The following is a 55,017-nucleotide window of genomic DNA, read 5'->3' on the forward strand; positions in this document are numbered from 1 at the left end:
TGGAGATCCGGGTGACGCCGGAGGGCGTGGTGGCCAGCGACTTGGGCTCGACGAACGGGTTGTTCGTGGAGGGCCATCAGGTCCCGGCGGCGACGCTGCTCGACGGCAACACCCTCACGATCGGCCGCACCCGCATCATGTTCTGGACAGGCGAGTCGTCCGATGAGCTGGACGAGTGATCGGCCCGCATGAGTGAGCTGACGGTCACGTTGCTGCGCGTGGGGTACTTGGTGCTCCTGTGGGTGTTCGTGCTGTCCGCGATCAGCGTGCTGCGCCGCGACTTGTACGGCACCAAGATCGTCGACCGGCGTGTCCGGTCCTCCCGTCAGCCGGCTGCGGTGAGCGCGGGCGGTGATGCGCCTCGCGTGGTGACCCCGTCCCGTGGCCGTGGGTCCGCCGGCCCGACGCGGCTGGTGGTGACTGAGGGCCCGTTGCGCGGCACGACGCTGCCGTTGGGCACGTCGTCGGTGCTGATCGGACGGGCGCCGTCGTGCACGCTCGTGCTGGATGACGACTACTCGTCGTCGCGGCATGCCCGGATCTTCCCCCAGGGCGACCAGTGGTGGGTGGAGGATTTGGGCTCCACCAACGGCACTTTCCTCGGTGACCAGCGCGTCGACCAGCCCACTCCCGTGCCACCAGGTATGCAGGTGCGCGTGGGTCAGAGCGTGCTCGAGCTGCAGAGGTAGCCCCCGGTGTCTATCGCGCTGCGTTATGCGGCCAGGTCCGACGTCGGGCTGGTCCGCTCCAACAACCAGGACTCCGCCTACGCGGGGCCGCACCTGCTGGTGGTCGCGGACGGCATGGGCGGCCATGCGGGCGGCGATGTGGCGTCGTCGGTGGCGATCGCCGCGCTGGCGCCGTTGGACGGCGAGTCCCATGGGCCCGACGACGCGCTCGACGAGTTGGAGCGCGCGTTGGAGGCGGCGCGGGACGAGATTGTGGCGCGCACCCACTCCGACCCCGATCTGGCCGGGATGGGCACCACCGTCACGGCGATCCTGCGGGCGGGCAACAAGCTGGCGATGGTGCACCTGGGCGACTCGCGCGGCTATCTGCTCCGTGATGGCGCGTTGTCGCAGGTCACCACGGACCACACCTTTGTGCAGCACCTGGTGAACACCGGCAAGATCACCGCCGAGGAGGCGGAGCACCACCCGCAGCGCTCGGTGGTGATGCGGGTGCTGGGCGATTTCGAGCCCGATGTCGCCCCCGACTTGTCGGTGCGCGAGGCGCGCCCGGGCGACCGGTGGCTGCTGTGCTCGGACGGGCTGTCCGGGTTCGTCAGCGCCGAGACCATCGCCGACACGATGCGCTCGCTCGAGGATGTCGACGCGTGCGCGGACCGCCTGGTGCAGCTCGCGCTGCGCGCGGGCGGCGGGGACAACGTGACGGTCATCGTCGCGGACGTGGTCGAGTTGGACGACGTGCCCGACGGCACCGGTCCCTCGACGGCGGCCAGCGTCGTCGGCTCCGCGGCCTCGACCCGGCACCGCCCCACGGCGGCCGCCGACGGCCCCGCGGCGCGTGCGGCCACCCTCAGCAAGCAGGCGGCGGCAGCGGCTGCCCGTGACGGCGACGAGGGCCACTCCGGCCCCGACCTCGACCCCGACGACGAGGACGCGCACCTCGACGACGACCCGGTGGACCCGGTCCGCCGGCGCCGGCGCCGCGTGGTGGGCTCCCTGTTCAGCGTGCTGCTGATCGGCCTGCTCGCGGGCGCCGGGTACCTCGGGTACCGCTGGACGCAGACGCAGTACTACGTGGGCGTCACCGACGATGTCGTGACGATCTACCGGGGCATCCCGCAGACCATCGGCCCCATCAAGCTGTCCACCGCGCTGGAGAGCTCCTCGACGCACGTCAAGGAGCTGCCCGCGTACGTGCGCGACCGCCTGGACCAGACCATCCCCGCTGACTCGCTCGAGGACGCGCGCGACCGCGTGCGCAAGCTCGAGGACGACGCCCGCACAGCCTCGGTGGCGACCGGCTGATGGCCACCGTCCAGCCGCACCGCGTCCGGCCGGGCAGGGGTATCGAGCTCGGCCTCCTCGCCCTCGCCCTCGCGATCGGCATCGCCGCGTACGCCCTGGTCGGCATCGGCGTGACGGGCGAGGTGCCGGCGGATGTCGTCGGGTACGGCATCGGCATGACGGTCCTGGGCTTGGGCCTGCATGTCGTGCTGAGGTGGCGCGCGCCGTATGCGGACCCCGTGATCATGCCGGCGGTCATGGCGCTCAACGGCATCGGCCTGGCGATGATCTACCGGCTCGACCTCGCCGAGGACGCGTCGTTCGCGACCCGCCAGCTCGGCTGGACGGCTGTGTCGGTGGTGCTCGCCGGCGCGGTGATCGTGCTGCTGCGGGATCACCGCACACTGCGCCGGTACACGTACACCGCGATGATCGCCGGCCTCGTGCTGGTGGTGCTGCCGCTGGTGCCGGGCCTGGGCGCGCAGATCAACGGCGCGAACATCTGGATCCGCCTCGGCCCGTTCTCGTTGCAGCCCGCCGAGCTCGCCAAGATCGCGCTGGCCATCTTCTTCGCCGGGTACCTGGTGACCAACCGGGACACGTTGGCGCTGGCCGGCCCCAAGGTGCTGGGCCTGCAACTCCCCCGCATCCGCGACCTGGGGCCCATCATCATCGCGTGGGCGGCGTCGCTGGCCGTCCTGGTCTCCGAGCGCGACTTGGGCACCTCGCTGCTGTTCTTCGGGTTGTTCGTCGCGATGCTGTACGTCGCCACCGAGCGGCTGAGCTGGGTGCTCATCGGCCTGAGCATGTTCGTCGTCGGCGCGGGCGTCGCCGCCACCACGTTCCCGCACGTCGGGGCCCGTTTCGACGTGTGGCTCAACGCCTTGGACAACGACATCTACGCCCGGGCGCCCGGCGGTTCATTCCAGCTTGTGGGCGGGCTGTTCGGCCTGGCCAGCGGCGGGCTGTTCGGCACCGGCTGGGGCGCCGGCCGCCCTGACCTGGTCCCCTACGCGGAGTCCGACTTCATCGTGGCGTCGCTCGGCGAGGAGCTGGGCCTGACGGGCGTCCTCGCGATCCTGCTGGTGTACCTGGTGCTCGCGGAGCGCGGCATGCGCACCGCCATCGGCGTGCGGGACGGCTTCGGCAAGCTCCTGGCGGGCGGCCTCGCGTTCGTCGTCGCGTTCCAGTGCTTCGTGGTGGTGGGTGGGATCACCCGGATCATCCCGCTCACGGGCCTGACCACGCCGTTCCTCGCCTACGGTGGGTCCTCTCTGCTCGCCAACTGGATCATCGTCGCGCTGCTGCTGCGTATCTCGGATGACGCCCGTCGTCCCGCGGCTGCGGTGCGGGGACCGCAGAGCGGACCTCCCGCCACCCCGCCGCAGGGCTCCCCGAGCCCGATCAGGGTGGGCGGGTCGACGAGCCCGGCGCGGCCGCCACTGTCCGCGCGCGACGCGGGCACGCCCGGCGCGTCGGACACCCGGCCCACCGAACGGATCGACGAGATGCGAGGTGATGACGCATGAACACCCCTCTGCGACGTCTGTCGCTGGTCGTCGTGACGATGTTCCTCGCGTTGATGGTCGGCACCTCCTGGGTGCAGTTCGTGCAGGCCGACGCGTTGAACAACGACTCCCGCAACGTGCGGACGCTGTACCGCGAGTTCGGCAACCCGCGTGGCCCGATCATCGTGGCCGGCACACCCATCGCGTGGTCGGAGCCGGTGGACGACGCGTTCGGGTACCAGCGCATCTACGCCCCCGGCGCGATGTACTCCAACGTCACGGGGTTCTACTCGATCGTCAACGGCCGCACGGGCATCGAGTCGGCCGAGAACGACGTGCTGACCGGCAGCTCCGACTCGCTGTTCCTCAGCCGCATCCAGGACCTCATCACCGGCAAGCAGCCGCAGGGCTCGTCGGTGGAGCTCACGTTGAACCCGGCGGCGCAGCAGGCGGCGTGGGACGCGCTGGGCGACCAGGTGGGCGCCGTGGTGGCCCTCGACCCGACCACGGGCGCCGTGCTGGCCCTCGTCTCGACGCCGGGCTTCGACCCGAACTCGCTGGCCACGCATGACACCGCGGCGGCCAGCACCGCGTACAAGGATCTCAACGCCGCCGCGAACGACCCGCTGGTGGACAAGGCGATCAGCGGCAAGACGTACCCGCCGGGGTCCACGTTCAAGCTGGTCACGGCCGCTGCGGCCCTGGAGAGCGGCCAGTACTCCGCCGACACCGTTCTCGCGGCCCCTGACGTGTTGTCGCTGCCGCAGACCACCGCCACGATCGGCAACTACGGTGGCGCGTCCTGCGGCTCGGGCGGCCAGACGACCCTGTCCGACGCGCTGCGCGTGTCCTGCAACACCGCGTTCGCGCAGCTCGGCATGGACCTGGGCGCCGACGCGCTCCGCGAGCAGGCGGAGAAGTTCGGCTTCTCCACCCCGCTGAGCATCCCGATGAAGGTCACCGAGAGCTACTTCCCGCCGAATGAGGACCTCGACCCGGCGAAGCTCGCCAAGTCGGCGATCGGCCAGCAGGACGTGCGGACCACCCCCATGCAGATGGCGATGGTCTCCGCGGCGATCGCCAACGGCGGCAAGGTCATGACGCCGTACACGGTGGCCACGGTCCGCACCGCCGACTTGGACGTCATCTCCGAGACCGAGCCGTCGGTGTTCTCCACGGCCATCTCCGCCGGGACCGCCTCGACGCTGCGGGACATGATGGTCTCCGTCGTGGACAGCGGCACCGGCACCGCCGCGAAGATCCCCGGCGTGCAGGTCGCGGGCAAGACGGGCACCGCGGAGACCACCGCCGAGCAGTCGCCGCACGCCTGGTTCACCGGCTTCGCCCCGGCGAACGACCCGAAGGTCGCCGTCGCGGTGATCGTCGAGCACGGCGGCAGCACCGGCAACGAGGCCACCGGCGGCAAGGTGGCGGCGCCCATCGCCAAGGCAGTCATGCAGGCGGTGCTGGGCCAATGAGGCCGACGACGGGCACGATGCTCGGCGAGCGCTACCGCCTGGTGCGGGAGATCGCCGTGGGCGGCATGGGCGAGGTCTGGGTGGGGCATGACGACGCCCTGGCCCGCGACGTGGCCGTCAAAGTGCTGCGCGAGGAGTTCGCGGGCGACCCCGGGTTCATCAAGCGGTTCCGCACTGAGGCCCGCAACTCCGCGTCGCTCTCCCATCAGAACATCGCCCAGCTCTACGACTACGGCGAGCAGGAGGGGTCGGCGTTCCTCGTCATGGAGCTCGTCCTCGGCGAGCCCATGAGCGACCTGCTCGAGCGCGAGCCCGTGCTGCCCATGCAGCGGCTGCTGCGGATCCTCGCGCAGACCTCGCGCGCGCTGCACGCCGCGCATGTGGCCGGTGTGGTGCACCGTGACGTGAAGCCGGGCAACATCCTGCTCGGCCGTGCCGGGCGCGTGAAGATCACCGACTTCGGGGTGTCGCTGGCCACCAACCAGGTGCCGATGACTGCCACCGGCATGGTCATGGGGACCGCGCAGTACCTCTCCCCCGAGCAGGCCGTCGGCAAGCCGGCCACCCCCGCGTCCGACCTGTACTCCCTGGGCATCGTGGCGTACGAGTCCCTCGCCGGGAACCGCCCGTTCACCGGCCCGACGGCTGTGGACATCGCCGTCGCGCATGTGAACTCGCCCGTCCCCCCGCTGCCGGCCTCCGTCGACCCGCGCCTGGCGGACATCGTCATGCGGCTGCTGTCCAAGGACCCGGCGGAGCGCCCCCGCTCGGCGGCGGCACTGGCGCGCAGCCTCGACGCGATGGTCGAGAAGACCCCGCCCACCGGCATGTCCGTGGTCGTGGCCGAGCCGGTGGCCCGGCGCCCGGAGCCGGTGGCGCATGCCGTCGAGGTCCCGGCCGCTCCGACCGGCAAGGACCCGGAGCCCGCCCTGCGATCCCGCGCGGCGGCCCGCAAGGCCGCCGAGGAGCCACCGCCCCCGTCGTACCCGCCGCGCCGCGAGCTCCGCGACGGCGCCGAGGCGCGCCGGTCCTCCGGCTCGCATCGCGCGCAGTCGAAGCCGTTGCGACGCGGCCCCCTGACCACGGGGATCCGCTTCGGGCGGCTGACCTGGCCGCTGGTGGCACTGCTCTTCCTGGTCGTCGCGGTCCTGGGGGCCGCCGTCGCGGATAGGCTCACGCGGGCCGAGCAGACGATCGGCACAGAACAGCAGGTCACAGCGACGACGACCACGCAGACCGAGGTCGCCCCGGCAGTCAGCCTGCCCGGATACCCTTCTCCGGGCCCTGACGATGGGATGATCACCGAACGCGCGCTGACCGCCACCGCGGACAGCGCCGGAACGACGACAGCTAAGGACGTCTAGTGATGGACGACGGATCCCGGATCCTCGCCGGACGATACGAGGTCGGCGAGCTCATCGGGCGCGGCGGCATGGCCGAGGTGCACATCGGGCATGACACCCGGCTCGGGCGCACCGTCGCCATCAAGGTGCTGCGCTCCGACCTCGCGCGCGACCCGTCCTTCCAGGCGCGCTTCCGCCGCGAGGCCCAGGCCGCGGCCTCCCTCAACCACCCGGCGATCGTCGCGGTGTACGACACGGGCGAGGACATCGTCACGGAGCCGTCCGGCGTCGTCGCGCACGTCCCGTTCATCGTCATGGAGTACGTCGAGGGCCACACTGTCCGCGACATCCTCCGCGACGGCAACGCGGTGCCGATCGAGGAGGCCGCGGAGATCACCGCTGGCGTCCTCTCGGCGCTCGAGTACTCCCACCACGCGGGCATCGTGCACCGCGACATCAAGCCCGCGAACGTCATGCTCACCCCGACGGGCGCGGTCAAGGTGATGGACTTCGGCATCGCGCGCGCCGTGGCCGACTCCGCCGCGACGATGACCCAGACGCAGGCCGTCATCGGCACCGCGCAGTACCTCTCCCCCGAGCAGGCTCGCGGCGAGACCGTGGACGCGCGCTCCGACCTGTACTCGACGGGCTGCCTGCTCTTCGAGCTGCTCACGGGCCGCCCGCCGTTCATCGGCGACTCCCCCGTGGCCGTCGCCTACCAGCACGTCCGCGAGGCCGCGCCCACCCCGAGCTCGATCGCCTCGGACATCCCCGAGACCCTCGACCGGATCACGCTCAAGGCCCTCGCGAAGGAGCGCGACTCGCGCTACTCCACGGCGGCGGAGTTCCGATCCGACCTGGAGGCCGCTGTGCGCGGCGGCCACGTCGGGGCGCCTCCCGTGGGCGCGCTGATGGCCGCTGGCTCCGGCGACACGACGCAGGTGATGGGCGCTGCCCCCGGCTCCACGCAGGTCATGCAGGGCGCGGCGGTCACCGCCGCCGGCACCCCGCCCTGGGGCATGACCAGCCCCGGCGGTCCCGGCTCGGGCCTGCCCGAGCAGCCCGGCGCGGACGCTGAGGACGAGGACGCTCCCAAGAAGCGCTGGCTGCTGTGGACGCTGATCGCCGTCGCCCTGGCGGCAGTCATCGGCATCGCCGCGCTGCTCATCGCCCAGAACCAAGAGGACCCGCCCGCACTGGTCACCATCCCCACCACGCTGGTCGACACCCCGGCCGATGAGGCGGTGGCGAAACTCAGCGAGTTGGGCTTGGTCCCGGTGGAAGAGTCGCAGGCCAGCGACTCGATCGCCGAGGGCAACGTCGTCGGCACCGACCCCAAGGGCGGGGAGCAGCTCGATGAGGGCTCGGAGGTCACCGTCTTCGTCTCCACCGGCTCGGACTCCGTCCAGCTCGAGAACCTCGCCGGGCTCACCCAGCAGGCGGCTCGTGAGCGACTCGACGCGCTCGGGCTCACCCTGGGCGAGTTGACCACCGCGCACAGTCCCGAGCAGGCCGCTGGGCTGGTCGTCAGCACCACTCCTCCCGCGGGCCAGTCCGTCCCCAAGGGGTCGGCGGTCGACCTCGTCGTGGCCAGTGGCAACGTCGAGCTGCCGAACCTCGTCGACATGACCCAGGCTGACGCTGAGGCGAAGCTGCTCGAGCTGAAGCTCACCCCGGTGGTCGAGGAGGAGGAGTCCGACGACGCGCCTGCCGGCACTGTCATCAGGCAGAACCGGCAGGAGGGCCTCGTCCAGCAGGGCGCCGTGGTGCGCATCACCGTGGCGACGGCCCGCGAGCTCCCGACCGTTCCCGACGGCCTCGTCGGGCTGACCTACGAGCAGGCCGCCGCGCGGCTCGACGCCGTCGGGCTGCGCGCCCAGCGCGAGAACGTCGACTCCGACGCCGCCAAGGACACCGTCATCTCGACGAATCCCGCCAAGGGCACTCAGCTCGAGGAGGGCTCCACGGTCAAGCTGAGCGTCTCCAAGGGCTCATCGGGCGGCAACAACGGCAACAACCCGACGCCCACGCCCACGCCGACCGCCAACCAGTAGCGGTCAGCGCCCACGCAGAGAGCCTGCGACCGGGGCGGAGCGAGCCGAGAGGCTCCCGCGCTGGTCGCAGGCTCTTCGTGTGCGTGGCCGCTGGTGACGGCGGCGCTCAGGTCAGGCGCGCACCAGTGGGTGCAGCCCGGCGGATCGCCCCACCGCGTCCGCGTCGCCGCAGATCTCCAGCCAGTTGGCCAGCAGCCGATGGCCGCCCTCGGTGAGCACCGACTCGGGGTGGAACTGCACGCCGTGCAGGGGCAGGGTCTTGTGCTGCAGTCCCATGATGATGGGCCCGTGCGCGGAGGCGACGGTGGCCGTCACCTCGAGCTCGTCCGGCGCCGTCTCGCCGATCACGGCCAGCGAGTGGTACCGCGTCGCGGTGAACGGCGTCGGCAGGCCGGCGAGCACCCCGGCGCCCGCGTGCTCGACCTGGCTGGTCTTGCCGTGCATCAGCTCGGGGGCGTGCGCCACAGTGCCGCCGAAGACCTCCCCGAGGGCCTGGTGGCCCAGGCACACGCCGAGCATGGGGGTGCCGGACGCGGCGCAGTCGCGGATGACCTGCATGCTCGCACCGGCCTCGGCGGGCGTGCCGGGCCCGGGGGAGATGAGCACCCCGTCGAACTCGGCGCGCTCGTCTGCGGGAGGCACGGCGTCGTTGCGGACCACGACCGTTTCCGCGCCGAGCTGTGCCAGGTAGCCCACGATCGTGTAGACGAACGAGTCGTAGTTGTCGACCACGAGGATCCGGGTCACGTCACTCCCCCACTGTCGTGTCACTGAACGGCATGTACGGCGCCACCGCGGGGAACACCCACTGGAAGCACGCCGCGAGGACGGCCACCGCCGCCACGGCCAGGATCAGGGCCCGCACGGGCGCCGGCCCTGGCAGGTGTCGCCACAACCAGGGGTACATCATGCGCCTCCGAGGAGCTCGGCGGGGGTGCCGTCCGCGACGGGCGCCCAGTAGTCCAGCACGCCGTGCACGATGTACCTCTCGCGCGCGGAGAACATCGGGTGGCAGGTGGTCAGCGTGATGGTCCGCTCGGTCGGCTCGACGCCGGGCTGCCCGGGCGCGGGGGCGATCACGTCGACGTCCTGCGGGGTGACGATGGCACTGGAGGTCGCCCGGTAGACGTACCAGGTGTCCGCGGTGCGCACGACGATCGGGTCGCCCTCCTGCAGTTCGGCCACCCTGTTGAACGGCTTGCCGTAGGTGGTCCGGTGCCCGGCGAGCGCGAAGTTGCCGACGGCGCCGGGCATGGCTGTCTCGGGGTAGTGCCCGATGCCCAGCACGTCCAGCACCGTGGGCCTGTCGACGCCCTGGCTGATGGGCCGCTCCGGCTCCCCCTCCCAGCGCGGCACCTGCAGCGTGGCGAACATGACGGCGTGGTCGGGCTCGGCGATGACGGGTGGCTCGTCGCGGCGCGGCTCGGCGATGACGGGCCCGCTGTCGTCAGTGGTCGCCGGGGGCGGCTCCCAGGGCAGGCTCTCGATGACCTCCGCTTGGGCGCGGTTCCCCTCGACGTCGGTCCACCAGAGCTGCCACACCAGGAACGCGAGCACGAGGACGCCGAGGGTGATGAGCAGCTCGCCGACGATACCGACCGCGTGGTAGACGATCTTCGACCCGCCGGACCCGCGTCGTGACGACCGGCTGTGCCGCGGGACGACTCCCGGAGCGGACGTCATGGTCATCTGTCGTCCTCGTCGCTTGTTCCGCGGGGGAGTGTCGTCTGCTTGCGGGGGGCCGCGGCGACATCGTGGGACATTACCTCGACGCCCTGGGGAACCGCAGCGTGTGCCAGGTCCGCCGGCCCCTCATACGCGGGCAGCTCCAGCGCGTCCTGGGTGGCCACCGACCAGCCCAGGCCGTAGGTGTCCACGTAGTCCTGGTACCGGTCGATGACCGGGTCCTTCGCGAGGGCGGCCTGCAGCCGGTCGGGGTCGCCGATGACCTCGATGACGTACGGCGGCGAGTACCGCAGACCATGCAGGTAGACCACGGCGCCGATGCAGCGGACCGCGCTGGTCGAGATGACGCGCTGGCCCATCAGCGTCATGGCCTCGGCCCCGCCGGCCCAGAGGGCGTTCATCACGGCCTGGATGTCCTGCTGGTGCACCACGAGGGAGTCGAGGTCGACGTTGGCGCTGGTCGACCTCGGGGGCGCGTCGTCGAGGCGGACGGTCAAGCCGGCGCCCGTGACCGGGATCTTCGCCGAGGCCACCCGCTCAGCGTCGCTGGTGGCCGGAAGCCGCAGCCCGGTGGTGCTCGTCTGCGCGTCGAGCAGGTCGGCGACTTCCGCGCGGAGGGCGACGGCCTCGTCGGTGAGGCGCTGGTTGCGGCTCTCCTCGAGTCGCGCGAGGTCGACCAGGTCGTGTGGGCGCCGCTCCTCGCTGTCCCTGGTCAGGCGCGCGTTGGCGGCGAAGAGCGCGCCGGAGAGCGCCAGCACCAGGGCCACGGAGATCGTGCCTCGCGCGACCTTGCGCGGTCGGCCCTGTGAATGGTCCGGCACGATGCTCCTTTCCCCTGATGTCGCGCACTACGCTAGGCCACATCCTCGCGGGTCGGCTTCAGCATGCCCCCGGCTCGCCCCCACGCGTGACAGGAGCAACCGACGTGCCCGAGTCGAGGCCGCGGAAGAAGCCCGCATACACCCCACCCCCCGCCAAGGCGTCGGGCCCCAAGCCGAACCCACGGTGGCTCGTCCCCGTGATGCTCGGCCTGATGCTGCTGGGCCTGGTGTGGATCGTGGTCACCAACATCTCCTCGTCGCAGTACCCGATCCCGGGGATCAGCCAGTGGAACCTCGCGATTGGGTTCGGCTTCGTGATCGCCGGATTCGGGTTGACCACCCGGTGGCACTGAGCTGACTGGTGCGACGCGTCACCCACACCGCCACCCACAGGTGTGACGCGCGTCGCCATCCACAACATGTGCGCTGACCAGGGACGACACCGCCGTTGTCCCCAGCGGTGGACAGGCCTGTGGATAACTACAGCAGTGTAATTCCACAGGTGTGAGTAACTCTGGGGAAGCACGACGAAGGCCCGGAGCCTTCGCCAGGAGCGATCCTGGGCGAAGCCTCCGGGCCTTCGTCGATCTGTGTCAGACCGCCATGTAGCGCAGCACCGAGACGAGCACCAGCAGCACGGCCATCACCGCAGTGGCGCCGATGCCCACCGTCCGCCGATGATCCCGCGGCGCGTACGCGTAGGCCGCGCCCAGGATGGCGCCCACGGCGAGCCCGCCCAGGTGCGCCTGCCAGGCGATCCCCTGCACCACGAACCCCATCACGACGTTCAGGGCCAGGATCACCAAGATCCCGCGCGCATCCCGTCCGAGCCGGCGCAGCACCACCAGCACAGCGCCGAACAGCCCGAACACCGCCCCGGACGCCCCGACCACGCCGGTGTACCAGGAGAGGGCGTCCGGCGAGGCGAGGAGCAGCACGCCCACCGATCCGCCGATCGCGCTCAACAGGTACAACGCCGCGAACCGGGCCCGGCCGAGCATCCCCTCGAGGTACGGGCCGATCATCCACAGCGCCACCATGTTGAACAGGATGTGGAACACCCCGCCGGTGGAGTGCAGGAACGCCGCCGTGAGGAACCGCCACGGCTCCACCTCGCCGATGAACGGCGCGAACGCCCAGCGGGACGTCCAGCCGGGCACCACCTGCTGCGCCACGAAGCTCGCGACACAGATCGCGATGAACGTGATCGTGACCACGGGCCGGCCCTGGCGCAGCGTGCCGCCGAGGGCCGTGCGGGTCGGACGCTGGGTCCGGGCCGCCGCGGCCACACAGTCGACGCACTGCACGCCGACCGCCGCCTGCCGCTGGCACTCCGGGCACGCCGGACGCCCGCAGCGCTGGCAGCGGACGTACGAGACGCGATCGGGGTGCCGCGGGCAGACGGGGGTGTCGACCGGCGGGGGAGTTCCGGTGCTCATGCGGGGCCGTTCAGCCTGGTCAGTCCTCGACGGTGATCGAGGAGATGACGACGTCCTCGACGGGACGGTCGCCGGGGCGGGTGGGGGTCGAGGCGATCGCGTCGACGACAGCGCGGCTCTCGTCGTCGGCGACCTTGCCAAAAATGGTGTGCTTGCCGGTGAGCCACGTGGTCGGGGCCACCGAGATGAAGAACTGCGAGCCGTTGGTGCCGGCCGGCTTGCCCGTGATCGGGTCACGGCGCAGGCCCGCGTTCGCCATCGCGAGCAGGTAGGGCTCGGTGAAGCCGAGCTCGGGGTGGATCTCATCGTCGAAGTTGTAGCCCGGGCCACCGGTTCCGGTGCCCAGCGGGTCGCCGCCCTGGATCATGAAGTTGGGGATGACCCGGTGGAAGATGACGCCGTTGTACAGGGGGTCGGTGCGCTCGGCACCGGTCTTCGGGTCCTTCCACGCCTGGGTCCCGGTCGCCAGCCCGGTGAAGTTCTTCACCGTCTTGGGGGCGTGGTTCGGGAAGAGCTCGATCCGGATGTCACCGGCGGTCGTGTGCAGCGTCGCGAACATGGCGACATTCTCCCATGACAGATCGGGTGTGACCGGATGTCGACCCTGCGCCGCGGAGCACCTGGTGGCAGAGTGTGGGGTCAGCAAACCGTCAACCGTGATCGTTGGGGAGTGCAGCCATGAGCTTCAGCATCCGTCGTCCGAATCTCGAGTCGATCGACACCGGTCGACTCAAGGGCCAGGCCGCCGACGTCGGCTCCTCCCTGTCTGACGCCGGGAGCCACGCCGCCGATCGCGCGACGGTGCTGGCCGCGCAGGCCGCCGACGCCGCCTCTCAGGCGATGGAGTGGACCACGCCGAAGGTCGAGGCCGCCATCGAGTGGCTGCGCCCCCGCGTCGAACACCTCTACCAGGAGAGCGTGAAGGCCGCCGCCCCCCGCGTTGAGAAGGCCGCTGACAAGGCAGCCCCGGCCATCGACACGGCGCATGACAAGCTCGTCGACGAGATCCTGCCCCGGCTGGTGGCCGCGGTGAACGAGGCCGCGGTCCGCGCAGGCGCCGCTGTCGAGAGCGCCGCCGACCAGGTCGCCGCCGCCCCTGCGGCCGTCTCGGCCGCCGCCGCGGCGAAGACCCACAAGAAGCACACCGGCGCGAAGGTCTTCTGGATCTTCGCGGCCATCGCCGGCGCGGGCGCCGCGTTCGCGGCCTGGAACAAGTCGCGCGTCACCACGGACCCGTGGGCCGAGCCGTGGGAGCCGACCTCGGAGCCGCTGTCGGGCACGGGAGCCCTGCGCGAGCGGGCGCATGAGGCGCGCGAGGAGATCAACGAGGTCGTGGGCGACGCCGCCGAGGCGCTGGGCGAGGCTGCCGGCGTCACCGTGGCGAAGAGCCGTGAGGCCACCCGCAAGGCCGCCGACAAGGTCAGCGCCGCCGCCGATGACCTGCAGGAGCGTGCCGCTGAGGCGCGTGAGGCCACCAAGCGCGCCACGACGCGCCGCTCGGCGGCGAAGTCCACGGACGAGCCCGCCGCGGACGCCTCCACCGAGTCGGCTGCCGCCGAGGAGGACAAGCCCCGCGAGATCTGAGCGTGGCGTGACTGCCACGCAGCACAGGCACGGCCCGAGCAGCCCTCGGACCGGGCCTGTCGTGTATGCCTAATCGCTTCACTCGTTGACCCCGCGCGCTTCGCGTCTAGACGATGCGCGAGGCGGCCGACTCCTTCGGGAGTCGGGCGGGCGCATCGTCGCGCCCCGTCTCCCGCGCCGAAGAAGGGGTCATTGATGTCACGTCCCACGTCGTCGGAAGCCCTGCGCCGACGCCCATTCCGTGCCCGGCGGCGGACCGTCGCCGGGGTCACCGCGCTCACCCTGGCCGCCGGCGCCGCCGTCGCCGGAGTGCTCGCGCTGCCCGCCACCGCCGCGCCCGCGTACAACTACGCCGAGGCACTGCAGAAGTCCCTGTTCTTCTACGAGGCGCAACGCGCGGGGGACCTGCCCGCGAGCAACCGCGTCTCCTGGCGCGGGGACTCCGCGCTGACGGACGGCGCCGATGTCGGCCTCGACCTCACCGGCGGCTGGTACGACGCGGGCGACCACGTGAAGTTCGGGCTCCCGATGGCCTTCACGTCCACGATGCTCGCCTGGGGCGCCATCGAGAGCCCCGGCGGCTACACCAAGTCCGGGCAGATGGCCGCCCTGAAGGACAACCTGCGCTGGGTCAACGACTACTTCATCAAGGCGCACCCGTCGCCCAACGTGCTCTACGTGCAGGTGGGCGACGGCGAGGCCGACCACAAGTGGTGGGGGCCCGCCGAGGTCATGCCGATGGCCCGCCCGTCGTACAAGGTCGACGCGAGCTGCCCCGGAACCGACGTCGCGGGGGAGACCGCCGCCTCGCTCGCCACCGCCTCCATCCTGTTCAAGACCGACGACCCGGCGTACTCCGCGAAGCTCCTCACCCACGCGAAGCAGCTCTACACCTTCGCCGACACCTACCGCGGCAAGTACTCCGACTGCGTCACCGCCGCCGCCTCGTACTACAAGTCCTGGTCCGGGTACCAGGACGAGCTCGTGTGGGGCGCGTACTGGCTCTACAAGGCCACCGGTGACGCCGCCTACCTGGCCAAGGCCGAGGCCGAGTACGACAAGCTCTCCGTCGAGAACCAGACCAGCACGCACTCCTACAAGTGGACCGTCGCCTGGGATGACAAGACGTTCGCCGCCTACCCGCTGCTCGCCATGGAGACCGGCAAGCAGAAGTACGTCGACGACGCGAACCGCTGGCTCGACTACTGGACCGTCGGCGTCAACGGGCAGCGCGTGCCCTACTCGCCGGGCGGCCAGGCCGTCCTCGACACCTGGGGATCGCTGCGCTACGCGGCCAACACCGCGTTCGTCGCGCTCGTCTACTCCGACTGGCTCACCGACGCGACCCGCAAGGCCAGGTACCACGACTTCGGCGTGCGGCAGATCAACTACGCCCTCGGCGACAACCCCCGCAACTCGAGCTACGTGATCGGCTTCGGGGCCAACCCGCCGCAGAACCCGCACCACCGCACCGCCCACGGGTCGTGGCTCGACTCGATGGCCAACCCTGAGAAGACCCGGCACGTGCTGTACGGCGCCCTCGTCGGTGGGCCGGGATCGGCGAACGACGCCTACACCGACAAGCGTGACGACTACGTGGCCAACGAGGTCGCCACCGACTACAACGCCGGCTTCACCAGCGCGCTGGCCCGGCTCGTCGACGAGTACGGCGGCACCCCGCTCGCCGGATTCCCGGTCGCCGAGAAGGCCGACGGCCCCGAGATCTTCGTCGAGGCGATGCTCAACCAGCCGTCGAGCAGCGGGTTCACCGAGGTCAAGGCCATGATCCGCAACCAGTCGGCCTTCCCGGCCCGCGCGCTGAAGAACGGCGCGCTGCGGTACTGGTTCCGGCTCGACCCGGGGGAGAGCGCCGCCAACCTCACCCTCACCTCGAACTACAGCGAGTGCGGCACCCAGACGGCCAAGCCCGTCTCGGCTGGCGGCGACCTGTACTACGCCGAGGTGAGCTGCGTCGGTCAGAACATCTACCCCGGCGGGCAGTCCGCCCACCGGCGGGAGATCCAGTTCCGCGTCTCCGGCGGCAGCGGATGGAACCCGGCGAACGACCCGTCGTTCACCGGCCTCAACTCCACGGCCCTGGGGGCGACCTCGAACATCACGCTGTACGACGCGGGCAAGCTCATCTGGGGCACGGAGCCGGGCACGGTCACCCCGACACCCACCCCGACCCCGACGCCCACGCCCACCGTCACACCGACGCCCACACCGACGCCTACCGTGACCCCCACGCCGACCGTCACGCCGACGCCCACGCCGACGGTCACCACGAGCCCGACGCCCACCCCGACGACTCCCGCCGCCGCCTGCGCCGTGACCTACTCGTCGAACGCCTGGTCCACCGGGCTGACCGGCTCGATCCGCGTCACCAACACCTCCACTGCCCCGCTGAGCTCGTGGAAGCTGGTGTTCGCGTTCCCGTCCGGCCAGCAGCTCTCCCAGGGCTGGAGCGCCACCTGGTCGCAGACGGGCTCCACGGTGACCGCCCAGAACGCCGCGTGGAACGGCGCCCTGGCCCCGGGCGCCAGCACTGACATCGGGTTCAACGCCACCCACACCGGCGCGAACACCAACCCGACGGCGTTCACCCTGAACGGAGTCGCCTGCACCGTGCGCTGAGCAGACGATGAGCCCGCCCTGGAACTGGCGTGTCTCCAGGGCGGGCTCGTCTATGCAGGTATTCAGGGACATCGGGCACGTGCGACGCGCCCCGCGCCCACGCCGCTAGACCCCGCGGGACTCGGCGACGCGGCGCATCCAGTAGCGGAACCAGCTGTCGCCGTACGGCACGTACACCCGCACCGGGATCTCGCGTGCGACGAGGTCCGCCACGACCTCCGGCCGGACCCCATAGAGCTGCTCGACCTGCCGGGGGCCCAGCGCCGCCAAGAGCGCCTCGCGGAGCACCCCGTCGTGGGTGGCCAGGGAGAAGTGCGCGTCGGCCTCGGCGAGCCGGTGGGCTAGGCGCAGGTAGGCGACGTCAGTGGGCTCCCCGTAGGGCAGCGCACGGTCGGCCGGCTCGACGTACGCGCCCTTGACCAGCCGGAGGTGGACGCCTGCCTCGACGAGCCGCTCGAGGTCATCGGGGGAGCGGCGCAGGTTCGCCTGGACTGTCGCGCCCAGTCGGTGGGCGAGCCCTCGGCCGGCCACGGAGAGCACGCACCCGAGGACAGCATCCGCCCGGCCGGCGTCCTCGGCGCCGACCTGGACGCGCCTGCCGTCGGGAACCTGCTCGGCGATGGCGGCCAGGCGCTCGACACAGCCGTAGGGGTCGACATCCAACCCCAGGTGGCTCAGGTCGATGGCCGGCCACACGTCCTTGGTCCCGTCGAGGCCGTCGATCAGGCTCGTGTACTCCTCGGTGACACGATCGGCGGTGGCGATGTCCTCCACCAGCTCGCCGAAGCAGTCGATGCTGGCCGCCGCCCCCAGCCCTTCGAGTTGGCGGGCGACGTCGAGGGCCGACGTGGCGCTGACTCCTGCCACGTACCGGGAGGCGGCCCTCCATGCCAGCCGATCGACGACGGGCACGGCGCGGACGCTGCGCTCCCATCGCTGGCTCGTGGCCAGCGCGAACAGCACATTTCGGTCGAGTCCCATGCCGACATCTTGGCAGCGGCGCCATCGCCTGTCAGGAGCGGTCCACTCTGGCGCCTACCTCGAGGCCCCACGTGAAAACGCCCCGGCCGAGGGATCAGACGAGGCGTTCTTGCAGTTCAGAGCACTGATCGTGGTGGAGCCAAGGGGACTCGAACCCCTAACCCCCTGCTTGCAAAGCAGGTGCGCTACCAATTGCGCCATGGCCCCGCGCGGCGGGCGGTCGACTTCGCCCTGCCCGACCGTGTGAGGCTCACTCGAAGGTGTCGGTGACCTCGGCCCACAGGTCGCGCTCATCGCGGTCCTGCGAGTAACGCTGCCACACGACGTAACCGGCGGCCGCAGCTGCCAACAGGAGCAGTACCTTCTTCATGCGTCCCTCGCAGTGGTTCGGGAGTGGGCCTAACAGGACTTGAACCTGTGACCTCTTCCTTATCAGGGAAGCGCTCTAACCGTCTGAGCTATAGGCCCGTGCGCGCACCGTCCGTGGACGACCGCGCCGGTTGAGACTACCTCAGCCTGGGCTGTGGTCCCAAACGCGGCGACTGCTCACTCGTCGGTGAGCGTGAGGTGCACGCCACCGACGAGCGACGCCGTGATGTTGTAGAGGAACGCGCCGATGGTCGACAGCGCCGTCAGCAGGAACACATCGACCACGGCGACGAGCGTCGCGGCGGAGATGATCCGCTGGAACTCCACGTACTGGAGCACGTTGACGTCGCTCTCGGCGCCGAGCACCTCCTTGACGAGGGTGTCGATCTGCGTGAAGACGTTCAGGCCGTCCAGCGTGAACCAGATGACGGCCGCTGCCACGACGATCATGATGCCGATCGCCACGGACAGCAGGAACGACAGCTTCATGACGGACCACGGGTCCACCCGCGAGACGGCGAGCCGCACACGGCGGGGGGCGCCGGGGGCCGGGATGGTCGTCGGGCGGCCCACCGAGGGGCGCTGGGGAGTCGAGCGCGGCGCCTCGGCTGCCGTGTAGGCGCCGGTGTCGGGCTGATCGTTCGCGGCGCTCGTGGTCGAGCTCATGGTGTCGTCCTTGGGGCGGGGGTGCGTCGCCGAGGAGAAGGCCGCGCTGGTCGCGGCCGCCGCCTTCTTCAGCGAGGTCGTCACGGAGTCGACCGCTACCTGCAACGGCGACGGGGGCTCGTCATTATCGTCCGGGGCTACCGCTCCCGGCCCGGAGTCGCGTGCGGCGGACTCGGAGCCGTTGGAGTTGACCGGCTCACGTGTCGCCGTCGGCGCATAGGCCGCTCCGGGGGCCGTCCCCACCGCGTCCGCCTCGACCTTCGCCGCTGCCGGCCGGGGAGAGCCCGCGGGCCGCGGTGTGCGGTCTGCGGCGGCCGCCTGCCCGTTCGAGGCAGGGGAGGTGGCGCCCTGGCGCGGCTCCTCCGTCGCGTCGCCGGTCGCCCCGTTGCCCTTCGCCGCGCCCGACCCCTTGGCGGGCGGACGGCTGGAGGGCGTCACCGCGCGTTTGCGCGGCGGAATCGACGGCGGAACGGAATCGCTGCTCATTCGTCCTCCAGTGCGGATGACTCGGCGACGGCCGGCTCCACCGACTCGCCCTGCACGGAGGCCTCCGGCACGTCCTGTGTCTCGTCCGGCGACCCATTCTCGTCGCCCACGGTACCGGCATCCTCACCGAGGTGCCGCTCAATGTTGCGTGCGACGGCGATGATCCGGTCGTTGGTGTCAGGCTTCGCGAAGATGACGCCCTGCGTGGTGCGACCCGTCGCGTTGACCTCGGCGACGGCGGAGCGCACGATCTTGCCGCGCTCCATGATGACCATCACCTCGTCGTCCACGTCCACGACCAGCGCGCCCACCAGGTCGCCGTTCGCCTCGGGGAGGTTCGCGACCTTGATGCCGAGGCCGCCACGGCCCTGCACCCGGTAGTTGTCGACCGTCAGCGCGGTGCGCTTGGCGATGCCGCCCTCGGTGACGGTGAACAGGAACGCCTCCTCGCGGACGACGTCCATCGCGAGCAGCTCGTCGTCGCCGCGGAACTTCATGCCCGTGACGCCCGACGTCGCGCGGCCCATCGGGCGCATCGCCTCGTCGGTGGCGGTGAAGCGGATCGACTGGCCCTTGCGGGAGACCAGCATCAGGTCGTTGCCGGCGTCGACGGCGCAGGCGGAGACGAGCTCGTCGGGGTTGCCCTCGTCGTCCTCGCGCAGGTTGATGGCGATGAGGCCGCCGCTGCGGTTGGAGTCGTACTCCGAGAGGCGGGTCTTCTTCACCAGGCCGCGCTTGGTGGCGAGCACCAGGTACTCGGCCGACTCGTAGTCGGGGATGTCGAGCACCTGGGCGATCTTCTCGCCGGGCTGGAAGGCCAGCAGGTTGGCCACGTGCTGGCCCTTGGCGTCCCGGCCGCCCTCAGGCAGCTCGTAGGCCTTCGCGCGGTACACCCGGCCCAAGTTGGTGAAGAACAGCAGCCAGTGGTGGGTGGTCGTCACGAAGAAGTGGTCGACGATGTCGTCCTCGCGCAGCTGCGCGCCGCGCACGCCCTTGCCGCCACGACGCTGCGCCCGGTAGTTGTCCGAGCGGGTGCGCTTGACGTAACCGCCGCGGGTGATGGTGACGACCATCTCCTCCTCGGCGATCAGGTCCTCGATCGACACCTCGCCGTTGAACGGCAGGATCCGGGTGCGGCGCTCGTCGCCGTAGCGCTCGACGATCTCCGCCAGCTCCTCGCTGACGATCGTGCGCTGGAGCTGCGGGTCGGCGAGGATCGTCTTGTAGCCGGTGATCTCCGTGGCGAGCTTGTCGTGCGCCTCGATGATCTTCTGCCGCTCCAGGGCGGCCAGCCGGCGCAGCTGCATCGCCAGGATGGCGCCGGCCTGCACCTCGTCGATGCTCAGCAGCTCCTGCAGCGCGGTGTTCGCCTGCTCGGCGTCGGGGGAGCGGCGGATCAGCGCGATGACCTCGTCCAGCGCGTCGAGCGCCTTGAGGTAGCCGCGGTAGATGTGCATCTGCTCCTCGGCCTTGCGCAGCCGGTAGCTGGTGCGCCGCACGATGACCTCGAGCTGGTGCGTCACCCAGTGGCGGATGAACGCGTCAATGCTGAGCGTGCGGGGGACCCCGTCGACGAGCGCGAGCATGTTCGCGCCGAACGTCTCCTGGAGCTGGGTGTGCTTGTAGAGGTTGTTCAGCACGACCTTGGCGACGGCGTCGCGCTTGAGCACGATGACCAGGCGCTGGCCGGTGCGGCCCGACGTCTCGTCGCGGATGTCCGCGATGCCCGTGACGCGGTTGTCCTTGACCAGGTCGGCGATCTTGCGCGCCAGGTGGTCCGGGTTGACCTGGTACGGCAGCTCGGTGACGACCAGGCAGATCCGGCCCTGGATCTCCTCGACCTCGACGACCGCGCGCATCGTGATCGAGCCACGGCCCGTGCGGTAGGCCTCCTCGATGCCCTTGTGGCCCAGGATCGTGGCGCCGGTGGGGAAGTCCGGGCCCTTGATGATGGTGAGGAGCTCCTCGAGGAGCTCCTCCTTCGTGGCCTCGGGGTGGTCCAGGTACCACTGCACGCCCTGGGCGACCTCGCGCAGGTTGTGCGACGGGATGTTCGTGGCCATGCCGACGGCGATGCCGGCCGAGCCGTTGACCAGCAGGTTCGGGTAGCGCGCGGGGAGCACGGACGGCTCCTGCGTGCGGCCGTCGTAGTTGTCCTGGAAGTCGACGGTGTCCTCGTCGATGTCCCGGACCATCTCCATGGCCAGCGGCGCCATCCGGCACTCGGTGTATCGGGGCGCGGCGGCCGGGTCGTCACCGGGGGAGCCGAAGTTCCCCTGCCCGGAGACCAGCGGGTAGCGCAGCGACCAGTCCTGCACGAGCCGCACGAGCGCGTCGTAGATCGACGTGTCGCCGTGCGGGTGGTACTTGCCCATGACGTCGCCGACGACGCGCGTGCACTTCGAGAACTGGCGGTCGGGCCGGTAGCCCCCGTCGTACATCGCGTACAGCACGCGCCGGTGCACGGGCTTGAGGCCGTCGCGCACGTCGGGCAGGGCACGCGTCACGATGACGGACATCGCGTAGTCCAGGAAGGACCGCTGCATCTCGAGCTGCAGGTCCACCTGCTCGATGTTGCCGTGCTCGATGTCGGTGTGGTTCTCAGTCACAGATCAGTCCTTGGTCTCGCGTGGGGGCGGATGCGCGCATTCCTCAGATGTCGAGGAAGCGCACGTCCTTCGCGTTGCGCTGGATGAACGAACGACGCTGCTCGACGTCTTCGCCCATGAGCACGGAGAACGTCTGGTCGGCGGCCGCGGCCTCGTCGAGCGTCACCTGGAGCAGCGTGCGGTGCTCCGGGTCCATGGTCGTGTCCCAGAGCTCGGTGTAGTCCATCTCGCCGAGACCCTTGTAGCGCTGGATCGCGTTGTCCTTCGGGATCCGCTTGCCATGCGCCTGCCCGTCGAGGAGCACGGCGTCGCGCTCCCGGTCGGAGTAGACGTAGTCGTGCGGCGCGTTCGACCACTTGATCCGGTACAGCGGCGGCTGCGCCAGGTAGACGTACCCGCCCTTGATGAGTCCCGGCATGTACCGGAACAGCAGCGTGAGGAGCAGCGTGCGGATGTGCTGGCCGTCGACGTCGGCGTCGGCCATCAGCACGATCTTGTGGTACCTCAGCTTCGAGATGTCGAAGTCCTCGCCGATGCCGGTGCCGAACGCGGTGATCAGCGCCTGCACCTCCTGGTTGCCCAGGGCCCGGTCGAGCCGCGCGCGCTCGACGTTGAGGATCTTGCCTCGGATCGGCAGGATCGCCTGCGTGCGCGGGTTGCGCCCACGGACGGCCGAGCCGCCTGCCGAGTCGCCCTCGACGATGTAGACCTCGCACTCCTCCGGGCGGTTCGACTGGCAGTCCTTCAGCTTGCCGGGCATGCCGCCCGACTCCAGCAGGCCCTTGCGCCGGGTCGCCTCACGCGCCTTGCGAGCCGCCATGCGGGCCGCCGCGGCCTGCTGGGACTTGCGGATGACGTCGCGCGCCTCGTTCGGGTGCGAGTCCAGCCAGTCGCCGAGCTGCTCGTTGACCACGCGCTGCACGAACGTCTTGGCCTCGGTGTTGCCGAGCTTCGTCTTCGTCTGGCCCTCGAACTGCGGCTCGCCGAGCTTGATCGAGATGACAGCCGTGAGCCCCTCGCGGATGTCGTCGCCCGTGAGGTTCTCGTCCTTCTCCTTGAGCAGCCCCTTGTCCCGCGCGTAGCGGTTGATCAGGGACGTCATGGCCGCGCGGAAGCCCTCTTCGTGGGTCCCGCCCTCGGTGGTGGAGATGGTGTTCGCGTACGTGTGCACCGACTCGGAGTACGCGGTGGTCCACTGCAGCGCGATCTCGACGGAGATGCGGCGCTCCACGTCCTCCGACTCGAAGTTGATGATGTCGGGGTGGACCAGCTCGACCTTCTTGATCGAGTTCAGGTAGTGGACGTAGTCCACGAGGCCGCCGTCGTACTTGTACGTGACGGTGCGCTGCTGCGGCGCCTCCGCCTCCTCCGTGACCTCGTCCTCGGTGCCGATGTGGCCCGGGCGCTCGTCGGTCAGCGTGATCTGCAGGCCCTTGTTGAGGAAGGCCATCTGCTGGAAGCGCGACCGCAGCGTCTCGAAGTCGTACGTCGTGGTCTCGAAGATCTGGTCGTCGGCCCAGAACGTGACGACGGTGCCCGTCTCCTCGACCAACTCGCCCTTGGCGAGCGGGGCCTGCGGAGCGCCGCGCATGTACTCCTGGCGGTAGACGTTGCCCTTGCGGACCTCGACCGCGAGCCGCTCGGAGAGCGCGTTCACGACGGACACGCCGACGCCATGCAGACCACCGGAGACGGAGTACCCCGCGCCGCCGAACTTGCCGCCCGCGTGCAGCACCGTCAGCACGACCTCGACGGCCGGCTTGCCCTCGGACTGCACGATGTCGACGGGGATGCCACGACCGTTGTCCGTGACCCGCACACCGCCATCGGCGAGCAGGCTCACCTCGATGTGATCGCAGTACCCCGCCATGGCCTCGTCCACGGAGTTGTCCACGACCTCGTAGACGAGGTGGTGCAGGCCACGCTCACCGGTGGAGCCGATGTACATGCCCGGACGCTTGCGGACAGCCTCGAGGCCTTCGAGGACCGTGATCGCGCTGGCGTCGTAGCCGCCATTGGAAGATGCTGGGGGGGTGCCGTCGGTCGACGTCGAAGCTGCGTCGGTCAGGCTCTGGTCGGCCACTGGTTGCGGTGCTCCTCAAGGTCTCACACGCGGACAAGGCGATCCCGGAGAGCGGATCACCCCATGACGCTGGAGTTCTCGGCGCAGACACGCCAAGAATGACCCTCACAGTCTACCTGGACATGGGTTCTGGACCCCCTTCGGCGCCAGCGTGCCGGGGCCCTGTTCCCAGGGCGCGCCCAGCGGGCGCGCAGAGCGAGCCCGGCAGCCTCAGCCGAAGGTGTCCCGCGGGCCCCGGCCCGGCACTGAGCGCGGACCCCGCTTGAACCCCGGGCCCGCCGGCCCGAGCACCCGCACCTCGCGCACCACGTCCTCGCCCACCACCGTCGCGATCTGCCGAAGCATCGCCGACGAGTACAGCCGGACGTTCGTCGCATACGCCGTCGAGTCGGCCCGGACCGTCAGGATCCCGTCCTCGAACGTCTCCGGGACGCAGTGATCGGCCACATCGCCGACGATCTCGCGCCAGCGGCCCATCAGGCCGCCCACCGACAACCTCTGCACCCAGCCCTGGTTGCGCACCAGCACGGGCAGCGTCGCGCCGATCATCTGCGGGTCCCGGCTGCCCGGGCCCGAGGTGCCGCGAGGAATGTCCAACGGCGAGCGACGGGCGGGCTGACCAGGGCGGATGCCCTTGGCTCGGGCGGCCTCCTTGGCCCGCTCCAACGCGGCCCGCGCGACCTGGGCGGGCGGCGTCAACTCGACGACCTCGCCTGCGGGGACCCCGTCGACAGCGGGAGCCGGGGTCGTGGGGGTGTCCTCAGGCGCAGCGGGGGAGACACGCGGCCGCGGTGCGCGCGGCTGGTCAGAGGACACGCTCCACCTCCCCGCCCATCACCTGCACCCGGGCGCCCGCGAGCTGGTCGGGGACGTCGCCGGGCACCGCGGCCGTGATGAGCACCTGCCGTGCGGGCGCGACGAGCTCCGCGAGCCGGTCCCGGCGCCGCACATCCAACTCGGCGAACACGTCGTCCAGGATCAGCACCGGCTCGCCGTCCTCACCCCAGTCGGCCATCCACAGGTCGTCATCCTGCGCGAGCCCGTCGACCTGGTCGGGGCCGCGCGTCAGCAGCGTGTACGACGCGAGGCGCAATGCCAGGGCGAAGGACCAGGACTCGCCATGGCTCGCATACCCCTTGGCCGGCAGTCCGCCCAGCGTCAGGGTCAGGTCGTCGCGGTGCGGGCCCACCAGGCACACGCCCCGCTCGATCTCCTTGGCGCGCAACGACCCCATGGCCTCGAGGAGCTGGGCCTCGACCACCGCCACCGGCGCCGCCCCGAGCGCGGGCACGGCTGCCGAAGCCGCGTCGGATCGGTCACCGCCTTGCAGCACCGTGTCGAGGGATGCGCGGTACGTGACCACCGCCGCGCCTTGCCCGGAGCTGACCTGCTCATACGCGCGCGCGACATGGGGGGCGAGGGCCGACACGATGGCCCGGCGCGCCACGATCAGCTCCGCGCCCACCTGGGCCAGCTTCGCGTCCCAGACGTCCAGCGTGCGCAGGTCAGCGCCACCGCGGGAGCCCCGCATCGCCTGCCCCGCCGACTTCAACAGCGCGCTGCGCTGGCGCAGCACCCGGTCGTAGTCGGAGATGACCCCCGCGAGCCGCGGCGTCACCAACACCGCCAACTCGTCCAGGAACCGGCGCCGGCCATCGGGATCGCCCTTGACGAGCGCCAAGTCCTCCGGCGCGAACAGCACCGTGCGCAGCAGCCCGAGGATGTCGCGGGCCCGGCCGGGCGACCCGCCGTTCACCCGCGAGCGGTTCGCCTTGCCCGGGGTGATCTCCACCTCGACCAGGCTGGTCCGCACGGAGTCCCGCTCGTCGGCACGCTCACGCACGACCTTCGCCCGGACCACAGCCCGGTCCGCGCCGGCCCGCACCAAGGCGGCGTCCGACGGCACCCGATGACTGCCGAGGGTGGCGACGTACCCCACCGCCTCGACCAGGTTGGTCTTGCCCTGCCCGTTCGGCCCGACCAGTGCCGTCACACCCGGCTCGAGCGGCAGCTCGACCTGCCGGTAGGAGCGGAAATCCGTCAAAGAGAGATACGAGACATACATCTGCGCAGGTCAGCCCGGTGACACAGGAGGAGCCGGCGGGGACGCCGGCCCGGAGCCGCCAGCGGACGAGCCAGCCGGTCGCACGGCGTGGCCCCCGAACTGCTGGCGCAACGCGGCGACCGCCTTCATCGCCGGGGACTCGCCCTGCCGTGAGGAGAACCGCGCGAACAGCGCCGCGGAGATCACCGGCAGCGGCACGGCGAGCTCGATGGCCTCGTCCACGGTCCAGCGCCCCTCGCCGGAGTCGTCTACCCAGTCCTCGATCGTCGAGAGGTCCTGGTCCTGCTCCAGCGCGGCGACCAGCAGGTCCAGCAGCCAGGAGCGCACCACAGTGCCGCGCGACCACGCCTTCAGGGTGCCGGGGACGTCGGTGATGAGCCCCTTCGCCTCCAGGAGCTCATACCCCTCGGCGTAGGCCTGCATCAGGCCGTACTCGATCCCGTTGTGCACCATCTTCGCGTAGTGGCCGGCGCCCACCGGGCCTGCGTGCACGAAGCCCTCGTCGCGGGGGCCCTCGGGGCGCAGGGCGTCGAAGATCGGCATCGCGCGGGCCACATCGTCGGCGGCGCCGCCGACCATCAGGCCGTAGCCGTTCTCCAAGCCCCAGACACCGCCGGACACCCCGACATCCAGGTAGCCGATCTGCCGCGCCGCGAACATCTCGCCATGTCGCGCGTCATCCGCGAAGTAGGAGTTGCCACCGTCCAGCACCAGGTCGCCGGGGGACAACAGCTCAGAGAGCTCCGCCAGCACCGCATGCGTGACCTCGCCGGCGGGGACCATCACCCAGATGACCCGCCCGCCATCGGGCAGGGACTCCACCAACTCGGCGAGGTCAGCCGTGTCTGACACTTCAGGGCGCGGGTCGTAACCCGTGACGTCGATCCCCGCGGCCCGGATCCGCGTGCGCATGTTCGCGCCCATCCTGCCGAGCCCCACCAGGCCGATGTGCATGGCCCCGCCTTTCCTTCATCGGGCATTCAACTCGGGACAGTCTCTCGCCCCACGCCCTCAGACGCCTATTCGCGCAGCGGGCGCCCGTCAGCTCGCGAAGCGGATCGGCACCAGCAGGTAGCGGTACTCCTGCAGGTCATCGCCCTCGAGCGAGTCCTGGCCGGTGAACTCCACCGGCTTGTTCGGGTGCGTGAACGACAGCCGCACGAACGGCGTCGTCAGCGCGCCGAGGCCGTCGAGCAGGAACTGCGGGTTGAAGGCCACCGAGATGTCCTCACCCACGAGCGTCGCCTCGAGCGCCTCGGACGCCTGCGCGTCGTCGCCCTGGCCGGCGTCGAGGACGACCTGGCCCTCGGTGAACGACAGCCGGATGGGCGTGTTGCGCTCGGCGACGAGGGAGACGCGCTTGGCGGCGTCCGCCAGCGACTGGGTGAGCACCACGGCGTGGATGGGGGTCTCGTCGGGGAAGAGCCGGCGGACCGGCGGGTAGTCGCCGTCCACGAGCAGCGACGTGGTGTGCCGGCCGTTCGCCTCGAAGCCGATCAGGTCGATGCCCTGCCCGGTGGACAACGCGATGTTGACCGAGGAGCTCGAGCCGAGCGACTTCGCGGCGTCGGACAACGTCCGGGCGCGCACGAGCGCAGTGGTCGACAGGTCGGGGGAGGCCGGCGTCCAGGTGAGCTGGCGCAGGGCGAGCCGGTAGCGGTCGGTGGCGAGGAGCGTGATCTTCTCGCCCTCGATCTCCATCCGGACACCCGTCAGCAACGGCAGCGTGTCGTCGCGGCTGGCCGCGACGGTGACCTGCGCGACGGCGTGCGCCAACTCGTCGCCGTCGACGGAACCGGTGACGTCAGGCATCACCGGAAGTGCCGGGTAGTCGTCGACGGGCATCGTCAGCAGCGTGAAGCGGCTGGCCCCACATGTGACAGTCACCTTGGTGCCCTCGAGGACCACATCGACGGGCTTGGCGGGCAGCGCACGGGAGATCTCCGCGAGGAGTCGCCCCGACACGAGCACGACACCGGGCTCGCTGACGTCTGCCGGGATCTCGGAACGAGCCGAGACCTCGTAGTCGAAGCTGGAGAGCTGGATGACGCCTGTCGCATCTGCCTCGATGCGGACGCCGGCGAGCACCGGCACAGGAGGACGCGTCGGCAGGCTACGTGCAGTCCACGTGACGGCATCTGCGAGAACGTCACGGTCGACGCGGAACTTCATGCCCCACCCTCTCGATCCCTGGCTCAGTGACTCCGTGCACCGCGACAGCGTGTCGGCCATCGGTCCGCGGCGCGGGCCGATGTGGCGAGGGCGGTGCCCGGGTCGGAGGGCAACACTACGCGAGAGCGTCTCTCGCCGGTACCGCGACAAGGGCGTCGGGGCGGGTGTGTCGGCCTGGTTCGCTAGAACCCTCATGACGGTGTGCGGATTTCTTTCCCTGAGAGGACTCGTCGTCATCATCGGGTCTGTGCATCGTGTGGATGACGTGCGTTGTCGCAGGTCAACCGACGTGGACGGCTGTGCACGGCCCATGGGACGCAGCAGTGGATGAACAGCGGTTCTGTGGATGAGCACTTTCGCGTCGTCCTCTGTCCACCGAGGAGTCCCTTGTCGTCCACATGTGTGGGGCCCTTGTCCACCGTCGTCCACAGGTCTGTGCACAGGTGTGCACAATCGTCCTACCGATGTCTGGACATGAGGTTCGACTTTCGGCGCCCATCCGACGCAGAGCGGGATGAAGCGGGCTCCAGGGCATGCGAACGACGCCGATCCCTCCGTGGGATCGGCGTCGTGGGCCGGGCTGTTGGCCAGGTCGTGGGCCGATAAGGGGCTGCGAGGCCGCCCTGCGGACGCACACGCGGCCAGGGCGTGTCAGCCCCGGTTCTGCTGCTTGATCCGATTGGTGAGCTCGGTGACCTGGTTATAGATCGACCGACGCTCGGCCATCAGCTCGCGGATCTTGCGGTTCGCGTGCATGACGGTGGTGTGGTCACGTCCGCCGAACGCCTGCCCGATCTTGGGCAGCGACAGGTCCGTGAGCTCCCGGCACAGGTACATGGCGATCTGACGGGCCGTGACGAGCACCCGGGACCGCGACGAGCCGCACAGGTCCTCGATCGACAGGCCGAAGTAGGCCGCCGTTTGGCCGATGACCGCCGTCGCGGTGATCTCGGCCGTCTGGTCGTCCGTGATGAGGTCCTTGAGCACGATCTCAGCGAGCGACAGGTCGACCTGCTGCCGGTTGAGGTTGGCGAACGCCGTGACCCGGATGAGGGCGCCCTCGAGCTCGCGGATGTTGCTCGAGATCTTCGACGCGATGTACTCGAGCACGTCGTGCGGCGCCTGCAGCCGCTCGCTGCCGGCCTTCTTGCGCAGGATCGCGATGCGCGTCTCGAGGTCCGGCGGCTGGACGTCGGTGATCAGGCCCCACTCGAAGCGGGACCGCATGCGGTCCTCGAAGCCGTTGAGCTGCTTGGGCGGCAGGTCGGAGGTGAGCACGATCTGCTTGCTGGCGTTGTGCAGGGTGTTGAAGGTGTGGAAGAACTCCTCCATCGTCTGCTCTTTGCCCTGCAAGAACTGGATGTCGTCGATGAGCAGGACGTCGACCTCGCGGTAGCGCCGCTGGAAGGCCCCCGCCCGGCCCTCGCCGATCGAGTTGATGAAGTCGTTCGTGAACTCCTCGGAGTTCACGTAGCGCACGCGCACGCTCGGGTAGAGGTTCTGCGCGTAGTGGCCGATCGCGTGCAGCAAGTGCGTCTTGCCCAGGCCCGAGTCGCCGTAGATGAACAGCGGGTTGTACGCCTTGGCGGGGGCCTCGGCCACGGCCACCGCGGCGGCGTGCGCGAAACGGTTCGAGGAGCCGATGACGAAGGTCTCGAAGAGGTACTTCGGGTTGAGGCGGGCCGGCTCGGTGGGCGGAGTGCGCCGAGCGGTGCTCATCCGCAGGGGCTCCTGGTCGAGCGGCGGCGCCCCGGCCATGAAGTCCTGCGGGTCTGAGGTCAGGGACTCAGCGGACGCGGTGCGAGCCGGTGTGGATGCCGAGGACGCGGGGGCGTCGAGCGGGACGAGGTCGGCGTCGACCGTGATGGCGAACCGGGCCTCGCGCCCGAGAGCTGTGGACAGCGCCTCGGTCACCTCGGCGCGCACCCGCGTCTCGAGATACTCCTTGGTCAGGTCGTTGCCGACCGCCAGGAGCATCGTCCCGTCGAGGAGGCCGAGTGGCTGGGCGAGCTTGACGAACGCGAGTTGACGCGGCGTGATGTCGGGGCTCGAGTCCAGCTGAGAAAGGGCGTGAGCCCAGACGTGGGCCAGCTGCTCGTCCTGTGGTGACACGTCCTACCCTCGCTGCTGGTGAATTCTCGTGGTCGAGTGTCGCACGGTAGCCGGTCATCCACACAGTTATCCACAACCTGTGTGTGACGGATCTCCGGCTTGCGCCGCCCATCGGGGCGGCCCGACGGCGAGTTCTCGCCCCCTGCTGCGGCTCATCGTCGAACGGCGGGACGAGCCCATCGCTCGACGCATCGATGGTAGTGGCCCACTGCCCGCTCGGGGAGTCCCACGAACGCCTGAGAGGATGAGGACCGCCGGCGGGGAGGCCCCCGGCCCGAGTCGGGCGTCAGTGCCAGGGCGCTGGATCGGCCGCGAGGCACCGGGCAGGTCCATGATCTGCGCGGACGCGGTGCGCCAGCGCCTGGTTTGACCCTTGGAGCGGGCCCGGCGTAGTGTTGACCAGCCCTTCCTGATGGCTCCTGCTGGCGTGCCTTGACGCCGGACGCGCACTTGCGTCGAACAACGGAGCAGTCGAGCTCGGCACACCTACCTGGTCGCGCGCGACACCGTGCGAGACCGTTGCCCCGAAGTACTTGGAGATCCTCGTGAGCAAGCGCACTTTCCAGCCGAACAACCGGCGTCGTGCCAAGACCCACGGCTTCCGTCTGCGCATGCGCACGCGTGCAGGCCGTGCGATCCTCGCTGCCCGCCGGCGCAAGGGTCGTACCGAGCTCTCGGCCTGACCCACATCCGGTGCTGCCCGCTGCGCACCGGATGCGCCGACCTGCGGAGTTCGAGCAGGCGGTGCGGCGCGGTGCGCGCGGTGGACGGGAGTCGCTGGTGGTACACCTCGTGACTCGGACCGACCCCGGACCTGGTCCGGCGGTCGGTTTCGTCGTGTCCAAGGGGGTCGGCAACGCCGTGGTGCGGAACAAGGTGAAGCGACGGCTTCGCGCGTTGGTGCGCGAGCGGTTGACGGAGCTCCCCGCCGACAGCAACGTCGTCGTCCGCGCCCTCGCGCCTGCCGCCACCCGGGAGTACTCCTCCCTGGGCTCCGACCTGGACTCAGCACTCGACGTCGCGCGCAGCCGTGCCCGTCGTCGACGCGACGAGGGCTCAGGCTCCCGATGACAAGCGAGCGCCTTCACACCATGCTGCGGTTCGTCGCCGCGCTGCCGGGGCGCGCCATCCTGCTCGTCCTGCGCGGCTATCAGCTCTTCATCTCGCCGATGACAGGGCCGACGTGCAAGTACTACCCGTCGTGCTCGCAGTACGCGGTTGTCGCAGTGCAGCGGCACGGGGCAGTCCGCGGCTCGCTGCTGGCCGGTTGGCGACTGCTGCGCTGCAACCCCTGGAGTGCCGGCGGGATCGACGATGTGCCCCCCGCGCGGCCCCACAAGCACAGCCTGACGCACGTGGCTTCCCCCACGTCCTGACCCCCCACCGAGGAGCTCTGCCACATGTCGTGGTTCGATGGACTGCTATGGCCGATCATGGTCGTGGTCGCGTGGATCATGGTCCAGTTCCACAAGGCGCTCGCTTGGTTGGGAATGGACCCCGCCGGCGGCATCGCGTGGACGCTGTCCATCGTCGGCCTCGTGGTCGTGATCCGGATCATCCTGATCCCGCTCTTCTTCAAGCAGATCAGGGCCTCGCGCGGCATGCAGTTGCTCGCGCCCGAGATGCAGGCGATCCAGAAGAAGTACAAGGGGAAGCAGGACCCCGCGTCACGTGAGGCCATGAGCCGCGAGACGATGGCGCTCTACAAGAAGCATGGGACGAACCCCTTCGCCTCCTGCCTGCCGATCCTGTTGCAGTCGCCGATTTTCTTCGCGCTGTTCCGAGTGCTGTACTCCATGCCCCTGATCGCCGCGGGCACCTACGAGCGCAGCCCCAACATCGGCCCGATCACCCCTGCTGTGGCGCAGGAGTTCGAGTCCGCCACCATCTTCGGCGCCCCCCTGTCCGGCTACTTCCTGCAGCCCGGCGCGGACATCAACATCAAGATCGTCACCGTCATCCTGATCGTCGCGATGTCGGCCACGACCTTCTTCACGCAGCGCCAGCTCACGATGAAGAACATGCCGCCGGCGGCCCTGCAGGGCCCGATGGCCCAGCAGCAGAAGATGATGCTCTACGCGCTGCCGGTCATCTTCGCGATCTCAGGCGTCAACTTCCCGATCGGTGTCCTCGTCTACTGGACCACGACCAACGTGTGGTCGATGGGCCAGCAGTTCTACACGATCCGTCGCATGCCGGCCCCCGGATCCGCCGCTGAGAAGGCGCTCAAGGAGCGCAAGGCGCGCAAGGCCGCTGCCAAGGGCATCGTGATCGAAGAAGAGAAGCCCGTCATCGAGGAGAAGCCGCGCGGTCAGCGCCCCCAGCCGAAGCGCAAGGACCGCGCGAAGCCTCGTCCGGTGGACGGCTCGGCGGCTCCCGCGGAGACGCCGTCGGCTGACGCCGAGCCGAGTGGGGAGGCGCAGGCGCCGAAGCGTCCGGCAGGACAGGGGCCCAAGCCCTCCGGCACGTCGGCAGCACGGAAGCCCGCCAGTGGCTCCAAGCCGACGACTGCGCGCCCGAAGCCTTCCCCCAAGAAGAAGCCCACGAAGTAACGCTCACCCGGCGCCGAGCCGACTGACGAGGAGCACCGATGACGTCTTCTGAAACACCCGCCGCGCCTGCAGAGGCGAGCCCGACCACGCGCCTCGAAGAAGAGGGCGAGATCGCGGCTGACTACCTCGAGGAGCTGCTGGACATCGCCGACCTCGACGGCGACATCGACATCGACGTCGATCACGGCCGCGCTGCGGTCGAGATCATCGGCGAAGAGGGCTCGGTGCGTGCGCTTCGGCGGCTCGTCGGGCGCGACGGCGAAGTCCTGGACTCGCTTCAGGAGCTGACGCGGCTGGCCGTGCAGGCGAAGACGGGGGAGCGGAGCCGCCTGATGCTCGACATCGCCGGCTTCCGCGCTGCGCGCCGACTCGAGCTGATCGAGATCGCCAACGAGGCCATCGCACGGGTCAAGGCGGACGGCGCCGATGTGGCCCTCGCGCCGATGAACCCGTTCGAGCGCAAGGTCGTCCACGACGCCGTCGCGGCCGCTGGGCTCGTCAGCGACTCGGACGGCGTGGAGCCCTCGCGTCACGTGGTGATTCGCTCCGCATAGTTTGGCGCCCATCCCGGCGGGGCCGGGGGCGGGACATAACGAAGAACGGCCAATCCCTCGGGGTTGGCCGTTCTTCGTTTCACGTGAAACAGAGTTCCCGGGGCAGCGGTGGGGGCCGTGGGTTCAGCGAGCTAGACGCTGAGATCGGTTCGTTGGCGGGCATCTGTTTCACGTGAAACGGGGGGCTCGTCCGAGCGTCGGAGTGGTGCCCGTGCGAGGCGTCAACAGCGCGGTACGGTAGGGCAGCCGTTGCGCCGCCGTTGTGGTGCGCACGTAGGACTGGCGCCGACGATTCGCGCGGGTCACACGTAGTCAGTGGAAGGGCTGTGGGCGAACTGCGCCCAGGCCGACGTAGATGAACACCGTCGCCCCGACATCGCGGGTAGCACGAGAAGGGGGCCAGCGTGTCGAGCGACGAGCACAACGCGGAGCAGTCGGAGATCGATCCGTGGCAAGGCGACGTGCGACTGGTCGAGTTCTTCGGCGAGGCATGGCCGGCCATTGAGGGATTCCATCGGCTGCTGACTGATGAAGGCGTGCTGCGCGGACTCGTCGGACCACGTGAGGTCGGACGGCTCTGGGAGCGGCACTTGCTGAACTCGGCGGCGGTCGTCCCGTTCCTTCCCGAGACCGGGCGGATCATCGACATCGGCTCCGGGGCTGGGCTGCCCGGCATCGTCGTCGCGGCGATGCGACCTCACGCCGAGGTCATCCTGCTCGAGCCGATGGAGCGCCGCATCGACTGGCTCACCGAGGTCGTCGATGAGCTCGGCCTCTCGAACGCAGTCGTCACGCGTGGTCGGGCTGAGGAGCTTCACGGCGAACTGCGTGCCGACGCCGTGACGGCCCGTGCGGTGGCGCCTCTCGATCGGCTGTACCGCTGGGCGCTTCCCCTGCTGGGCAAGGGGGGAGTGCTGGTGGCGCTCAAGGGCGCCCGAGCGCAGGACGAGGTCGAAGCCGGCGCCCGCTGGGCGAAGAAGCTCGGTGGAGCAGCCGCGGAGGTCATCAGTGCGTCCACGATCGAAGGAGCCGAGCAAACGAACGTGGTCCGCGTCGTTCGGGAGGCTGAGCGCGGTGTTCGGTAGGAAGAAGCGCCGACAGCAGGCCGCCGAAGAAGCGCAGAGTGCGGTAGCCGCAACCGGCGCGGCGTGGACTCCAGGACAGGGGTCAGCGGAGGCTGGGTCCGTGGGCGAGCAGGGCGCTGTGGCCCAGCCCGCTGCTGTGGGGGCTTCATCTGCTGACGGGGCGTCTGATGCCGTCGCTCACACACACGCCAACATCGCGTTGGCGGATGGCGGTGAAGCGGTCCTAGGGGTCGCGCGCGGCGTGGCTCCTGCCGAGAGCGCAGACGTGGTGGATGGCGGCGGCTCCTTCGGTAGTGCGTCGGCGTCCGGTGTGGACGCATCGGGTCGCGGGCCGGCTGTTTCACGTGAAACAGGTCGCCCGGCGGATGCCGGGGAAGGACGCGCCGCGGTCCCGGCTCCCGCACTCGCCACGGATCGTCTAGACGCGCAGCCGTCGCTCGAGCACGCCGGCCCCGCATCGGGACTGCCGCAGCGGGGTCGGCGCGCCACGCCCGACCACCACGTGAGCGGCACGGCGGGCCGTGGCGAGCTCGGTGGCGGCAGCGCGCACCCTCTCGGGATCGATATTCCGGGCTCCGGCGCTCTCGCCAGCGGCTCCGTGCGCTCCGAAGGGCAGGATTCGCCCGCTGGGAGTGGGACGGGCGGCGTCTCAGGGGCTCCTGGAGAAGGATTGAGCGCCACAACGTCGCCTCGGAAGCACTTTTGGGCGCCCGTCGACAGCGGTCGGGAGACCCCTGCGCTCGAGGAGCCGGTGGAGATAGACATTCGGCAGCAGCCGTCCGCGGTTCTGCAGGACGATCTCAGCGGTGAGACGACTCACGCGACGCAGGATTCGGGAGCTGACGGTGCTGCCCCGGGGGGCGAGGGTGGCGACGCGGGTTTGGCGGTTCCACGTGAAACGACGGGATCGCGCGACGGTGCGGTGGACGGGTTGCCGGTGCCCATCGATGAGGTGGGTGGTGGCGAGGGCGGCGAGGCCCTTGTCGGGCGCGCGGGGGTTCCGAGCGAGATGGGCACCTCTGTTGCGGGTCCGCGTGTGCCCGTGACGGTTCAGGCTAGGTCGTCGGTGGGCCGGGATGGTGTGCCATCCGGCCAGGTCGGGGCAGCCGTGGACCAAGCCGGGACGCTTCCGGGCCGAGCCGAGGCAGGCGTGGACCAGGCCGGGTTGCCTGCGGGCCAGCATGGGACAGGCGTCGACCAGGGCGGGGCATCCCCGGGGCAAGTCGGGGCACCCTCAGGTCGGGACGCGGCGGCCGCGGGCCGGGGGGAGTCGTCGGCCGACCTGGGCATCGGGGTCGCGTCGAGTGCTGGCATTGCCGCGGGCGTGGTGGGTGAATGGCCGGGGGCTGGTGAGCTGGCTGGCTCGGTGGGCGCGGCTGACGGTACGGACGCTGTGGGGGAGGGTGCGGGAGACCGTGGAGCTCTCGCGTCCGACCTTGGAGCGCGCTCTTCTGACGTCTCCGCCGATGCCCTCTCTCTGCCACACCTCGACGACCCGCTCTTCGACTCGGGGGCCCCTGCGCTGGGTCCACCCCAGGCGGCAGAAGACGAGAACGTAGCCCTGCCCCCGCTCGTCGCAGGCGCCGCGCGCGAAGCAGCGCAGGCCGCGGAGAAGTACTCCTCCACCAGGCCAGCCGGCCGCGGTGCGGGGGAGAGTCAGAACGAACGTGCAGGTCAGGGCGTTGGCGATTCGTTGTCAACGGTTTCTGCCGAAGCTCAGCAAGCCACCGACTCCGATGAAGAAAGGCGTGCGGCACTCGTCAAGAGCCTGCCGGACGCAGATGAGGACACACCGCTGATGGCCCAGATCCAGGAGGATGCGCGTCGGCGCATCGAGCTCCGTGGACGCAAGTTCCCACGTCCTGCCAAGACTCGCGTCATCACTGTCGCGAACCAAAAGGGTGGAGTCGGGAAGACGACCACCACTGTCAACATGGCTGCGGCGTTGGCCCAGGCCGGGCTGAATGTCCTCGTGCTCGACAATGACCCGCAGGGGAATGCCTCCACGGCGCTCGGGGTGGACCATCGTGCGGGCACTCCGTCGATCTATGAGGTCCTGGTCGAGGGCGCTCCGATGGCGGATGCCGTCCAGGAGAGCCCGGACACCCCGAACCTGTGGTGCCTGCCGGCCACGATCGACCTCTCGGGCGCCGAGATCGAGTTGGTGTCGATGGTCGCGCGCGAGACCCGTCTGCGCACGGCTCTCGACCAGTACCTCGAAGGGCGTGTCGCCGCTGGTCAGGAGCCCATCGATTACGTCTTCGTGGACTGCCCGCCCAGCCTCGGCCTGCTGACGGTCAACGCGTTCGTGGTGGCTCGCGAGGTGCTCATCCCGATCCAGTGTGAGTACTACGCACTGGAGGGCCTGACCCAGCTCCTCAAGACGATCCAGTTGATCCAGGCGCACCTGAACCCTCAGCTGCACGTCTCCACGATCCTGCTGACCATGTACGACGCGCGCACCAACCTGGCGCAGCAAGTCGCGCAAGAAGTGCGCGAGCACTTCCCGGACGTGACGCTGCGCACCGCGGTGCCGCGGTCGGTGCGGATCTCCGAGGCGCCGAGCTACGGCCAGACGGTCATGACGTACGACGCTGGCTCGTCGGGTGCGTTGGCGTACCTGGAAGCGGCCCGTGAGTTCGCCGAGCGCGCGGAGCCGGCTGTCACCGCCGGAGGATCGTTGTCCTCCACCGTGCAGCGTGCCTGGCAGGCGGCGGACGCGATGGCCTCGGCGCACAACAGCAATGCGACCCCCGCATCGAACGGTCTCGGCGATGACGCCGGTTCCGCGACCCCCCAGCAGCAGGAGGAGTTGTGAGCGAGAAGCGTCGTGGTCTCGGACGAGGTCTCGGGGCACTGATCCCCACCGGCCTCGATGGTCAGCGGCCTTCCGAGGGCCAACGTCCGGTGGACGTCTTCTTCCCTGACAACCGCAAGGACGAGCGCGCCTCGAAGGAGGCCGCTGCGAAGGACGCCGCCGCGCAGGCGACGCAGGCCACCGCGGAGGCTGAGGCTGTTTCACGTGAAACGGCGACGGCCGGGAGTGGAACGTCGGCGCCTACAGTGGCGCCCGATCACGCCGTGGGCACCGAGAATGGCATCGACGGTGGCGCCACCTCGGCCACGCAGCCGGGGTCGGAGCCCACTGCGCAGGCGGACAGCGCGAGCGCATCCACCACCGCCAGCGAGCCGCAGGCCACGGCCACTCAGGCTGCACAGTCGAACGGCGCCGCCGCGGATGCCCGTGCGGCGAGTGATCGCATTGCCCCGGCAGGGGAGGACAACGGCGATGACGCGCTCCTGACGGTGCCGGGCGCGCGGTTCGCGGAGTTGCCCGTGGGCTCCATCCGCCCGAACCCGCGTCAGCCCCGAACGGTCTTCCAGGAGGAGGCCCTCGACGAGCTGATCGGGTCGATCCGTGAGATCGGCGTGCTGCAGCCGATCGTCGTCCGGCCCGATGGCGCCGACGGCTATGAGCTGATCATGGGTGAGCGCCGGTGGCGTGCCACGCAGGCCGCCGGGCTCGACACCATCCCCGCGATTGTCCGGGACACCGAGGACTCCGACCTGCTGCGCGACGCGCTGCTGGAGAACCTGCACCGGTCGGAGCTCAACCCGCTCGAGGAGGCAGCCGCCTACCGGCAGCTCCTGGACGACTTCGGCTGCACCCATGAGGAGCTGGCGACGCGGATCCACAGGTCGCGGCCGCAGATCTCGAACACCCTGAGGCTGCTGCGTCTGCCCCCGCTGGTGCAGCGTCGGGTCGCGGCGGGGGTGCTCTCCGCCGGGCACGCCCGGGCACTCCTCGGTCTCACCGACGGTGCGGCCATTGAGCGGCTCGCGCAGCGCATCGTCTCTGAGGGGCTGTCGGTGCGCGCGGTGGAGGAGATCGTGTCGCTCGGGGGAGAGGCGGCGCCGGCGCGGCGTCAGCCTCGCGCCGGGGAGCGCAACGAGGCTCTCGACGAGCTGGCCTCGCGGCTCTCCGATCGCCTGGACACCCGCGTGAAGATCAACCTGGGGAAGTCTCGTGGTCGGCTAACCGTCGAGTTCGCCTCGGTGCAGGATCTCAATCGCATCCTGGAGAGCCTGACCCCGGACGAGCCGGGGTTCCTGCGCTCCTGAGCATCACCTGCGGATGTTCCACGTGAAACGGCCAGCCAGAGCAATCTGGCTGGCCGTTTCACGTGGAACGCCGAAGGGGGCTCCGGTCCGCACCCGCGTGACCGCGGGTGCGGACCCCTGCGTCAGGAGCGCCGAGCCGCCTCGGCGAGTGCACGGTAGAGGGTACTGAGCTCATACCCAGCGGCCTCAGCCGCCTGGGGGAACAGTGACGTCTCAGTCATGCCGGGCGCGACGTTCACCTCGAGGAAGTAGACGACGCCGTCATCGCCGATGATGAGGTCGGTCCGCGACAGGTGCTGGAGGCCCAGCGCGCGGTGCGCGGCAACAGCCACCTGTCCTGCGCGTTCGGCCACCTCGGGTGAGAGGCGGGCGGGAGTGAAGTACTCGGTGCGACCGGGGTTGTAGCGGGCGTCGTAGTCGTACGCGCCGTCCGTGACGATCTCGACGGCCGGCAGGGGCTCGGGTCCGGCGCCGACATCGATGACGCTCACGGCGACCTCGGTGCCGCTGATCGCCCGCTCGATGAGCGCCGTGTCGCCGTAGGCGAAGCAGTCGACCATCGCACGCGGCAGGTCGGCGGCGTCGCGGACCAGGGTCACGCCCAGCGCCGAGCCGCCCGTGGCCGGCTTGACCACCAGCGGCAGCCCGAGCTTCTCCACGATGGCGTCGAGCACTCGACTGGCCCCCAGCTCACGGAAGAGGCTCTGGGGGAGCGTGGCGAACTCCGGGGTGTTGATCCCCTCTCGCGCGACGACGGTCTTGGCGATCGGCTTGCTCCACGCGATGCGGCTCGCGCGGGGCCCGGTGCCGAGGCAGGGCATGCCGAGCAGCTCGAGGACATCGCGCACCGATCCGTCCTCACCACTGGCGCCGTGCAGCAGCGGCCAGACGATGTCAGGGGCGGTCTCACGGAGGGCGGGCACAAGGTCCGCGTCGACGTCGTGCACCGTCACCTCGGCGCCTGAGGCGCGCAGGGCATCGGCGACGCGCCGGCCGGACCGGAGGGACACATCGCGCTCGTGGGAGAGGCCACCGGCGAGGATGACGACGCGCAGGGGGGAGAGGCTGGTGGTGTCGTTCACGGGGGTGGACGCTCCGGGTTCTGCAAGGACGGCGCTCGATCCGGGGTGGTCGAGCCGGGGGTGCTCGGGTGGATCAGGCGATCACGTCAGGTCGGGGCCGGGCGCCTGGATCGTGCGGTTCGGCGCGCCGGGCCCGGTGCCGAAGAGCGAGACGAGCTCGCTCTCGCCGGCGACGACGCCAGCGAGCCGGCGCACACCCTCGCGGATGCGCTCAGGGGTGGGGAAGCAGAAGGAGAGCCGCATGTGGTCGGCGCCCTGGCCATCGGCGTAGAAGGCCGTGCCCGGGACGTAGGCGACCCGTGAGGTGACGGCCCGCGGCAGCATCGCCTTCGCGTCGAGGCCCTCGGGGAGCTTCACCCAGGTGTAGAAGCCGCCGTTGGGCACCGTCCAGCTCGCGTCGGGGAGGTGCTCGGAGAGGGCGCCGATCATCGCGTCGCGCCGCTCGCGGTACAGCTCGCGGAACGACTTGACCTGGCCCTTCCAGTCGCAGGTGGACAGGTAGGCGCTGATCGCGAGCTGCGAGGCGTTGGACGGGCAGAGGATGGCGGACTCGCTGGCCAGGACCAGCTTCTCCCGGACGGCGTGCGGGGCCACGGCCCAGCCGACGCGGTAGCCGGGGGCGAACGTCTTGGAGAACGAGCCGAGGTAGATGACGCCGTCGTCGTCCAAGGCGCGCATCGCGGGGATGGGGTCGCCCTCGAAGCCGAGGAGGCCGTAGGGGTTGTCCTCGAGCACGAGCACCCCGTGGCGGCGGGCGATCTCCAGGATCTGGGGGCGACGCTCGGCGGAGAGTGTGACGCCGGCCGGGTTGTGGAAGTTCGGCACGGTGTAGAGCAGCTTGACGCGCCGGCCCTCGCGCTCCAGCGCGGTGAGGGTCTCCTCGAGCGCGGAGGGGATGAGCCCGTCAGCGTCGAGGGGGACGTGGACGACGTCGGCCTGGTAGGCGCTGAAGACGCCGAGCGCGCCGACGTAGGAGGGCGCCTCGGCGACGATGACGTCACCCGGGTCGATGAAGATGCGGGTCACAAGATCGAGGGCTTGTTGCGAGCCGGTGGTGACGACCACGTCGTCGGGGTGCGCGGTGATCCCCTCAAGGCGCATCACCTCGAGGATCTGCTCCCGCAGCCCCTCGTCGCCCTGTCCCGACCCGTACTGCAGGGCCGTGGTGCCGCGTGTGGCGACGACCCGCTGGGTCAGCTCGCCGAGGATGTCGAGCGGCAGTCCTTCGAGGTACGGCATGCCACCGGCGAGCGAGACGACCTCGGGCCGGTTGGCCACCGCGAACAGGGCGCGGATCTCGGAGGCACGCATGCCTTGGGTGCGGGCGGCGTACGAGGACAACCAGGGGTCGAGCCTGGTGCCGGCGGCAGCCGCGTGCGGGGGGGTGCCCGACGCGATGCCGTCGGGAGTCAGGTTCTCGCTCACCTTCCGAGTGTCGCACGCGGCAGCGCCGCCGACGTCCCGTCGTCCATCCGCCACGCGAACTGACACGGCACCATCACAACCCCCCGCCGGCACAACTGCGTGCGCCCGCGCAGGTCAGGCGGTGGCGGCAGCCTCGGCCAGCACCTCGTCGAGCTCCTTGGCGATGGCCTGCTTGGGGCGGGCCCCAATGAGCGTCCGCGCGAGCTCGCCATCCACGTAGAAGTTCAGCGTCGGGATGGACGCCACGCTGTAGCGCGCGGTGATGCCCGGGTTCTCGTCGGAGTTGACCTTGACGATCTTCACGCGGCCGTCGTACTCCTGGGCCAGTTCCTCCAGCACGGGCGCCACCAACCGGCACGGGCCGCACCAGGGCGCCCAGAAGTCGACGATGACCGGCAGGTCCGCGTCGAGGACCTCGGACTGGAAGGTGGCCTCGGTGACGTCCTGGGTGGTGCTCATACGGCCTTCTCCTCCTCCACGAGCGCCCCGGGGATCTCCGACGGGGACGCGGGGTCGACATGGGCGAGCGCGGCCAGGTAGTTCTGCGCGTCGATCGCCGCCGAGCACCCCGTGCCAGCAGCGGTGATGGCCTGCCGGTAGGTGTGGTCCACGACGTCGCCGCAAGCGAAGACGCCCGGCAGGTTCGTGGCGGTGGTGCGCCCGACGACCTGGATGTAGCCGTTCTCGTCGACGTCCACCTGGCCGACGACGAGCTCGGAGCGCGGGACGTGCCCGATGGCGACGAAGACGCCCGCGGCGCCCACCTCGCGCTCGGCGCCGGTGACGGTGTCGCGCAGGGTGACCCCGGTGACCTTGTCGGCGCCGTGGATCGCCACGACCTCGCTGTTCCACGCGAAGTTGATCTTCGGGTTGGCGCGGGCGCGGTCGGCCATGATCTTCGAGGCGCGCAGGTCGTCGCGGCGGTGCACGATCGTGACGCTCTTGCCGAAGCGCGTCAGGAACGTGGCCTCCTCGACGGCGGAGTCGCCGCCGCCGATGACGAGGATGTCCTGGTCGCGGAAGAAGAACCCGTCGCAGGTGGCGCACCAGGAGACCCCGCGGCCGGACAGGCGCTTCTCGTCGGGCAGGCCGAGCTCGCGGTACGCGGAGCCGGTGGACAGGATGACGGACAGGGCGCGGAACACGTCACCGCTGCCCAGCTCGACGGTCTTCACGTCGCCCGTGAGGTCCATCTTCACGACGTCGTCCCAGAGGATCTCGGCGCCGAACTTCTCGGCCTGCTTCTGCAGGTTCTCCATGAGCTCGGGGCCCTGGATGCCGTCGGGGAAGCCGGGGAAGTTCTCGACCTCTGTGGTGTTCATCAGGGCGCCACCAGCGGTGACGGAGCCGGCGACAACCAGCGGGGCCAGACCGGCGCGTGCCGCGTAGATCGCTGCGGTGTACCCGGCGGGGCCGGAGCCGACGATGATGAGGTCGCGCGGGAGGGGCTGCTCAGTCACTTGACGTCCTTGGCGGTCGCGGGTCGGTGTCGACAGCAGAACTGTCTGTCGATCTCACTTGTTCCCCTGGCCCGCCCGGGCCGGGCGGAGGGGAGTGGTCGGCGGCGTCAGGAGAGGGTGATCTCCGTGAGCTCGATGAGGTAGCCGCCGCTCGTGGCCGTGGGGAGCTCGGTGAACCAGATCACGAGCGAGTCGGTGGTGACGGGCTCGGAGAACTCGAGCACCGTGTCCGCCGACATGGCGCCGCTGGCGAGCACGGAGCCGGACTCCGGATCGGCGGCGGTGCCCTCGCGCACCTCGACCTGGCCCCCGGTGCCGTTGACGTTGAGCGTCACGCTGCTCACGGTGGTGGAGCCGTCCAGGGTGAGGACGATGCCGACCTTCGGCTTGCGGGGCCCGAGGAAGTTCGCGTTGTTGTAGGTGTGCGTCTTCCAGAATGTGGCCGGGTCGCCGTCGAAGGCGCGCCCGATGACGTCCTCGTACTCGCCGTCGTCGTCGGACGGGTCGATGGTCGTCGCAGAGGCGATGACCGGAGCCGCGCCGGAGTTCGCGGTGCGGCTCGGGGAGGGCTCCGCCGACGGGCTCTGCTGCTGCTCCGTCGTCGGGCTCTGCTCGGACTCGTCCTGGGTCCCGGAGGTCACCGCGGGAGCGGCGCCCGCATCGTCATCCGCGCCGCTGATGGGCCGGAACAGCGAGGTCAGGGCGACGATGACGCCGATCACCAGGAGCGCCCCGACGACGAGCAGGACGAGCTTCGTGGGGTCGAAACGCCGCGTGGTGACCGTCTCGTCGTCATCTGCTGTCGACGAGAAGTCGAACGGGCTCGTGGGGAGGCTGGGCGGCGGCGCCGTCGGCGGGGGAGCAGCGGGGCCGGAGGGCATCGCCGCGGTGCGCTGGACGGTCCCGACGGGGATGGGAGCCCCCGTGGGCCGGGCCTGCGCGAGCCCGGGCTGCGGGGCGCCGTTCTGGGCGACGCGAGGCGGCGGGCCCGCGGGGGCCGGGGTGGCAGGGGGCCTCGTGGGCTCGGCAGGCCAACCGGAGGCTCCGGCGCCGGCCGGGAACGCGCCACGGCCGCGCGGAGCGGCGGGCGGGGGAGTCCCGGGCCTGCCGGAGCCGGCGGTCGGCTGGTCGTTGAACGCCGAGCGGACGGACTGGCGCTCGACGCGCCCTGGCAGGGGCATCTGCGCCGTGGACTCGGCGTCGGACTCGGGGCCCATGCCGCGGACAGGCTCCTGCAGGATCGTGGCGGCGGGCTCCGCGGAGGCGTCAAGCGGCCCGAGGGTGCGGATCTCGCCCCACGGCTCGAGCTCGCGGACCAGCTCGGCGGGGCTGCGCGGCCCGTCGTCATGCGGCCCGAGGGTCACCGCGCACAGCGTGTCGAGGTCGGCGCGGACGTTCGCGGCGAGGTCCGCCGGCGCCACGAGGACGCCGTCGACCACCGGGGCGGCGGGGAGGCCGGTGGCGGGGATGCCGCTGTCGCCCTCGGGCCAGTGGCCGGTGAGGGCGGTGTAGAGCAGGCGCACGAGGCCGATGGCGTCGGAGCGCGTGGTGGCCGCCGCGTCGCCCAGCCCGTGGCCGAGGAGGGCGCCGTCCATCGCGAGCCCGCTGAGCAGCAGGCGGCCCTCGGGGGTGATGTGCACGACGGAGGGGCGCAGCGCGAGGTGGTGGACCCCGCGCCGGCGGGCGACCTCGAGCGCGGCGGCGGCCTCGCCGACCACGGAGCGGGCCTGGTCGGAGGTCAGGGGGCCGCGCGCGACGAGCTCGGCGAGGGACGGCCCGGCGACATGCTCGGTGACGACGTAGCCGACGCCCTCGTGGTTGCCCACGTCGAGGATGCGGACGAGTCGCGGGTCGGAGACGAGCGCGGCGCGCCGCGCGGCGTCGAGCGCCTGCGCGGCGTTCGCGGAGTCCAGGATGCGCACGTGCACCGCGCGGTCGAGGATCTGGTCGGTGGCCTTCCACGACGTCGAGCCCTCGAGGTCGGAATCCATCGGTTGCAGGACTCGGTACCGTCCGGCCAGCACTGAGCCGCGTCCGACGACGTCCTCCACCGGGCCTCCCGCAGTTGTTCTCGTCCCGACAATGTGCCGGTGCTCCATGCTAGGCGGTGCCGCTCAGCGCCGCCGACCCCTTGCCCTCCGGATCACCATCTGGGCCAGGGCGTCGACCTCCCGCACCCGCAGGACCTTGAGCAGGAGCACGTAGACGAGGCTGATCGCGAGCCCGGCCGTGACGCAGGTCACGATCGCGCCGCCCATCCCGTCCACAGGCCCCAGCAGCCGGACGATGAGCATGCCCACCGCGGCGGCCACGAGAGCCGCCCCGATCGCCTTGGCGTGGACCGCGGCGACCCGTCGGCCGTCGACCCCGTGCAGCCGGCGGCGCAGCACGATGAGCGCCACGACGGCGCCGACGGCGTAGGACAGGCTGGACGCCAGGCCTGCGCCCACGACCCACCACGACGGCTCCAGGACGGCCTGTGCGAGGTACGTGCCGCCCACCACGACAGCCGCCATGCCCACCTGCATGGGGAACATCGACCGGGCGTCCTCATAGGCGTAGAACACGCGCTGGCACAGCGACCACGCGCCGAACGCCACGAGTCCGAGCACCATCGCGACGATCGCGGGCGCCAGCGCCGACCAGGCGTCATCCCCGCCCGAGGGGAACATCACGCGCCCGATGGGGTACGCGAGGACGGCGATCCCGGCGGTGGCCAGCACCGTGAACAGCCCCACGGTGCGCAGGCCCAGGGACAGGTCGGCCCGCACGCCGTCCACGTCGCCGGCGGCCGCGGTGGCGGACAGGCGCGTGAAGAGGGCCGTCGCGAGCGACACCGTGACCAGCGAGTGGGGGAGCATGAAGACCAGGAACGCGTAGTCCCACAGCGCGTTGCCGGCGTACGACGGGTCGAGGCTGCCGGCGCGGGTGGTGACGCGGCTGACGGCGAGCACGCCGAGCTGACCGATGACCAGCGCGGCGAACGTCCAGCCCGCCACCCGGCCCGCGGAGCGCAGCCCGACACCACGGAAGCCCCACCGGGGCCGGTACCGGAAGCCCGAGCGGTACAGCGGGACCAGGAGCACCAGGGCCTGCGCGGCGACTCCCAGCGTCGCGGTCCCGGCGAGCATCGCGACCTGCCCGCCGCCCCAGGCACTCGGATCGTCCAGCGCCGACGTCTGGATGGTGCCGTTGACCAGCACGAACACCAGCAGGCCGGCCATCGAGACGAGGTTGTTGACCACCGGCGCCCACATGTACGGGCCGAAGGACCCGCGCGCGTTGAGCACCTGGCCGAGCAGCGAGTACAGGCCGTAGAAGAAGATCTGCGGGATGCACCAGTAGGCGAGCAGCACCGTCAGCGCCTGCACGGCGGGGTCGCTGAAGTCGGTGTACAGCGCTGTCAGCAACGGGGCCGCCACCGTGAGCAGCACGGCGAGGCCGACCAGCATCGTGGCGCCGAGGGTGAGCAGCCGGTCGACGTACTGCTGGCCGTCGGCGCGGCGGTAGGCCCGGACCACCTGCGGCACGAGCACCGCGTTGAGGACCCCGCCGGCGATCAGCAGGTAGAGCACGTTGGGCAGCTTGTTCGCCGCGGCGAAGGCGTTCGCGGCGTCGCCGGTGGCGCCGACGGCCCACACGACCATCGCGGCGCGCACCAGGCCCAGCAGCCGCGAGACGAGCGTGCCGGAGGCCATCAGCGCGGTGGACCGCCCCATGCCGGTGGCGTCGCCCGCAGGGGCCATCGGGACGGAGCCGACGCCCTCGCCCACGTCGGGCCCGAGGGTCGCCTCGGCCTCGGCGTCGACCGGGGGGCTCATGGGCTCGGCGTCACCGTCGTGCGGCGGGACGGCCGATCCGCTAGCGGTGCTCACCTACGCCCTCCTGAGTGTGCGATGCCGGCTGCTCGTGCTGACCGGCGGACTCGGCCTCGGCGGCGGCCGCCTCCGCGTCGGCCTGGGCCTGCGCCGCGAGCCGCGCGCCGCGGTGGGCCGTCTGGCCGCGGCGGACGGTGCGGACGATACCCGCGACGAGCCCGGCGGCGAGCAGCGCTCCGACGATGCTCAGCCCGACGTCCTCGATCGACGGCGTGACCCGCGCGCTGAACGCGACGGGGGTGGACACCAGGGTGCCGTCTTCGGCGCGCAGCACGACGTCCACCATCACGTCACAGGCGGAGGTCGCCCGCACGTCCACGGTGACGACCTCCTCGGAGGCGGCGGCGACGGTGGTGACGGGCGAGGCGGTGGCCTTGAGGCAGGACTGCCTGGAGAGCATCTCGACCCGGACTGTCGCGGGCTGGTCGAGGGCGTTGCGGACCACCAGCCGGATCTGGCTGGAGCTGGCGGCGACGGTGACCTGCTCGCTGAGCAGCACGGTGAGCCCGCTGCGGCGTTGGGTGGCCTCCTCGAGGACGGTGTCCACGAACACCTTCCGCCCGGCGAGGTCGGAACGCCATGCGACGGCGAGAGGCGCGATCAGCCGGCGGTCGAGGCCGTCGAGCAGGCGCTGCGGGTCGGGCACCACCTGGGCGAAGTCGGCGACGTCGTCACGGGCGCCCCCGAGCGCGTTGACGTGGGCGGGGGAGAGCTCGCTCGAGCTGCTGGCGGAGGCGGGCAGCGTCGTGGTCTCGCCGTCCTGCTCCACGAGGTCGGACACGGAGGTGGACGTGACCCACGGCGCCGCGGTGAGCGCCTTGAGCTGGGCTTGCGCCAGTGCGGCGTCGGGCTCCCAGTCGCGCGGCGCGGTGATCACCAGGCTGCTGCCCGAGAGGGTCGCCGCGCGCGCCGCGACGGCTGTCTCCGCGAGGATCCGCTGGGCGACGGTCGCGGGCGTGGCGCCGGGCTGCACGGACTCGGGGTCCGCGAGCAGCTTGCTGAGGGTCGCATCGGGGACCAGCAGCTCGGCTTGGCCGGCCGCGGTGTCGACGTCCACCCGCGCGGTCGCCGCGGGGAGGGTCGATCCGCTGGTGGACGCGCCCACGACCAGCGGGCCGGCGCCTGACCGTGCCGCGAGCTCGGCCGTCTCCTCGTCGAGGGTGGAGTCGGCCGCCCACAGCAGCCGGGCGGGGGACTCGCCGAGCACCTGTGCGGAAGCCGGTGAGGAGATGCCCAGCGCGACGTTCAGCAGCGCGCTCTCCGACGCGTGCGCGATCGCCGCGATGTCGGGGTCGGACCAGGGCAGTGCCATGACGTCGGTCCGGCTCGCCTCCGCGGCGAGGCGTTGCAGCCAGGCGCGTGCGGCGTCGCCGCCCACTGCGGCCTGGTCCAGCAGCCCCGGGTCGACGGCCCACGTCACGGTCGACTGGCCAGCGGTGGCCTGCAGCAGCGTGTCGAGGCGGCCGCCGGTCGAGGTGAGCGCCTCGAGCGCGTCCGTGGCGCGTGCGGCGGAGGCGTCGACGGCGTCGTCGCCAGCGTCGTCGGGCGCGCCTGGCGATGCCGTGCCCGACGGGTCGACCGAGTCCGTCGTCCCGTCGGCGGGATTGGCCTCGTCCGCCGCGGCCTCGAGGGCGTCGAGGTCGGCGGTGGTGAGCCCGTCTCCCACGACTGGCACCAGCACGCCCACCGCGACCTGGCTGAGGTCCGCCGGATCCTCGGAGGGCGACCACAGCAGAAAGGTGCGCTCCAGGCCCACCCGGCGGGACCTGTCGGACAACTCGACCGAGAGGCCGCGCGGGCCCCAGGCGGACGCCGAGCGGAGCAGGCCGACGGACGCGGCGGGCACCGTCAGCACCACCTCGGCGCTGGCGCCCGGCTCGAGCGGGGCCTCCAGGTCGATGGACTGCACCGGGCTGCCGGCGTCGTCACCCGGCGCGGAGCTCGTCCACGCGGCCAGCCGCTCGCTGCTGGCGAGCCGGTAGCGGCTGATCCGCAGCGTCGCGCGCGGCTGCTCGATGGTCGTGTCGCCCGTGTTGCGCACCACGGCCTTGACGGTGAGGTCCTGGTCGACGGTCAGCACCTGCGGTTGCACGGCGGTCACGGACACGTCGACGGCCAACCCGTCCTCCGACGGCGCCGCATGGGCTGCCCCACCGGCCCCGGGAAGTGTCGGGAGCAGCACCGCGGCCAGCGCGAGGAGCATGGTGAGCACGACGAGCGGCCCACGATGGGTGTGCCGCTCAAGCGTGGAGGTCGAAGGGAACAGGGTCATGCCTCGCCGACGAGGACCGCGTGCGCGGCCTCTGCTAGTCGCCGCTCATTGGGGTAGGCGAGCCGCGCCGGCAAGTCGGTGAGGGCCACCCACTCGACGTCCTCGGCCTCGCCGTCGGGGTCTCCCTCGACGCTGAGCTCGCCGCCCACGGCGCCGAGCAGGAAGTGGTGGACGACCTTGTGCACGCGGCGGTCGTCCCCGGTGAACCAGTAGTCGATGACGCCGAGCCGCCGCACGATCTCGCCGATGATGCCGGTCTCCTCGGCGATCTCGCGGACCGCGGCCTCCTCAGGCGTCTCGGCGCCCTCGAGGTGGCCCTTCGGCAGGCACCATTCGAGCCGGCCCGCGCGGTTCCGGCGAGCGATGACCGCCGCATGCCGGATACCGTCCATGGTGTGCACGACGAGCCCTCCGGCGGAGGTCTCGTCGACCACCGGCAGGGTGTGCGGCAGCGTGCGCGCGGACGCGATCTCCGGGTCGATACGGAGCGCGTGTCCGCCCGGCGGCGCCGGGACGGCGCCCGGGCGCGCGGGCTGCGCAGAGCTCGACATGTCGCCACTGTAACGACTTCTCCTTATCCGGCTTTCACTCCCGGTGGCGTCTGGCAGGCTTGGACGTTGTGCCGACCACCGACCAGACCGCCCTCCTCGCCCTCCAGCGGCGAGCCCTCACCGTCCTCGCCGACCTCGCGCCCGCCGCGATCGAGCTCGGCGAGGTGTTCCAGGCCGCCGGTCACGAGCTGGCGCTGGTGGGCGGGCCCGTCCGTGACGCGTTCCTCGGGCGCGTGAGCGCGGACCTCGACTTCACGACGTCGGCCTCCCCGGATGAGACGCAGGCGCTGTTGGCGCGCTGGGGTGACGCGCACTGGGACATCGGCCGGGAGTTCGGCACGATCGGCGCCCGCCGCCACGGTCGGCGCAACGGCGGCGAGGACGTCGTCGTGGAGGTCACCACCTACCGCACCGACGCGTACGACCCGGCGTCGCGCAAGCCCGAGGTGGTGTTCGGGGACACGCTGGAGGGCGACCTCTCCCGCCGCGACTTCACCGTGAACTCCATGGCGGTGCGGCTGCCCGAGCTCACGTTCGTGGACCCCTTCGACGGGTTGTCGGACCTCGCCGCCCAGCGCCTGCGGACCCCGGTGGCGGCGCGGCAGTCCTTCGACGACGACCCGCTGCGGATGATGCGCGCGGCCCGGTTCGCCGCGCAGCTCGGCTTCGCCGTGGACGAGGACGCGCTGGCGGCCATCCGCGAGATGGCCGAGCGGATCTCCATCGTCTCGGCCGAGCGGGTGCGGGATGAGCTGGTCAAGCTGCTGATGTCGCCGTCGCCCCGCCCGGGGCTGCAGACCCTCGTCGACACGGGCCTGGCCGAGCACATCCTCCCCGAGCTGCCCGCGCTGCGGCTCGAGATCGACGAGCACCACCGCCACAAGGACGTCTACCAGCACTCGCTCACGGTGCTGGAGCAGGCCATCGCGCTGGAGACCGGCCCCGACGGCGACGTCCCCGGACCCGACCTGGTGCTGCGGCTCGCGGCGCTGCTGCACGACATCGGCAAGCCCGCGACGCGCCGGTTCGAGGACGGCGGCGGGGTGAGCTTCCACCACCACGAGGTGGTCGGGGCGAAGCTCGTGGCCCGCAGGCTCAAGGCGCTGCGCTTCGACAAGGCGACGGTGCAGGCCGTGTCGCGGCTCACCGAGCTGCACCTGCGGTTCCACGGCTACGGCGACGGCGGCTGGACGGACTCCGCGGTGCGCCGCTACGTCACGGACGCGGGGCCGCTGCTGGAGCGCCTGCACCGCCTGACCCGGTCGGACTGCACCACGCGCAACCGGCGCAAGGCCGAACGGCTGTCCGCCGCGTACGACGACCTGGAGGAGCGGATCGCGCGCCTGCGGGAGCAGGAGGAGCTGGCCTCCATCCGCCCCGACTTGGACGGGCAGCAGATCATGGAGGTGCTCGGCATCGGCCCCGGCCGTGAGGTGGGCGCCGCGTACCGGCACCTGCTGGAGCTGCGCATGGACCGCGGCCCCCTCGGCGAGGACGTCGCCCGCGCGGAGCTGCTCAGCTGGTGGCAGGGGCGCCAGGCCGAGCAGGCCTGACCACGGGCCTGCGGACGACGAGCACGCACACGTCGTCCTCCTGCTCGGAGCCGACGAACCGGCCAACGAGCTGGTCGCGGACGTCGGCGGCGCACGCGTCGTCCTGCACGGCGGACAGGGCGCGCACGAGCTCGCCGATGCCGTCCCGCAGCGACCGGTCGCGGCGCTCGATGAGGCCGTCGGTGTAGACCACGAGGATCGCGCCCTGGGGCAGCGCGATCTCGGCCTGCGGGTCGGGTGTGTGGAGGTTGACGACGCCCACGGGGGTGGTCAGCGCCTGGTCCAGCGGCAGGACCTCGCCTCCGGGCAGCCGGATCAGGGGCGGGGGGTGGCCGGCGCGCGAGTAGGTGAGCCGGTCCGGGGCGCCCTCGGGCGGCGCGGCGCCGCCGGGCGGGGTGCTCGGGGGCTCCGGTGGGCGCTCGAGGCGCAGGTACACGCAGGTGGCCAGGTCGGCCATGCCCAGGCCGCGCACCAGCTCGTCCAGGTGCGCGATGACGCGTCCGGCCCGGGCGCCGCTCCACGCGTGGGACCGCAGCACCGAGCGGAGCTGGCCCATCGAGGCGGCCGCGCCCAGGTCGTGGCCCACCACGTCCCCGACGGCCAGCCCGATGGCGCCATCGGGCAGCGGCATCACGTCGAACCAGTCGCCGCCGACCTCCGCGCGGTGCAGCGCGGGCAGATAGGACGCGGCGACGTCCAGGCCGGGGACGGTGGGCACGTCGGGCAGGAGGCTGTGCTGCAGCGTGAGGGCCGCCGTGCGCTCTCGCAGGTAGAGCCGCACGTTGTCGAGGGCGACAGCCGCCCGCTGGCCCACATGCGCGGCGGTGACGACGTCCTCGGCGGTGAAGCCGTCCACGGTGTCGTGCAGGAGGCACAGGGCGCCGATGAAGTGGTCGCGGGCGCGCAATGGCACGACCAGCGCGGCGCCCAGGCCCAGGCGCCGCAGCACCTCCAGGCGATGGGCGGGCACCTGCTGGGCGAGGGCCTCCAGGTCGATGGAGAACGGCCGCGCGTCGAATCGGCTGTCGTCCGTGCGGGCCAGCTCGAAGGCCGCTGAGCGCATCACCCACGACGGGTCGCCGCGCTCGAGGTCGTGCGCGTCCTGCGCGCGGACGGGATGCCGGGCGGCCACATGCAGCCGCTCGAGCCGCCCCCGGTCGTTGGTGACGACGATGAACCCCCAGGTCGCCAGGCGGGAGACGGCGATCTCCGCGAGGGCCACCAGGGCGTCGTCGTAGTCGAGCCTGCGGGCGATCTCCTCGCTGACCTGCGCGAGCAGGTGCATCCGGGCCCGGGATGCCTGCGCCTCGCCGAGGGCCGCGTCCCGCGCGCGCTCCTGCTCGACGCGGGCCGTCACATCGGCCTGGATGCCCACATGGTGCGTGAGCCGGCCGTCGGCGTCGTAGACCGGGCTGATCACCACCTGGTTCCAGAACGGGGTGCCGTCCTTGCGGTAGTTCAGCAGGGTGTCCGCGACGGTGAGGCCCTGCTCGAGGGCCTGGTGGATCCGCGCCACGACGGTGCGGTCCGTGCGCGGGCCCTGCAGCACGCGGCAGTTGCGGCCCAGCATGTCGGTGGGCGAGTAGCCGGTGAGGCGCTCGAAGGCGGGGTTCACCCAGATGATCGGGTCATCCGCCGCGTGCGGGTCGGAGATCGTGAACGACAGGTCGCTGGCGATCACCGCCCGCGCGTGCAGGTCGCCGCTGAGATCAGGCGTCCGGGCCACCCCATGGGAATCGGCTGCCGCCCCTGCCAGTGCCGCTGCCCGCAGCACGCCAGATGAGAGATCGCTCACCTTCGCGAGACTACGCACGATCCCCGGTGAGCGCGCCCCTGCGCGACGAGTTGGTCAGCCGCCCTCGACGCCCTGCGCGCGGGACTCCCGGGGCAGCGCCGGGGGGCCCTCGGCCGCAGGCGCCCCGACGGCGTGGGCCGTCGTGGCGCGGTAGCCCAGCGCAGCGGCCGCGTAGCCCACCGCGAGGGCCACGAAGACGGGCCGCGACCACCCGGTGTCGGGGAGGGTGACTGCCGCGAGGGCCGCGGCGCCCACGAACGCGGCGTTGTACATCACGTCGTACAACGCGAACGCCCGGCCCCGGAACTCGTCGGCCGTGTCCCGCTGCACGATCGTGTCCACGGCGATCTTCGCGCCCTGCGCCGCGAGCCCCAGCGCCGCCGCGCACAGCAGCAGCGGGACCCGGGCCACCGTGACGGCGAGCACCGTCTGCGTGGCCGCGGCCAGCAGCAGGCACAGCACGATCCAGGCGTGCGGCCCGATGCGGGGCGTCAGCACCGGGGTCAGCACCGCCGCGAGGACGAAGCCCACGGCGGACGCGGTGAGCACCAGGGAGAACACCGCCAGGCCCGCCGCCGCGTCCTGCGGGTCGGCCAGCAGGTTGCGGCTGATGAGGATGCTCGCGATGAACGCGACGCCGTACAGGAACCGCGACGCCGCCATGACGCTGAGCGCGGCGGCAGGGGTGCGCCGCGCGATCAGGTGCCGGGCGCCCGCGACCAGGCCCCGGCCCATCTCCTTGACCTGCGCGAGCACCTGCGACGAGCTGGCGACGGCCTCCGGCCCGAGGGCGTCGCGCCCGATGCGCAGCGCCAGGCAGCCCGCCGTCACGTACACCAGGCTGGCGACGACCACCGCCCCGGCGTCGCCCACCGGCCCGCTGGGCAGCACCAGTCCCAGGCCCAGCCCGATGGCGCCGCCCACGCCCACCGCGCCCGCGCCGAGCGTCGGGGTCAGCGAGTTGGCGGTCAGCAGCAGCGGGCCGTCCACCACGCGCGGCAGCGACGCGGACAGCGCGGACAGCAGGAACCTGTTGACCGACAGCGCCAGGAGCGCCAGCACGTACACCGCGGGGCCGACGCCCACCGTCACCATCAGCACGGCGATGACCAGCGCGATCACGGCCCGCACCAGGTTGCCCACCAGCAGCACCTGGCGGCGGCGCCACTTGTCCAACAGCACGCCCGCCCACGGGCCCACGATGGTGAAGGGAAGCAGCAGGACGGCGAACGCGATCGCCACGTCCCCAGCGGTCGACTGCTGCTCGGGGTTGAAGAAGAAGAGGGTCGCGAGACCCACCTGGAACAGGCCGTCACCGGCCTGGCTGCTCAGCCGGACGACGAACAGCCGACGGAACCCCGGCAGGCGAAGGAGCTGCCGGAGCTCGCGGATGACACTCATCCCGCCAGGCTAACGACCTGCGGGAGCGCTCATGACCCCGCGACCGGTGGCAGGCGTGCGGTCAGCCGACGAAGGACGCCTCAGCCTGCTCGAGGGCGCCCCGCGTGAGCGCCGCGGCGCCACGGTAGAAGTCGGTGCGGGCGTGCTCCGTCACCAAGTCCAGGCAGTCCGGCGCCCAGGCCAGCAGGTGGTCGGTGAGGAAGGCCGCGTGGGCGGCGAAGATCGAGTCGAGCATCGGCCCGTCGTCCTGCGACAGCGCGTCCAGGCCGCGCAGGCACAGGTTGCTGAGGAAGTTCAGCTCGAGGCCCAGGTGGTCGTCCGGCTCCCGGTTGAGGCGCGGGGCCTCCAACCCGAAGGCGCGGTACGTCGCCCGGACCTGCAGCGTGGGCTCGTCGAACAGCAAGCGGTCCACCGTCCGGTACACCGACTCGTACGGCGTGGCGAGCAGGGGCCCAGGGCCCACGAACAGCGCCTGATAGTCCCGGGTCAGCGCGGTCGGGTCCGCCGTGGGCTCAGCGCCCCCGGCCCCGACCGCGCTGCCGAGCAGGCGCAGCCCCTCCACCGTCGCGGCATCCGACTCGAGCGGCCACTCGTCCAGGAGCCCCGGCTCGGCGAGCCGCGCGCACAGCTCGGCGTCCGCCGGCGCCAGGAACAGGCGCGAGAGGAAGCCGTACGCGGCCGCGAAGGAGTCGAGCCGGGCGCCGATCAGCCGGTTCCCGTCGAGGGTCGTGCTCATGAGATTCCGCCTTGCGGGTGGAGGACGTGCGGGTGGAGGTGGTGGATCAGAGGCCGATGCGGTCGAAGGACGAGTAGAACAGCATGCGCCCGATCGTCTCCGAGGCCAGGACGAGCACGAAGGCGCTCGACGCCAGGTAGACGAGGTGGCGCTCCTTGCCGCGGAAGGCGAACCGGTAGAGGAAGAAGCCCAGCAGCCCGGCGCCGGCGAAGACCAGCACGAGGCGGGTGACGAGGTAGGCGCCACCGCCGCTCATGAGGATCGCTGCGGAGGCCTGGGCGTTGACGTTGCCGGTGGCCAGGTCGAGCGCGTACGTGGGCAGGACGATGAACTCGACGCCCAGCAGGACGATCGCGGAGGCCGCGATGCGGCGCAGCGAGGTGCGCATCAGGGCGGAGGTCTGCAGGTCGTCGTCGTCCTGGTGCTTGCGCTTGCGGACGGTGTAGACGACGACGAACGCGGCGCCGATGGCCAGCGCCCCGAGC

The 55,017-nt window shown here is 71.2% G+C and carries 46 protein-coding genes, 2 tRNA genes and 1 pseudogene (1 of these 49 cut by a window edge); 19 read left to right on the plus strand and 30 right to left on the minus strand.

What is annotated here, in order from left to right; translation table 11 throughout:
• The 7 genes in view from QUV83_RS10290 to pknB are tightly spaced (at most 9 nt apart) and all read left to right on the plus strand, a layout consistent with a single transcriptional unit that may run on beyond the window.
• Positions 1-179, plus strand: the final stretch of a protein-coding gene (locus QUV83_RS10290; protein ID WP_289564419.1) for an FhaA domain-containing protein. 532 nt of this gene lie to the left of the window's left edge; 179 of the gene's 711 nt are visible here — the last part of the coding sequence; the start codon falls outside the window, past its left edge; its stop codon occupies positions 177-179.
• A gap of 9 nt (positions 180-188) precedes the next feature.
• A complete protein-coding gene (locus QUV83_RS10295; RefSeq protein WP_289564430.1) occupies positions 189-689 on the plus strand; it encodes an FHA domain-containing protein FhaB/FipA in 501 nt (166 codons plus the stop codon).
• A 6-nt stretch (positions 690-695) separates the two neighbouring features.
• The gene (locus QUV83_RS10300) at positions 696-1,994 is read left to right on the plus strand and encodes a Stp1/IreP family PP2C-type Ser/Thr phosphatase (RefSeq protein ID WP_289564431.1); all 1,299 of its coding nucleotides are present in this window, start codon (positions 696-698) and stop codon (positions 1,992-1,994) included.
• Positions 1,994-3,502 carry an FtsW/RodA/SpoVE family cell cycle protein gene (locus QUV83_RS10305; protein WP_289564433.1) on the plus strand — a complete coding sequence of 503 codons (1,509 nt, stop codon included), beginning with the start codon at positions 1,994-1,996 and terminating at the stop codon, positions 3,500-3,502. The genes QUV83_RS10300 and QUV83_RS10305 overlap by 1 nt, the downstream gene beginning before the upstream one ends.
• On the plus strand, positions 3,499-4,959 hold the full coding sequence (locus QUV83_RS10310; protein ID WP_289564435.1) for a peptidoglycan D,D-transpeptidase FtsI family protein: 1,461 nt from the start codon (positions 3,499-3,501) through the stop codon (positions 4,957-4,959). The genes QUV83_RS10305 and QUV83_RS10310 overlap by 4 nt, the downstream gene beginning before the upstream one ends.
• Entirely contained in the window at positions 4,956-6,323 is a 1,368-nt protein-coding gene (locus tag QUV83_RS10315; protein WP_289564437.1) for a serine/threonine-protein kinase, read from the plus strand. The genes QUV83_RS10310 and QUV83_RS10315 overlap by 4 nt, the downstream gene beginning before the upstream one ends.
• A gap of 2 nt (positions 6,324-6,325) precedes the next feature.
• Complete coding sequence (pknB, locus tag QUV83_RS10320; protein WP_289564439.1) at positions 6,326-8,356, plus strand: Stk1 family PASTA domain-containing Ser/Thr kinase; 2,031 nt, start codon at positions 6,326-6,328, stop codon at positions 8,354-8,356.
• Between the two features lie 111 nt (positions 8,357-8,467).
• On the opposite strand, the gene QUV83_RS10325 is transcribed toward pknB, so the two are convergent.
• The 4 genes from QUV83_RS10325 to QUV83_RS10340 are packed head-to-tail and all read right to left on the minus strand — an operon-like array spanning position 8,468 to position 10,863.
• Positions 8,468-9,103 carry an aminodeoxychorismate/anthranilate synthase component II gene (locus QUV83_RS10325; RefSeq protein ID WP_066583258.1) on the minus strand — a complete coding sequence of 212 codons (636 nt, stop codon included), beginning with the start codon at positions 9,101-9,103 and terminating at the stop codon, positions 8,468-8,470.
• A 1-nt stretch (position 9,104) separates the two neighbouring features.
• Positions 9,105-9,263, minus strand: coding sequence for a hypothetical protein (locus QUV83_RS10330; protein WP_289564440.1), 159 nt, complete (start codon positions 9,261-9,263; stop codon positions 9,105-9,107).
• Positions 9,263-10,045 (minus strand): class E sortase, encoded by a 783-nt coding sequence (locus tag QUV83_RS10335; protein ID WP_289564441.1) that lies wholly within the window; start codon positions 10,043-10,045, stop codon positions 9,263-9,265. The genes QUV83_RS10330 and QUV83_RS10335 overlap by 1 nt, the downstream gene beginning before the upstream one ends.
• A complete protein-coding gene (locus QUV83_RS10340; RefSeq protein WP_289564442.1) occupies positions 10,042-10,863 on the minus strand; it encodes a DUF881 domain-containing protein in 822 nt (273 codons plus the stop codon). The genes QUV83_RS10335 and QUV83_RS10340 overlap by 4 nt, the downstream gene beginning before the upstream one ends.
• Positions 10,864-10,967: 104 nt before the next feature.
• On the opposite strand from QUV83_RS10340, the gene QUV83_RS10345 reads away from it, so the two are divergent.
• Positions 10,968-11,216 (plus strand): cell division protein CrgA, encoded by a 249-nt coding sequence (locus QUV83_RS10345; RefSeq protein WP_289564443.1) that lies wholly within the window; start codon positions 10,968-10,970, stop codon positions 11,214-11,216.
• A 240-nt stretch (positions 11,217-11,456) separates the two neighbouring features.
• On the opposite strand, the gene QUV83_RS10350 is transcribed toward QUV83_RS10345, so the two are convergent.
• Positions 11,457-12,302 (minus strand): rhomboid family intramembrane serine protease, encoded by an 846-nt coding sequence (locus QUV83_RS10350; protein ID WP_289564444.1) that lies wholly within the window; start codon positions 12,300-12,302, stop codon positions 11,457-11,459.
• Between the two features lie 19 nt (positions 12,303-12,321).
• Positions 12,322-12,861: a peptidylprolyl isomerase gene (locus tag QUV83_RS10355; RefSeq protein ID WP_066583275.1), complete on the minus strand. Its 540-nt coding sequence runs from the start codon at positions 12,859-12,861 to the stop codon at positions 12,322-12,324.
• Between the two features lie 119 nt (positions 12,862-12,980).
• Between QUV83_RS10355 and QUV83_RS10360 the strand changes: the two genes are divergently transcribed.
• Both QUV83_RS10360 and QUV83_RS10365 read left to right on the plus strand, forming a co-directional pair.
• A complete protein-coding gene (locus tag QUV83_RS10360) occupies positions 12,981-13,886 on the plus strand; it encodes a hypothetical protein (RefSeq protein WP_289564445.1) in 906 nt (301 codons plus the stop codon).
• A gap of 195 nt (positions 13,887-14,081) precedes the next feature.
• Positions 14,082-16,523, plus strand: coding sequence for a glycoside hydrolase family 9 protein (locus QUV83_RS10365; protein ID WP_289564446.1), 2,442 nt, complete (start codon positions 14,082-14,084; stop codon positions 16,521-16,523).
• Positions 16,524-16,628: 105 nt separating this feature from the next.
• Here QUV83_RS10365 and QUV83_RS10370 read toward each other — a convergent pair whose 3' ends face one another.
• The 12 genes from QUV83_RS10370 to dnaA all read right to left on the minus strand — a co-directional run bounded on the left by QUV83_RS10370 (position 16,629) and on the right by dnaA (position 30,066).
• Complete coding sequence (locus tag QUV83_RS10370) at positions 16,629-17,504, minus strand: proline dehydrogenase family protein (protein ID WP_289564447.1); 876 nt, start codon at positions 17,502-17,504, stop codon at positions 16,629-16,631.
• 131 nt (positions 17,505-17,635) lie between these two features.
• Positions 17,636-17,711 (minus strand) — tRNA-Ala (locus QUV83_RS10375).
• A gap of 43 nt (positions 17,712-17,754) precedes the next feature.
• A complete protein-coding gene (locus QUV83_RS10380) occupies positions 17,755-17,874 on the minus strand; it encodes a DLW-39 family protein (protein ID WP_222705421.1) in 120 nt (39 codons plus the stop codon).
• A gap of 24 nt (positions 17,875-17,898) precedes the next feature.
• Positions 17,899-17,972, minus strand: a tRNA-Ile gene (locus tag QUV83_RS10385).
• A 78-nt stretch (positions 17,973-18,050) separates the two neighbouring features.
• Entirely contained in the window at positions 18,051-19,025 is a 975-nt protein-coding gene (locus tag QUV83_RS10390) for a DUF3566 domain-containing protein (RefSeq protein WP_289564448.1), read from the minus strand.
• Positions 19,022-21,634, minus strand: coding sequence for a DNA gyrase subunit A (gyrA, locus tag QUV83_RS10395; protein ID WP_289564449.1), 2,613 nt, complete (start codon positions 21,632-21,634; stop codon positions 19,022-19,024). The genes QUV83_RS10390 and gyrA overlap by 4 nt, the downstream gene beginning before the upstream one ends.
• 43 nt (positions 21,635-21,677) lie before the next feature.
• Entirely contained in the window at positions 21,678-23,702 is a 2,025-nt protein-coding gene (gyrB, locus tag QUV83_RS10400; protein ID WP_289564477.1) for a DNA topoisomerase (ATP-hydrolyzing) subunit B, read from the minus strand.
• Positions 23,703-23,927: 225 nt separating this feature from the next.
• Positions 23,928-24,533 (minus strand): DUF721 domain-containing protein, encoded by a 606-nt coding sequence (locus QUV83_RS10405; RefSeq protein ID WP_289564450.1) that lies wholly within the window; start codon positions 24,531-24,533, stop codon positions 23,928-23,930.
• Positions 24,523-25,782 (minus strand): DNA replication/repair protein RecF, encoded by a 1,260-nt coding sequence (gene recF, locus QUV83_RS10410; RefSeq protein ID WP_289564451.1) that lies wholly within the window; start codon positions 25,780-25,782, stop codon positions 24,523-24,525. Before recF ends, QUV83_RS10405 begins: the two co-directional genes overlap by 11 nt.
• Positions 25,783-25,791: 9 nt before the next feature.
• Positions 25,792-26,736, minus strand: a complete 945-nt coding sequence (gene gnd, locus QUV83_RS10415; protein ID WP_289564452.1) for a phosphogluconate dehydrogenase (NAD(+)-dependent, decarboxylating) — start codon at positions 26,734-26,736, stop codon at positions 25,792-25,794.
• Positions 26,737-26,823: 87 nt separating this feature from the next.
• Positions 26,824-27,954 carry a DNA polymerase III subunit beta gene (dnaN, locus tag QUV83_RS10420; protein WP_289564453.1) on the minus strand — a complete coding sequence of 377 codons (1,131 nt, stop codon included), beginning with the start codon at positions 27,952-27,954 and terminating at the stop codon, positions 26,824-26,826.
• Positions 27,955-28,605: 651 nt separating this feature from the next.
• Positions 28,606-30,066, minus strand: a complete 1,461-nt coding sequence (dnaA, locus tag QUV83_RS10425; RefSeq protein WP_289564454.1) for a chromosomal replication initiator protein DnaA — start codon at positions 30,064-30,066, stop codon at positions 28,606-28,608.
• A gap of 545 nt (positions 30,067-30,611) precedes the next feature.
• Between dnaA and rpmH the strand changes: the two genes are divergently transcribed.
• The 8 genes and pseudogenes from rpmH to QUV83_RS10465 all read left to right on the plus strand — a co-directional run bounded on the left by rpmH (position 30,612) and on the right by QUV83_RS10465 (position 38,379).
• Complete coding sequence (gene rpmH / locus QUV83_RS10430; RefSeq protein ID WP_034225701.1) at positions 30,612-30,749, plus strand: 50S ribosomal protein L34; 138 nt, start codon at positions 30,612-30,614, stop codon at positions 30,747-30,749.
• Between the two features lie 10 nt (positions 30,750-30,759).
• The gene (gene rnpA / locus QUV83_RS10435; RefSeq protein WP_289564455.1) at positions 30,760-31,137 is read left to right on the plus strand and encodes a ribonuclease P protein component; all 378 of its coding nucleotides are present in this window, start codon (positions 30,760-30,762) and stop codon (positions 31,135-31,137) included.
• A gap of 20 nt (positions 31,138-31,157) precedes the next feature.
• A complete protein-coding gene (gene yidD / locus QUV83_RS10440) occupies positions 31,158-31,442 on the plus strand; it encodes a membrane protein insertion efficiency factor YidD (protein ID WP_289564456.1) in 285 nt (94 codons plus the stop codon).
• Between the two features lie 24 nt (positions 31,443-31,466).
• Positions 31,467-32,618, plus strand: a complete 1,152-nt coding sequence (gene yidC / locus QUV83_RS10445; protein WP_289564457.1) for a membrane protein insertase YidC — start codon at positions 31,467-31,469, stop codon at positions 32,616-32,618.
• Between the two features lie 38 nt (positions 32,619-32,656).
• A complete protein-coding gene (locus tag QUV83_RS10450) occupies positions 32,657-33,172 on the plus strand; it encodes a protein jag (RefSeq protein ID WP_289564458.1) in 516 nt (171 codons plus the stop codon).
• 404 nt (positions 33,173-33,576) lie between these two features.
• Positions 33,577-34,257: a 16S rRNA (guanine(527)-N(7))-methyltransferase RsmG gene (gene rsmG, locus QUV83_RS10455; protein WP_289564459.1), complete on the plus strand. Its 681-nt coding sequence runs from the start codon at positions 33,577-33,579 to the stop codon at positions 34,255-34,257.
• Between the two features lie 1,798 nt (positions 34,258-36,055).
• Positions 36,056-36,907: pseudogene (locus tag QUV83_RS10460) on the plus strand (ParA family protein); the annotation flags it as partial.
• 164 nt (positions 36,908-37,071) lie between these two features.
• Positions 37,072-38,379 (plus strand): ParB/RepB/Spo0J family partition protein, encoded by a 1,308-nt coding sequence (locus tag QUV83_RS10465; RefSeq protein ID WP_289564460.1) that lies wholly within the window; start codon positions 37,072-37,074, stop codon positions 38,377-38,379.
• Positions 38,380-38,501: 122 nt separating this feature from the next.
• Here QUV83_RS10465 and QUV83_RS10470 read toward each other — a convergent pair whose 3' ends face one another.
• The 8 genes from QUV83_RS10470 to QUV83_RS10505 all read right to left on the minus strand — a co-directional run bounded on the left by QUV83_RS10470 (position 38,502) and on the right by QUV83_RS10505 (position 49,047).
• Entirely contained in the window at positions 38,502-39,461 is a 960-nt protein-coding gene (locus QUV83_RS10470; protein ID WP_289564461.1) for a D-alanine--D-alanine ligase family protein, read from the minus strand.
• 81 nt (positions 39,462-39,542) lie between these two features.
• Entirely contained in the window at positions 39,543-40,874 is a 1,332-nt protein-coding gene (locus QUV83_RS10475; protein WP_436231901.1) for a PLP-dependent aminotransferase family protein, read from the minus strand.
• Between the two features lie 126 nt (positions 40,875-41,000).
• Entirely contained in the window at positions 41,001-41,345 is a 345-nt protein-coding gene (trxA, locus tag QUV83_RS10480; protein ID WP_289564462.1) for a thioredoxin, read from the minus strand.
• Positions 41,342-42,346, minus strand: coding sequence for a thioredoxin-disulfide reductase (trxB, locus tag QUV83_RS10485; protein ID WP_289564463.1), 1,005 nt, complete (start codon positions 42,344-42,346; stop codon positions 41,342-41,344). Before trxB ends, trxA begins: the two co-directional genes overlap by 4 nt.
• A 107-nt stretch (positions 42,347-42,453) precedes the next feature.
• Positions 42,454-44,337: a protein kinase family protein gene (locus QUV83_RS10490; protein ID WP_289564464.1), complete on the minus strand. Its 1,884-nt coding sequence runs from the start codon at positions 44,335-44,337 to the stop codon at positions 42,454-42,456.
• 123 nt (positions 44,338-44,460) lie between these two features.
• On the minus strand, positions 44,461-46,221 hold the full coding sequence (gene murJ, locus QUV83_RS10495; protein ID WP_289564465.1) for a murein biosynthesis integral membrane protein MurJ: 1,761 nt from the start codon (positions 46,219-46,221) through the stop codon (positions 44,461-44,463).
• Positions 46,208-48,496: a DUF6049 family protein gene (locus tag QUV83_RS10500; RefSeq protein ID WP_289564466.1), complete on the minus strand. Its 2,289-nt coding sequence runs from the start codon at positions 48,494-48,496 to the stop codon at positions 46,208-46,210. Before QUV83_RS10500 ends, murJ begins: the two co-directional genes overlap by 14 nt.
• On the minus strand, positions 48,493-49,047 hold the full coding sequence (locus tag QUV83_RS10505) for an NUDIX hydrolase (RefSeq protein WP_289564467.1): 555 nt from the start codon (positions 49,045-49,047) through the stop codon (positions 48,493-48,495). Before QUV83_RS10505 ends, QUV83_RS10500 begins: the two co-directional genes overlap by 4 nt.
• A 68-nt stretch (positions 49,048-49,115) precedes the next feature.
• Here QUV83_RS10505 and QUV83_RS10510 point away from each other — a divergent pair, with 68 nt between their 5' ends.
• On the plus strand, positions 49,116-50,600 hold the full coding sequence (locus QUV83_RS10510; protein WP_289564468.1) for a CCA tRNA nucleotidyltransferase: 1,485 nt from the start codon (positions 49,116-49,118) through the stop codon (positions 50,598-50,600).
• Here QUV83_RS10510 and QUV83_RS10515 read toward each other — a convergent pair.
• From QUV83_RS10515 to QUV83_RS10530, 4 genes are all read right to left on the minus strand, one after another.
• Positions 50,563-52,395, minus strand: a complete 1,833-nt coding sequence (locus tag QUV83_RS10515) for a SpoIIE family protein phosphatase (RefSeq protein WP_289564469.1) — start codon at positions 52,393-52,395, stop codon at positions 50,563-50,565. The two genes, QUV83_RS10510 and QUV83_RS10515, sit on opposite strands and share 38 nt — an antisense overlap.
• 54 nt (positions 52,396-52,449) lie before the next feature.
• A complete protein-coding gene (locus QUV83_RS10520; RefSeq protein ID WP_289564470.1) occupies positions 52,450-53,796 on the minus strand; it encodes an MFS transporter in 1,347 nt (448 codons plus the stop codon).
• 61 nt (positions 53,797-53,857) lie between these two features.
• The gene (locus QUV83_RS10525; RefSeq protein ID WP_289564471.1) at positions 53,858-54,532 is read right to left on the minus strand and encodes a TorD/DmsD family molecular chaperone; all 675 of its coding nucleotides are present in this window, start codon (positions 54,530-54,532) and stop codon (positions 53,858-53,860) included.
• 46 nt (positions 54,533-54,578) lie between these two features.
• A partial coding sequence (locus QUV83_RS10530; RefSeq protein ID WP_289564472.1) for a hypothetical protein occupies positions 54,579-55,017 on the minus strand: 439 nt, incomplete at its 5' end.

This window comes from Cellulomonas cellasea (assembly GCF_030372105.1).
Lineage (GTDB): Bacteria > Actinomycetota > Actinomycetes > Actinomycetales > Cellulomonadaceae > Cellulomonas_A > Cellulomonas_A cellasea_A.

Excerpts from the sequence above, each read along its gene's own strand:
- QUV83_RS10295 (WP_289564430.1), top strand. The coding sequence starts at position 189 with ATGAGTGAGCTGACGGTCACGTTGCTGCGCGTGGGGTACTTGGTGCTC.
- QUV83_RS10305 (WP_289564433.1), top strand. The coding sequence starts at position 1,994 with ATGGCCACCGTCCAGCCGCACCGCGTCCGGCCGGGCAGGGGTATCGAG.
- QUV83_RS10310 (WP_289564435.1), top strand. The coding sequence starts at position 3,499 with ATGAACACCCCTCTGCGACGTCTGTCGCTGGTCGTCGTGACGATGTTC.
- QUV83_RS10315 (WP_289564437.1), top strand. The coding sequence starts at position 4,956 with ATGAGGCCGACGACGGGCACGATGCTCGGCGAGCGCTACCGCCTGGTG.
- pknB (WP_289564439.1), top strand. The coding sequence starts at position 6,326 with ATGGACGACGGATCCCGGATCCTCGCCGGACGATACGAGGTCGGCGAG.
- QUV83_RS10330 (WP_289564440.1), bottom strand. The coding sequence starts at position 9,263 with ATGTACCCCTGGTTGTGGCGACACCTGCCAGGGCCGGCGCCCGTGCGG.
- QUV83_RS10335 (WP_289564441.1), bottom strand. The coding sequence starts at position 10,045 with ATGACCATGACGTCCGCTCCGGGAGTCGTCCCGCGGCACAGCCGGTCG.
- QUV83_RS10350 (WP_289564444.1), bottom strand. The coding sequence starts at position 12,302 with ATGAGCACCGGAACTCCCCCGCCGGTCGACACCCCCGTCTGCCCGCGG.
- QUV83_RS10355 (WP_066583275.1), bottom strand. The coding sequence starts at position 12,861 with ATGTTCGCGACGCTGCACACGACCGCCGGTGACATCCGGATCGAGCTC.
- QUV83_RS10360 (WP_289564445.1), top strand. The coding sequence starts at position 12,981 with ATGAGCTTCAGCATCCGTCGTCCGAATCTCGAGTCGATCGACACCGGT.
- QUV83_RS10365 (WP_289564446.1), top strand. The coding sequence starts at position 14,082 with ATGTCACGTCCCACGTCGTCGGAAGCCCTGCGCCGACGCCCATTCCGT.
- QUV83_RS10370 (WP_289564447.1), bottom strand. The coding sequence starts at position 17,504 with ATGGGACTCGACCGAAATGTGCTGTTCGCGCTGGCCACGAGCCAGCGA.
- QUV83_RS10380 (WP_222705421.1), bottom strand. The coding sequence starts at position 17,874 with ATGAAGAAGGTACTGCTCCTGTTGGCAGCTGCGGCCGCCGGTTACGTC.
- QUV83_RS10390 (WP_289564448.1), bottom strand. The coding sequence starts at position 19,025 with ATGAGCAGCGATTCCGTTCCGCCGTCGATTCCGCCGCGCAAACGCGCG.
- recF (WP_289564451.1), bottom strand. The coding sequence starts at position 25,782 with ATGTATGTCTCGTATCTCTCTTTGACGGATTTCCGCTCCTACCGGCAG.
- gnd (WP_289564452.1), bottom strand. The coding sequence starts at position 26,736 with ATGCACATCGGCCTGGTGGGGCTCGGCAGGATGGGCGCGAACATGCGC.
- dnaN (WP_289564453.1), bottom strand. The coding sequence starts at position 27,954 with ATGAAGTTCCGCGTCGACCGTGACGTTCTCGCAGATGCCGTCACGTGG.
- yidD (WP_289564456.1), top strand. The coding sequence starts at position 31,158 with ATGCTGCGGTTCGTCGCCGCGCTGCCGGGGCGCGCCATCCTGCTCGTC.
- yidC (WP_289564457.1), top strand. The coding sequence starts at position 31,467 with ATGTCGTGGTTCGATGGACTGCTATGGCCGATCATGGTCGTGGTCGCG.
- QUV83_RS10450 (WP_289564458.1), top strand. The coding sequence starts at position 32,657 with ATGACGTCTTCTGAAACACCCGCCGCGCCTGCAGAGGCGAGCCCGACC.
- trxA (WP_289564462.1), bottom strand. The coding sequence starts at position 41,345 with ATGAGCACCACCCAGGACGTCACCGAGGCCACCTTCCAGTCCGAGGTC.
- QUV83_RS10490 (WP_289564464.1), bottom strand. The coding sequence starts at position 44,337 with ATGGATTCCGACCTCGAGGGCTCGACGTCGTGGAAGGCCACCGACCAG.
- QUV83_RS10500 (WP_289564466.1), bottom strand. The coding sequence starts at position 48,496 with ATGACCCTGTTCCCTTCGACCTCCACGCTTGAGCGGCACACCCATCGT.
- QUV83_RS10505 (WP_289564467.1), bottom strand. The coding sequence starts at position 49,047 with ATGTCGAGCTCTGCGCAGCCCGCGCGCCCGGGCGCCGTCCCGGCGCCG.
- QUV83_RS10520 (WP_289564470.1), bottom strand. The coding sequence starts at position 53,796 with ATGAGTGTCATCCGCGAGCTCCGGCAGCTCCTTCGCCTGCCGGGGTTC.
- QUV83_RS10525 (WP_289564471.1), bottom strand. The coding sequence starts at position 54,532 with ATGAGCACGACCCTCGACGGGAACCGGCTGATCGGCGCCCGGCTCGAC.